Raw genomic sequence first — 53,050 nt, 5'->3', positions numbered from 1 at the left:
CCGTGATCCAGCGCCCCGGCCATTGCCCCAGGCGCTGCAGCAGCTGGGTGCGGCGCAGCCAGGTCAGCAGCCAGGACTGGGGCGCCTGCTCGCTGCTGCCTTCCTCGAAGCGGAAGCGGTCGGCCCAGGCCAAGAGCGGGCGGAAGAACAGCTGGTCGTACAGCAGGATGCCGACCAGCATGCCGACGATGGCCCAGCCGATGGCGCCGAGGTCGCGCGCCTCGATGGCCACGGCGATGTAGGAGCCCACGCCCGGCAGCTTGATGTCCTGGCCGGCCACCGAGATGGCTTCCGACGCGACGACGAAGAACCAGCCGCCGCTCATGCTCATCATCATGTTCCACAGCAGGTTGGGCATGGCGAAGGGCAGCTCCAGCCGCCAGAAGCGCTGCCAGCCCGACAGCTGGAAGATGCGCGCCGCCTCCTGCAGCTCGCCCGGCACCGTGCGCAGCGACTGGTAGAGGCTGAAGGCCATGTTCCAGGCCTGGCTCGTGAAGATGGCGAACAGGGCTGCCAGCTCCACGCCCAGCAGGTTGCCCGGGAACAGCGCGATGAAGGGCGCGACGGCAATGGCCTGGAAACCCAGGATGGGGATGGATTGCAGGATGTCCAGCAGCGGCACCAGCACCTTCTCTGCCGCACGCACCTTGGCCGCCAGCACCGCGAACACGCAGGCGAACACCACCGAGGCGGCCAGCGCCAGGAACATGCGCAGCGTCGTGCGCAGCAGGTAATAGGGCAGGTAGGCGACGTCCAGGCTCAGCGGCAGCGGCTCGCCGACGTGGAAGGGTCGGGCCATCGCCGCCGCGGCCATCGCGAGCAGCACCAGCACCGCCAGGACGAGGGGCAGCAGCGCCCAATCCCAACGATTGAACGCGGCCTCGACGGCGGGGCGGGGGAAGAAGCGACGGTCGGACATGGTGGCGGGCGAACAGGACCGCGCAGCCTAGTCCGGGCACGTAAGGCGGGTGTGAAGCGCGCCGCCCCGGAGCTTGCGCCCAGCTTGCAGCGCTGCGCCGAAGAACTACGACTGGTTGCAGCTCTGGCGGCTTGAATCTGCCTTGTCGCCTAACGGCACAACTCGTCTCCCCGGCTTGCGACTTGACGATGTATCCGGCGCCTTCTCCTACAGGGATCTTTTGCCTGCGGCCTAAGGTTGTTGACGCGGCGGCGCAATGGGGTGCCGCCCAGGCTCACAGTGAAGGAACAGCCATGTCCAACCAGCAACGCCAATCCGGCAAGCAGCAGCCCGAAAGCGGTCAGAACATCCAGCAGGGTGGTCAGAGCCGTGACCAGAGCCCTGGCCAGCAAAGCCAGGCCGGTGGCGGCAGCCAGACGCCCCAGCAAGGGGGTGGCTCTGCCGGTCGCGACCAGCAAAGCAAGCCCAGCAACCAGCAGGGTTCCAAGAACCGCTGACTGCGCAAGGGGCTGAGGGCGCGGCGCCGTGAGGTGCCACCGGCGCCTTAGCCCGTCGACCGACCAGGCCCTCTGCCGCGCAGGGGGCCTGCCTTATTCGAAGAGGTGGCCGAGGTCATGGTGACCCATGGATTCGGCCTTGGTGCGCAGGTATTTCTCGTTGTCGGGGCCCGGCTCCGTCAACGAGGCTTCGCGTTCGACGACGTCGATGCCGAACTCGGCCAGGGCGGCCATCTTCAGCGGGTTGTTGGTCAGCAGCCGGATGCGCTGCACGCCCAGGGACCGCAGCATGCAGGCGGCGGCGTCGTAGCGGCGTGAGTCGATGGGCAGGCCCAGCTGGGCATTGGCCTGGATGGTGTCGGCGCCGGCATCCTGCTCGGCATAGGCGCGCAGCTTCTGCACCAGGCCGATGCCGCGCCCCTCGTGGCCGCGCATGTAGACGATGGCGCCGCGGCCCAGGTCGGCGATGCGCTTCATGGCGCTTTGCAGTTGCGGCCGGCAGTCGCAGCGCAGCGAGCCGAAGACTTCGCCGGTCATGCATTCGGAGTGCACGCGCACCAGCGGCGGCTCGTCACCGGTCAGCTCACCCAGGCTCAGCACGACATGCTCCTGCCCGCTGTCGTCCTCACGGAAGCCGTGAATGACGAACTCGCCATAGGGCGTTGGCAGGCGGGTGGAGACGATGCGTTCGATCTTCATGGTGTGGGGCTTCAAGGGGGCATTCTCGCCGCCCCGGGGAAAACCCCGTGTCGCGCAGGTTAGGCTGCCGCTTTTCAGGAGACACGCATGGCCCAGACCGTTCAGTTCAAGCGCCCCGATGGCGCCCCTGTGTCCGGCTATCTCGCCGAGGCCGCCCAGCCTCTCGGCGCCGTCGTCGTCATCCAGGAGTGGTGGGGCCTGAACGACCAGATCCGTGGCGTGGCTGATCGCTTTGCGCTGGCCGGCTTCACGGCGCTGGTGCCTGACCTCTACCGCGGCAAGAGCACCGTCGAGGCCGAGGAAGCCGGCCATCTGATGACGGACCTGAACTTTGGCGACGCCGCCTCGCAGGACGTGCGCGGCGCGGTGCACTACCTCAAGGACCTGAAGCTGGGCAGCGGCAAGGTCGGCGTGACCGGCTATTGCATGGGCGGCGCGCTGACCGTGCTGGCCGCGACGATGGTGCCCGAGGCCGACGCCGCCGTGATCTGGTACGGCATGCCGCCGCTGGAATATGTGGACGCCAGCAAGATCAAGATGCCGCTGCAGGCCCATTGGGCCACGCAAGATGAATCCTTCCCGATTGCCGGCGTGGACGGCCTGGAAGCGAAGTTCGCCGAGGTCGGTGTGCGCTACGAAGGCCACCGCTATCTGGCCCACCATGCCTTTGCCAACGAGACGGCACAGGGGCCGGGGCGCATTGCCAAGACGCAGTACGACGCGGTGTGGGCGCAGCAGGCGTGGGACCGGGCGATGCGGTTCTTTGGCAAGCACCTGGGCTGAGCGTCGCGCGCCCAGCTCGCGAGACCCACGTCAGTCCGCGCGATCGGGCTTGACGGCCTGGCAGCGCGTGACCAGCTCCCGGGCGCGGCCGTCATAGGCCTCGCGGGCCGCCAGGGATTGCAGGACCTGGCGGGTGAACAGGGCTTGCCCGGCCGGCGAGGCGGCAAAGGCTTCGATGGCCTTGACTTCGGCTGCCGAAATGGCGGGCAGCGGCTCGGGGGCCTTTTCGCCCAGGGCGGTGTAGATGCCCAGCAAGCCGTGCCTGGCGTATTTGTGTCCCGGGACCGAACTGAAAAACCGGTCGGCCGCCGCCACTTCGCTGGCACTCAGCGACATCGTGACCACCCGTTCGGTCGTCTCGTAGAACTCGCTGGGCTGCAGGGCCTGGATGCAGGCGTTCTGCGCGGCGGGCAGGCCGCCCTTGGCCTCACGCTGCTTGGCGGCCAGTTGCACGCCCAGCAGCGCCGACTGGGCGGTGATCTGCGCGGTCGTTGACACGGCCTCGGCGGCGAAGCTGGCCAGCAGGCAGGCCGTCAGCGTGAGGGTGCGATGCATCATGGGGTGGGTCGACTTGAAAACGCGCATTTTGCGGCGCTGGCCACGCTCGCCGCCCGCCTTGGCGCTCAGTCGCTGCGCCGCACCTGCAGCCGCGGCTCGTCCGGCCAGGTGTCGGCGTCCAGGGCCAATTCATCGGGCCGCAGGCCATCGGCGCGCAGCACGCCCAGGTAGCCGTCGCGCCCTTGCGCCTTGGCGGCATAGAGGGCGGCGTCGGCCAGGCTCAGCGTGGCGTCCCAATCCCAGGCCCGAGGCGCTTCGGGGTCGAGAGGGAAGACAGCGAAGCCGATGGACACGGTGACCGGCAGCGTGCGGCCGTCGGCCAGCGTGAAGGCCTGCTCGCGCACGACGGCGTTGAAGCGTGCCGCCAGCTCGGTGGCGCCGCTGCGTGCGCCGCCGCGGGCCAGGGCCAGGAATTCCTCGCCGCCCCAACGCACCAGCACGTCGCTCTCGCGGAAGACCATGCGCAGCCGGCGGGCGAACTCAACCAGCACCTGGTCGCCCGCGGTGTGGCCGTGGCGGTCGTTGATGCGCTTGAAGTGATCGAGGTCCATCAGCATGACGAGCAGGTCGGCCTCGTCGTCGCGGTGGCGGTCGGGGTTGCTGTGGCGCGGCTCGGTGTAGTGGCGCAGGCAGAGCTGCAGGTCCGAGGTGACCCGCGAGTCCAGGTAGCGGCGGTTGCGCAGGCCGGTCAGCGGGTCGGTGGTGCTGGCCTCGCGCAGCTCCGTGGTGCGCTGCTCCACCAGGGCTTGCAGCGCCGTTTCGCGTCGGCGCAGCTGTGCGGTGCGCCGCGCCACACCCCAGCGCAACAGCAGCCAGGCCAAGCCCAGTAAAGAAAGCGCGGCGGCCGCCTGGGCCCAGCGCGTCTGCCACCAGGCCGGCAGCAGCTCGATGTCGAGCAGCAGCGGGCGGTCGCCCCACACGCCGTGATGGTTGGTGGCGTACACCTCCAGCCGGTAGCGGCCCGGCGGCAGGCCGCCATAGCTCGCGAAGCGGGCGCTGGCGTCGGTGAACGTCCATTCGGCGTCCCAGCCCGCCAGGCGCATCATGTAGCGCAGCTTGGCCGGGTCGATGTAGTCCAGTGCGGCGAACTCGACGGCCACACTGCGGGTACCGGCCGGCAGCTTCAAGCCTTGCTTCAGGTCCTGGTCCGGCTGGAAGAGCTGGCCATCGCGGCGCAGGCTGCTGACGACCACCGGCGGCGCATAGCGCGAAGGCATGAAGGCCAGCGGCTCGATGACGAGCAGGCCGCGGCTGCCGCAGAAGAGCAGGCGGCCGTCGGGCAGGGCGGCGTCGGCGAAGAAGCGCGGCGTGCCCATCGGCGGGCCCTCGGCGCCGGAGAGTTCGTCCAGGCGGTTGGCGTTCGGGTCGTAGACGGATTGCTGGCTCCATACCCGGCCCTTTGCGTCCTCGTGCAGGTTGACGCCGAAGGGCCGGCCCGGCGCCCCCATGCGCTCGCTGATGCGTTCGAAGCGCGCGCGGCCCTGTTCGTCGTAGCCCTTGAGCCGGTGCAGGCCGCTGACGGCGGTGTCCACGTAAAGGCTGCCGTCGCGGGTGTGCAGCAGACCGAGCACGGCAGGAAAGCCCAGCGCCTCGCCGGGCGCGCCCTGCACCTCGGCCAGGCGCTGGCCGTCCCAGCGGAACAGGCCGGCCAGCGCGCCGACCCAGAGTTGGCCGTTGCGGGCCTCCACGCGCAGCGCATGCACGCCGCCGCGCAGCGGCTCGCCATCTGCGCGGCGCACGCGCTCGATGCGCGCCTGGGGCGAAGGCAGGCGGTAGAGCCCGTCCTGCATGCCGACCCAGACTTCACCACTCGGTAATACCAGCACGCGATGCGCGCGCCCGCCCTCCAGCGCCCAGCTGGCGAGCAGTCGGGCGCTGCGCGGTTCGCGGCGCTCCAGGCGGCCATTGGCCACCAGCCAGACGCTGCCGTCCGGCCCCTCGGCGAGGTTGTCCACCGGCGTGTCGGCCTCGCGCGGCCAGCGGCCGACGGTGCGCAGTTGCGCGTCCAGCAGGGCCACTGGGCCGCTGTGCGTGGCCACCATCAGCAGGCCGTCGCGGCGGGGCAGCAGGCCGCGCAGGTCGCTGCTGGCCAGCGGGCTGCCGGGGTCGGCGTCGGGGCCGCGCACGGCCAGTGCCGGGTGCTGCTGGTGGCGCTGCAAGCCCACGCCGTAGCCGCCCACCCACATGGTGCCGGTCTGGTCGCGCAGCAGCACGTTGACGTCATTGCCGGCCAGGCCGCCGGGCAGATGGGGGTTGTGGCGCAACTGGCGCAACAGCGCGCCGCTGTCGCCGTCCAGCCAGGCGATGCCATCGTTCAGGCCGGCCCAGACCGTGCCGTCGGCGCTCTGCGCCAGCGCCTGCACGCCCCCCTTGAAGCGCGCCGCCAGCCAGCGCGGCTGGCCGTTCGCCTCGATGCGGCCGACGCGGCCGTCCACGCTGCCGAACCAGAGCCGGCCCGCGCGGTCCTCCAGCAAGGTGCTGATGCCGATGATGGCGTTGTCGGGCAAGGCCAGCGTCGTCCAGCCGCCCTGCACGTCGCGCCGGGCTAGGCCCCGCCAGTGGCCGGCCCACAGCGCGCCGTCGCGGCCCACGGCCAGCGCCAGCACGCGGCGCTCGGTTGCGCCGTCGACGCGCAGCGGCTCGATCTCGAAGCGCGCGGTTTTCGGCTCAAAGCGCAGCAGGCCCTTGCCCAGCGTGCCGACCCAGACCCGGCCGGCATCGTCTTCGGCCAGCGCGCGGATGGGCGTGGCGCGCTCGCTGCCGCTGCCCAGCATTTGCACGCGGTCGAAGGCAGGTTCGTAGCGGGCCAGGCCGTTGACCTCGGTGCCTATCCACATGCCGCCGTCGGCGGCAGGCGCCAGCGAGCGCACCCAACCCAGGTTGCGCTGCACGGGCGTGGCGCCTTCGCGCTCGATGGCGCGCAGGCGGTAGCCATCGAAGCGCGCCAGACCGTCGCTGGTGCCGACCCAGATCAGGCCTTGGCGATCCTGAGCCAGGCTGCCCACCACGTCGCGCGGCACCGGGACGTTGGCAAACTGGGGCTCCAGCGCGCTCGGTGCTGGCTGCACCGGCTGCGCCATGGCCACCGGGGCCAGGACGGCCAGCAGGCAGGCGGCCAGCGCCAGGGTGCGGTGGATCATGGGAGGCGCGGTCTTCAGAAACGCGCATTGTCCAAGCCGGGCCGGTGCCGCTCGCGCCCTGTTTACCCGGCCTTGGAGCGGCGGTGCTTTCGTCGCTGATAGAGCCGGCTGCCAGCCAAAAAGACAAGTTCGCCCGGGACGCTTTAGAGAACTTCGGTGGCGCGGCAGCGCATCCAGTGGACTTCGCACGGCACCGCCATCCAAATGCAGCACATGGGTGTAGATCACCGGTCGTGCGGACGTCGGCGTGCCCGAGCAACTCCGGACCGTGTGAATGTCGCTGCCAGCCTGGAGCAGATGCGTGGCGAAGCTGTGTCGTAAGCGCCCATACGGCGCTGCGCCCAGCCATGCGGGCAGGGGTGCAGGGCGAGCAATCCGGCAAGGGTGAATCCGCACTGGCTCTGCGGGGCATTTGAAACTTACATTGCCCTATTGCCGCGGCTGACGCCACCGTTGGTCGGACGGTTCAGTCCAACAGGTCTATCCGCCGCTACCAGGCTCGGACTTTGTTCAAACTCGCCAGGGCGGCGGATAAACGCTATTCGTTAGGCGTCACAACTCGAAGCGGAGAGGGCGAGCATGTGGACAGTCATTCAGTACGTCACTGGCGGCTTTGCCCTGATGGCATTCTTGGGTGCGGTTGTTGCATCGGTTCGCCTTCGGTCGATCAGGCGGGACGAGGTCGCACTTTCCAAGGCAGTGCCCGCAGACGTACCGCAGGTGCTTGATCGCATTGCTGGTCGTTTCCACGTCGACACGACGTCCCTCACTCGCGAGCAGAAGGCTGCCCTCGTCCGCGATCAGCTTCAACTTCAAGCAGAGAAGTTTCGCCTTACGCTGCGTGCGGGCCTTCTCGCACTCATTGTTCTTGCTGCACTAACGGCGTTTGCGGTCTTCGTGGCCAATCGGGAAGATCCCAACGCAGTTCCAGCGCCGCAAGTTAGTCAGGCCACCGCCAATCCAACAATCCCGCTCTCACCGAGAACTTTCAATATGACCGCCTCGCTTGAGGCAACGACAAAAGCGCATATCTCAGAGGGCGGATCGGCAGAGCTCCATCTATTCGTCAACGAATCGCTCTGCAACAAGCCGCAGAAGGTCTACAAGAATTGGTCATCCGGGCCAATCTTCACTCTCACAGCGACTTGCCTTGTTCCGGTACTGGCCAACACGCGGTACGAGTTTCGTGCTGAACAGCTGAATCACAACGCTGACGCGCACGATACCGTGTTGAGAGTCAGCTATGCGCGGCAATAGCATGCGTGACACATAGCCCTTCCATAGGGCTGACATGTCCAGGCAGTCCGGGTCATGCAGCTCATGTCAATGACACATGACCCGACTCACTGGCAACGCCCCGACAGACCGTCTGTCGGGTGCCTTGGTGTAGCTTTGCAGGCAGCGCGCCTGCAACCTACGGCATCGCAGGGAGCGAGTCGCCTTAGATCACAAAGCCATCTTGTCTAGGCCTCGAATGCATCTACCGCGCGTTGTCGTCGCCGCAAATTCGAGGTCGCGCCCGAACCTCGCGTCATTGCACCTATGCGCCGCGCAGCACTTTCGAGATCAGGCCGCGGCTATAGAGGCCGGCGTATCGCCGTCAAAAAGCACATTCGCGCCTCCGGAATACGTCCACTACTGGTCAGGAGCCATCGTGTTCGCCGTCATGGCGCTGGAGGCGCAGGCATACGAACTCATGACCTTTTCCGATAGATTTGAGGGTACGGTGCCTCCCTTGTCTTTTGCGCCAGAGGATCACTGGCGGGAAGTTCTGGAACGCTACTGCCTAGTGCACGAACGAGCTATGGGAAAGCGACTGGACACCGGCCGAGGCATAGCCCAGGCGACGAAGGTCTTGGTCAAACTCAGAAACGAACTCGTCCACTCCAAGAGCGAATGGCGAGACGATGCAACGGTCTCGCGTGCGCTTCGGTCTGCATGTAGGAATCGCTTCGCGCTGAATCCTTTCCTCTGCGGAGAGGCCTTCTTTCCCGACCAGTGCATCAGTGCAAGTTGCGCAGCATGGGCGGTTCGCACAGCTGAGGCGTTCCTGGTGTCCTTCGCGAAGTCAACGAAATGCCGCCTGAATGTGCAAGTCGAGGCCTAACGCAACCATCGATTGGACCACTTGCAACTGGCTGCACCAGCTGTAAGTCTCCGCTTCGGCTCAACTTCAACGACTAGGCAAGCCCACCGCTGGCAAGCCGCCCGCAGCAGCTCTTGCCACGAACCGACGGCGCCACGTACTTTCAGAACGCCAACGCGTTCGTCGACTTGACCTCTTCCATCACCGCATAMGTSYGCGTYTCCCKCACCCCCGGCAGCGTCCAGATCACGCTGCCAATGAACTCCCGATACGCGCCCATGTCGCGCACCCGCGTCTTCAGCAGATAGTCGAAGCCGCCGGCGACGAGGTGGCATTCCAGGATCTCGGCGCGGGCCTGGACGGCGGCCTTGAAGTTGTCCATCACATCCATCACCGTGCGGTCCAGGTGCACCTCGATGAAGACCAGCATGGCCGCGCCGAGCTTGGCCGGGTTGAGCCGCGCCTCATAGCCGAGGATGTAGCCGTCGCGCGTCAGGCGCTTCACACGCTCCAGCACGGCGGTGGGCGACAGGTGCACGGCTTCGGCCAGCTTGAGGTTGGAAATACGCCCGTCGGCCTGCAGCACGCGCAAGATGCGGGCGTCGATCTTGTCGAGTTTGGTTTCGTCTTCCATCTGGATTTTTGTCGGCCGTTCAGGTGATCCTTGGAATTTAATCCAAGTGAAGCGTCGATAGAGTGCGAAATCTCACCAGGAGCTCTGCCATGCCCACGCCCTTCGTCGCCCCGACCGAACAGCCCCGCCTGCCCGATCCCTACCGGGCCGAGCACGGCGTCGTGCAGGCCCTGGCCGAGCGTGTTGGCGGTGCGCTGGACTGGCCTGGCGTCATCGCCATGGCCGCGCCCTGGGTGGAGCAGGTGCGCAAGAACCCGGCGCCTTTCTGGGCCATGGAATCGCTGCTGCGCGAATACCCCATCACCAGCGCCGAAGGCCTGGCCCTGATGCGCCTGGCCGAGGCGCTGCTGCGGGTGCCCGACGCGCCCACGGCCATTGCGCTGACGGCCGACCAGCTCGGCCGCGCCGACTTCGACGGCGCCAGTGAAGGCAGCCCGCACAAGATGCTGGCCGCGCTGTCGGCCTCGGCCATCTCGATGTCCAAGCGCTTCCTGCCGGGTGCCGACGACGACGGCGGCCTGTTCAAGCGCCTGGGCGCGCAGACCGTGGTGGCCGCCACCGTACGGGCCATCCAGCTCTTGGGCCGGCAGTTCGTGCTCGGCCGCAACATCAATGAGGCGATGAGCGAGGCGGATTCGGCGCGCAAGCAGCAAAAGCAGCTGCGCTTCAGCTACGACATGCTGGGCGAAGGTGCCCGCACCGAGGCCGATGCATTGCGCTATCACGCCGCCTATGTCGGCGCCATCAAGGCCATCGCTGCCGGCCAGCGCGCTTCGTCGCCGGAAGCCTCCGACGGCATCTCCATCAAGCTCAGCGCGCTGTTCAGCCGCTACGAGGTGCTGCAGCGCGACCGCGTCTTCGCCGAGCTGCTGCCGCGCGTGTGGGCGCTCATCGAGCTGGCCGCCGAGGCCAACATCAACCTGACCATCGACGCCGAGGAGGTCGACCGCCTGGAGCTGTCGCTGGATGTGCTGGACACGCTGGCCGCGCGTATCGCCACCCACTACCCGCACTGGCGCGGCTTCGGCCTGGCGGTGCAGGCCTATCAGTCGCGGGCGCTGGCCGTCGTCGATGAGGTCGCGGCGATTGCCCGCAAGCACGGCCTGCGCTTCATGGTGCGCCTGGTCAAGGGTGCCTACTGGGATGGCGAGATCAAGCGTGCCCAGGAGCTGGGCCTGACGCACTACCCGGTGTTCACGCACAAGCAGCACACCGACGTCAGCTACCTGGCCTGCGCCCGCGCGCTGATCCAGCATGCCGACGTCATCTACCCGCAGTTCGCCAGCCACAACGCCGGCACCATCGCGGCCATCGTGCAGATGGCCCGCGCCACCGGCGCGCCGTTCGAGATGCAGCGCCTGCACGGCATGGGCGAGGGCGTCTACCGCGAGGTGCTGAAGGACGGCAGCATCCCCTGCCGCGTCTATGCGCCGGTCGGCGAGCATCGCGACCTGCTGGCCTATCTCGTGCGCCGCCTGCTGGAAAACGGCGCCAACTCCTCCTTCGTGCACCAGTTGGCCGACCCCAGCGTGCAGGTGCCCGAGCTGCTCGGCTCGCCGCTGGCCGAGGTGCGTGCGACGAGCGCGCTGCCGTTGCCGCCGGCCCTCTACCTGGACAGCGAAGGCCGCGGCCGCGCCAACTCCACCGGCGCCGACCTGACCGCGCCGGCCCAGCGCGTGGCCCTGCAGGTCGCGCTGGAGACGACGCCTGTGCGTGCCGTCCCCGAGGCTTCCGCAGCCGAAGTCGATTCCGCAATGAACCGCCTGCACGCCGGCTTCCCCGCCTGGAACGCCACGCCCGTCGCCCAGCGCGCCACCATCTTGCGCCGCGCCGCCGACGACCTCGACGCCCGCCTGGCCGAGTTCTGCGCCCTGCTCGTCAAGGAAGCCTTCAAGACCCAGGCCGACTGCGTCGCCGAGGTGCGTGAGGCCGTGGACTTCCTGCGCTACTACGCCGACCAGGCCGAAGCCGAGCCGGCATTGATGCAGGGCCGCGGCGTCTTTGTCTGCATCAGCCCGTGGAACTTCCCGCTGGCCATCTTTGCCGGCCAGGTCGTCGCCGCGTTGGTTGCCGGCAATGCGGTGGCCGCCAAGCCGGCCGAGCAGACGCCTTATGTCGCGCTGAAGATGGTCGAGCTGCTGCAAGCCGCCGGCGTGCCGGCCGATGCGCTGGTGCTGTTGCATGGCCCCGGCGAAACCGTCGGCGCCGGCCTGGTCGCCCATGCGCGCACGGCCGGCGTCTGCTTCACCGGCTCCACCGTCGTCGCGCAGATCATCAACAAGGCGCTCGCCGCCAAGCCCAACTCGCCGATCCCGCTGATCGCCGAGACCGGCGGTCTCAATGCCATGGTCGTCGACTCGACCGCACTGCCCGAACAGGTCATCGACGCCGTCGTGCAATCGGCCTTCCGCTCCGCCGGCCAGCGCTGCTCGGCGCTGCGCCTGCTGTGCGTGCAGTCCAGCATTGCCGAGGGGGTCATCGAGATGCTCAAGGGTGCGTTGTCGCAGCTGCATGTCGGCCAGCCTGCGCACCTGGCCACCGACGTCGGTCCCGTCATCGACGACGAGGCCCATGCCAACATCAGCAAGCATGTCGAGCGCCTCAAGCGCGACGCCAAGCTGCTGGCCGAGGCGCCCGTGGCCGAAGCCATGCCGCGCCAGATCCGCCCCGTCGCCTTCGAGCTGCCGCGCGTGTCGCACCTCGGCGAAGAGATCTTCGGCCCGGTGCTGCACGTCGTGCGCTTCGAGGACTCGGTCGACGACGTCATCAAGGAGATCAACGCGCTGGGCTACGGCCTGACGCTGGGCATCCAGACCCGCATCGACAGCCGCGCCCAGCGCCTGGCCGACGAGGCGCGCATCGGCAACGTCTATGTCAACCGCAACATCATCGGCGCGGTGGTGGGCGTGCAGCCTTTTGGCGGCGAAGGCCTGTCCGGCACCGGCCCCAAGGCCGGTGGCCCCGACTATCTGCGCCGCTTCTGCGCCGAGCCGCAGCTCGACGCGCCGCTGCCGACCCTCGCGATGGACGGCCGCAGCGAGGCCTTGGCCGTGGCCGCCGACGCCGGTTGGCGCGACACGCCGCTGCTTGAGCGCATCGCCACGCTGCGTCGCGCTGCCGACACGTTGGACGCGCCGACCGCTCTCGCCTTGCGTGGCCTGTTCGTCGCGGCGCAGGCGCAGTTCGCCGACCTCGTGCTGCCCGGCCCGACCGGCGAGAGCAACACGCTGCGCCACCACGCCCGGGGCGTCTTCGCCGTGCTCGGCCGTGACGAAGCGGGCCTGGCCGCGGTCGTCAGCGCCCTGCTGGCCGGCAACAGCGCCATCTGGCTGGGCGGCGACGAACGCGCCCGCCAGGCCCTTCTGCGCGCCGGCCTGCCGGTCAACGCGCTGACGCTACTGCCCGACGCGACGCTGCCGGGGCTGCTCGCCGCGCCGCAGCTCGCTGGCGTCGCGCTGGCATCGTCCGACTCCGCGGCCGCCCATGTGCTCGCGCAAGCCCTGGCCACGCGGGCTGGGGCCATCTTGCCGCTGGTCACCGGCGCCGGCCATGTGCGCCAGCTCTACCGCTTTGCGGCGGAGCAGACGTTGACAGTCAACACGGCGGCGGCCGGTGGCAATGCGGCCCTGCTGGCAGGGGTGCGCTGAGGGCACTTGACGCAGCGCCCTGCGGCATCACTGCGGCGTCATTGTGGGATCGGGGCTCGCAGGCAGGTCGCCGGCGCGGTGGGGTGGTCCAGCTCGAAGACCAGGCGCTTGTCGAGCTTTGCGGCCTGCACCGCCTTGCCGAAGAACTGCTGGAAGAGCTGCTCGAACGACCCGTCCTTCTGCGCGCGCCGCAGGCCCTGCTCGATGTGCTCGGCCAGCTCGGTGTTCTGCCGGGCGACAAAGAAATAGCTGCACATCGGGTAGTGCAGCGCCAGGTGCGATTCAACGGCCAGGCCCAGGTGGCCGTAGTTGCTCAACTCGCCGTAGATCTCGCCGACGCCGCGCGGCAGGTAGCGAAAGCGCTGCGCCGCCAGCATCGTGAACAGGTTCTCGTAGCGCGCGGCGGCGACGACAGGCAGGCCGTTGCTCTGCAGGACGCCCGTGTCGACCCATTCCCTGACCAGCCCGGCTGGCAGCGCCTTGAGCTGCTCCAGCGAACGGATGCTCTCGAACTGGCCTCGGTCGTCCTCGCCGATCAGGAAGATGCGCCAGCCGAGGATGCCCTTGTCGACCGGGATCCGCACGGGCAGATAGTCGCGCTCGAGCTGGACCGTGGTCGGTGCCCAGACGACGTCGATATCCTGCCCCGCGGCCATGCTTACGAAGGCTCGCACGGCCACGCTCGGCTTCGCGGAAGGTTGCACGGCGAAGTGGCCGTCAGCCTTGCCCAAGGCCAGCTTGAGCAGGCTGGCGTAGTAGTCGCCGCGCTTGTCGCCGGCGGCGCCGGACGAGGGGTAGGTCACGACCTGCGGTGCGCCAGGCGAAGGTTCGGCCGACGCGCCGAACCCGCCAAACCCTAGCAGTGCCACGCTGGCCAGGGCTAACGCCCGGCTTGCGATGTGGATCACCGACTGCCTGCAATCACGCATTTTTCAGAGAGCCAATTAGGAATCGCGGTGAGCAGCATGGTGGCCGGCGGGCCATGACGGGAGGCGAGCTTGCCATGCGCGCGACCGTACGCCACCATCCCCCCACACGCCAGCCGTTCGGCGTGCAAGGGAGAAAAAGAATGTTCCCATGGTTTTGGCTCTGGGCGCCGCAGTTGCGCCTGCCCTTCAGCGGCGACGTGGCGCAGGACATCGAGCCGCGCCTGGACTGGTTCTTCGCCGGCATCAAACCCCAGGCCGGCAATGCGCGCATCGAGGCGCGGGCCTTCGACGTGGCGAGCTACGGCGACCAGCTGGGCGTGATCACCCAGCTGTTGATCGAGATGGCCGAGCGGCAGCCGGCCGAGGCCCAGGCCGCGTCCGCGCCACTGCAGGAGCTGCGCCGCATCCACGGCGAGATCGAGGCGATCAAGGCGCAGGAGTGTGATCGCGAGCTGGCCGAGCTGCAGGCGCGCATCCGCCTCCTCGAGAGCCGTCGCCGGCCTGCGAGCTGAGCCCGCGCGCCCAGGCCAGGCCTGAGCGCGCGGTGCGATGAACCTTTTTGTGGATCCTCCGACTACAGGTTGCAACGAGGAGGATTCATGAAGGAACTCAATGCCGGTATTTCCATGGCCCGTCTGGCGCCCCGCTTCGCCGTGTTCGCGCTATGGCTGCCGCTGGTGGGCGCAGCCGCGCCAACTACGCTCATCGATCCCCAGGATGCACCACTGATCGCCACGGATGGCACCGCGTTCGTGGTTACTCGCGGGCGCGTGCGGGTTCCGGAGTTGCGTTCAGAGCCGGAAGGTCCTGCCATTGAATTGGCGGTGGTGCGTGTACGGCGTGCCGGTGCCGACGCCGAGAAGGCCCATGTGATCCTGGCGGGCGGCCCCGGCGATTCCGGCGTCAGGCAGGTGATCGATCTGGCCAGGCATGGTGGCGCGGCGCTGGCGGAATTCATCGATGGCGACCTGGTTGGCATCGACCAGCGTGGCGTGGGCGCCTCCACCCCGAATCTGCGCGCCACGATGCGCTATGGCTTGCCACTCGACAGGCCGGCCTCGGTCGCCGCCTGGCTGCCCTTGATGGAGCAAGCAGCGCGTGCCGTCGCCGCAGAGATGCGTGGGCGCGGCATCCGCCTGGAGGCCTACAACACCGAGGAAAGCGCCGACGACGTCGATGCGGTGCGCCAGTCCTTCGGCTATGGCAAGGTGACCTTGTGGGGCCGCAGCTATGGCACCCACCTGGCGCTGGCCACTGCGCGGCGCCACCCGGGCGCGGTCGAGCGCATGGTTTTGATCAGCCCGGAAGGGCCGGATCACACATGGAAGCTGCCGTCGCAGGTGGATCGGGTGCTGCTGCGCATCGGCGAACTTGCGGGCGCGCCTGGGATGACCGGGCAACTGCGCGCCGCCATCGCCGGGCTGGCGCAGTCGCCGGTGGAGGTGGCTGTGACTGATCCGGCCACCGGGCAGGAAGCCAAGGTGGTGATCGGGGCGATGGACGTGCAGTGGGCGATCGCGCAGACCATTGGCGATCCGCGCGCGGTCGCGACGCTCCCCGCCGCCGTGCAGGAGATGAGTACCGGCAACTTCCGGCGTGTGGCCCACATGAGCCTCTTGCTGCGGCGCCAGCTCGGCATCTATTCAGCCATGAAGCACATGATGGACCTGAGCTCGGGAGCGAGCGCGGCGCGCAGCGCACGGATCGAGGGCGAGGTCGGCAGCGCCCTGCTTGGCGACACGATGAATTTCCCGGGGCGCTATCTGCACGCTGCGTGGAATGCGCAGCAGCTTGGGGACGCGTTCCGTGAGCCGGTCGCGGTTCCGGTCCCCACGCTGATGCTGGTGGGCGACCTGGATGCACGCACGCCGGTGGAAAACGCACAGGAAATCGCTGCCACGCTGCCGCAGGCGCATTTGGTCGTCGTGGAAAACGCGGCGCACCAGTTCGACGTGTTCGGGAACGCAGCCATGAAAGCGCTGTTGGGCCGCTTTGTCCGCGGCGAAACCGGCCTGGACCCGCGCATCGCCTTGCCCCTGCCACGCTTCGAAAAGGTCGGCTCGATCCGCACTGAAAGATGACAAGCCCACACCGTGAGTCATCCATGCACAACCCGCTCGCTGACGAATTGCTGGTGATCCGCTGTCAGCTCGGCGAACGGCCGGCCTTTGATGAACTGATCGCGCGTTGGCATCAGCCGTTGTGGCGTTATGCACGTCAGCTTTCAGGCAATGACGCCGCCGCCGATGACGCTGCGCAGGAAGTCTGGCTGCGCGTGTTGCGCGGGATCTCCCGTCTGCGCGAAGGCGCCAAGCTGCGGTCCTGGCTGTTCGGCATTGCACACCGGGTGCTGATGGACCGGCTGCGTGAACAATACAAACAGCCGATTTGGGTCGACACCGATATCGAGCTCGAAGAGCAGCCCGGCGACGACGGCGCGCTCGCCCTCGAATTCGAACTGGCCGCCATGCTGGAGGCGCTGGCGCGCCTGCCGCCGGTTGAGAAGGAGGTGCTGACGTTGTTCTATTTGCAGGAGCTGTCGCTCGACGAGGTTGCCCAGGTGCTGGACATCCCCATCGGCACCATCAAATCCCGGTTGCACCGGGCCCGAAAAATACTCCGGCATCAGCTTGGCATCCAAGGAGTGCAGTCGTGAATCCCGCTTCCATCTCCGCCTTGGCCAACCGCGAGCTGTCAGCCAAGGCGCGCTTCGGCCATGTGGCGCTGTTGCTGGCTGCATTGGCGATGTCGGTCGTCGTCGGCTCGCTGTGGCTGACCGAACCCGCATTGCCGCCACGGACCGTGATCGCCTTCGCCGCCATGACCGGCATCGGCCTGTGCTGGGTTGTCTATGCCGTGTGGGTGCTGGCGTCGCGCCGTGTGCTGCTGGCGTTTCAGCAAGTCGTTGCGGCTCGCATGGCAGTCGGGTTCAGCGCGGTAGCGCTGGCTGGCGCCTTGGCCCTGGGAATGGGCGAAGGCATCGCGGCGGCATGGCCAGCGGCGGCCGTGTTCGCCGTGATGCTGGTGATTGCTGTCATCACGCTGGTGCGCGCGCGCGGCAAGCACAGGCAGCTGACGCAGCGGCGCGCCGAGCTTGAACGCCAGCTTGGCTCTTGAAGGAGTGCTTTCGGCTGGCCGCGCCAAAGGCAGCCGGACAAGAAAAGGCCCTCTGCGGGTGGCGAGCCACCGAGAGGGCCAAATCCACCCAGGGGCGGTGGAGGAGACAAGCGGTATTGCGACGTTGCAATGTTGCGGCGCAGCATAACCGAATCCGGGCTGGATTTGTGTAACGGCGCTGCTCACCAAACGTGAGGCGCGCGGGCGTCAGAAGAAGGCATCGAGAAAGCTGGCGGCCCGGTCGCCGAGCGCGACGATCTTGTTCGTCGCCTGGCGGTAGAACTTGAAGTTCAGCTCGGTCTCGGGCCGGCCATCGTTCCAGTCGGCAAAGGGCTTGAGCTCGGCGCGGCCCAGGCGGCGTTTCACAAGTGCAGCCCGCTTGACAGTGATGCTGACGCGTGGCGTCTGGCGCTCGATGCCCGGCTTTCTAGGCATGGCCTCAGCGGACGTGACCACGCCGCGTGCAACCAACCCCACGCCGCCCTCGTTCTCGCTGGCGAAGAGGTAGATCACATCGCCGGTGGCGATGCGCTTGCCGCCGTACATCGTCTTGTGCGCCGCAAAGGTCCAGGTGCCGGCCTGCGTGTCGGCGATCTCGGCCTTGATAGCGTAGTTCAGACGTTCAGGCACGCGAATCTTGTTCGTAACGGCGCTCGCCGGTTTGCGGGTTGTAGAACACCAGCATGGTCTGCCCGGATTCCGGATCGACGAAGCGCTCCTCGGTCCGCTGCCAGTCGCCACCCGGCGTCGCGTCGCGGGACCGGTAGCGCCAACGCTCCACCAGCACGGCGGCGGCAATGATGCAGCCCCAGATCGCGAAGGGCGTCGCGTCGCGATGGCCGGCCAGGCTTGCGCCCAAGCCGATCATGCCGGCCGCCAGTGCCACGATGAGCAACAGGTTGCGCAGCATGGCGTCAGGCCGGCAGCCGCTCGGCCACCACGGCCGTGCCGTAGGCGACGATCTCGCTCATGGTCTGGCCCATCTCCGACGAATCGAAGCGCATCATGACCACGGCATTGCCGCCCATCAGCTGGGCGTTCTTGACCATGCGGTCGATGGCGTGGCGGCGCGCCTCCTCCAGCAGCTGGGTGTACTCGGTGATCTCACCGCCGACGAGGGAGCGCAGCCCCGCCATGATGTTGCCGGCCAGGCCGCGGCTGCGCACGACGACGCCAAAGACCTGGCCCTTGACCTCGGTGACGCGGTGGCCGGCGAGGTTCTCGGTGGTGACGATGATCACGCGACTCTCCTTGTGATGTTGGGGTGGTGTGATCCTGAGCGCATGGGCGTTAGCAAGGCATAAGTGAAGCCGGGCATCGGTCCGCGGCATAGCCATCTCGCAGTGGAATGGGCGGATTTTCGCCACGCCGGACAATCGAGCGCGATGACGACGACGCCGCCACCCGACCCCGATCCGATGCCCCTGCCGCCGCCAGAGCCTGACCTGGACGCCTGCTGCGGCAATGGCTGCGACCCCTGCATCTTCGATCTCTACGACCTGGCCAAGGACGAGTACCGCCAAGCCCTGAGGGCCTGGCGCGAGCGCCATCCGCAGGCCAGTTGAATCAAGGACAGCCCCATGTGCCGCAACATCCGCACCCTGTTCAATTTCGAGCCACCAGCGACCGAACTCGAGATCCGCGACGCTGCGCTGCAGTTCGTGCGCAAGCTCAGCGGCTTCAACGTGCCGTCCCAGGCCAACGCGGCGGCCTTCGACCATGCAGTGGCGGCGATTGCCGACGAGGCGCGTGCGCTGATCGCCTCGCTCGTGACGACGGCGGAGCCCAAGAACCGCGAGATCGAGGCCGAAAAGGCGCGGGTTCGTTCTCAGGCCCGTTTCGGCAGCCCGGGGGGATGATCCGCGCGCGTCGGTCCGGCGCGGTATCCCTCGAGGAACTCCATGCCCAAGCTGATGTCGCTCGTCGTCTGCATGACCGTGCTCACCTGGCTCAGCGCCCTCATGGCCAGTCTCATCCGGGCGCGGGCCTGGACGCCCAAGGGCCTGATGCTGGCCATGGGCAACCGCGACCACATGCCCGAGGCCACGCCGCTGGCCGGCCGTGCGCAGCGCGCGGCGGCCAACACCTTGGAGAACCTGCTGTTCTTCGCGGCATTGGCCCTGGTTGCGCAGGCGTCCGGTGCGACGGGCGAACGCGTGCTGCTCGGCGCCCAGGTGTTCCTGTGGGCCCGTGTAGCCTTTCTGGCCGTGTACCTGGCCGGCATTCCCTACCTGCGCACGGCGGTATGGACGGTCAGCATCGTGGGGCTGGGCATGATGTTGATGGGCATGGTCTAAGGGAGCGCCGAACAAGCCCTCGCGCGCAGCGCATCCCCGCTTTGGGCGGCTTGCGGCGTTGCAAATGCTCGCCATAGCCTGAGCTATGACTGTGCTTTGCGCCTGGCAATCCATCCCAAACCAGGGCGCGCTGCATCGCACGGGCTTATCCGGCGCTCCCTGACGCACAATCGCCGCGCCCCGGCTCCCCAGACATCGCCATGCGCCTGAAGATCGCCCTGTCCTTCGTCGCCCTGCTGCTGCTCGTTGCGGCCTGGTTCGCCTTCGCCTGGCGCTGGAGCTATTCGGACGGCGAGCGTGCCGGTTGGGTGCAGAAGCTCTCACGCAAGGGCTGGGTCTGCAAGACCTGGGAGGGCGAGCAGGCGCTGGTGTCGCTGCCGGGCACGGCCAGCGTCGAGAAGTTCTACTTCACGGTGCACGATGAGGCCGCAGCCCAGGCCATCAACAAGCTCATGGGCCGGCGCGTCAACCTGCACTACGAGGAGAAGGTCGGCCTGCCGGGCTCCTGCTTCGGCGAGACGCGCTACTTCGTCACCGGCGTGACGCTGGTTGATGAAATCTCTCTGTCGCCGGGCGTTGTCGTGCCAGTCGCCCCGAACGCACCCGCATCGGCGGCCAGCCAGTAAGCGCCTCTCGACGAGCGCGTCGGCCATGTCGCCGCCGCTGACGCCAAGCCCCGTGGCCGGCACTGATGACATGACTGGACAGCGTTGTCCGGCGAAACTAGCGGGATGTCCTCGCTGTTCCAACCGCTTCTTCAATCGGTGACATCGCGCTTCGAGCGCCTCGTCGACCCCTATCCGGAAACCAGCGGCGCGGCGCCGCCGGCGCGCTTCTTCGCCTTCCTGTGGCGCTGCGCGGACGGCGTGCGGCGGCATCTGCTCGCGGTCACGCTGTTCACGGCCGGCATCGCGGCGGCCGAGGCGCTGCTGTTCAGCCTGATGGCCTCGCTGGTGGACTGGCTGGCCACCGTCAAGCCCGCCGAGCTGTGGAGCAAACCCCAGCCCGTCATCGCGATGCTGCTGGCCGTGCTCGGMGTCAGCATCGTGCTGGCCAGCGTGCAGGCGCTGCTGAAGTACCAGGGCGTGTTCGGCAACTTCCCGATGCGGCTGCGCTGGATCTTCCATCGCCGCATGCTGGCCCAGAGCTTGGCCTTCTTCGGCGACGAGTTCGCCGGCCGCATCGCCACCAAGGTCATGCAGACGGCCCTGGCCGTGCGCGACACCTGGCTCATCGTCGTCGACATCCTCGTCTACGTGGCCGTCTACTTCGGCACGCTGGTGGGCATCGTCGCCAGCTTCGACGCGCGTCTGATGGCGCCCTTCGGCGTCTGGCTGGCGCTCTACATCGTCGCGCTGCGCTACTTCGTGCCGCGCCTGGGCAAGATCGCCCAGGCCCAGGCTGACGCACGCAGCCTGATGACCGGCCGCATCACCGACGCCTACACCAACATCGCCACCGTCAAGCTGTTTGCGCACGGCCGGCGCGAGGCCAGCTATGCCAAGTCGGCCATGCAGGACTTCATGACCACGGCCTACGGCCAGATGCGCCTGGTGACCGGCTTCGAGATCGTCAACACGCTGCTGTCGGCCCTGCTGGTTGGCAGCACGGCGCTGCTGGCGTTGTGGCTGTGGGGCGTGTCGGCCATCGGCGTCGGCGCGGTTGCCGCGGCCACGGCGATGGGCATGCGACTGAACGGTATCTCGCACTGGGTCATGTGGGAGATGGCCTCGCTGTTCGAGCACATCGGCACCGTGCAGGACGGGCTGGCCACGCTGTCCAAGCCGCAGCTGATCGCCGATGCGAGCGGCGCGGCCGCGCTGACCGTGCAGAACGACGGAACCGGGGGTGAGGTCCACTTCGAGAACCTGCGCTTCGCCTACCCCAATGGCAAGGTCGTCGTCGATGGCCTTGACCTGCGCATCAAGCCGGGCGAGAAGATCGGCCTGGTCGGCCGCAGCGGCGCGGGCAAGAGCACGCTCGTGAACCTGCTGCTGCGCCTGTACGACATCCCGGAAGGCGGCGGCCGCATCCTGATCGACGGCCAGGACATCCGCCACGTCACCCAGGACTCGCTGCGCCAGCACATCGGCATGGTCACGCAGGACACCTCGCTGCTGCACCGCTCGGTGGCCGACAACATCCTCTACGGCCGCCCGAGCGCGACGCAGCCCGAGCTGGAGCGCGCGGCCGAGCGTGCGCATGCCGACGAGTTCATCGCCACGCTGTCCGACCCCAAGGGCCGCACCGGCTTCGAGGCCCATGTCGGCGAGCGCGGCGTCAAGCTCAGCGGCGGCCAGCGCCAGCGCATCGCCATCGCCCGCGTCATGCTGAAGGACGCGCCCATCCTGCTGCTGGACGAAGCCACCAGCGCCCTCGACAGCGAGGTCGAAGCCGCTATCCAGCAAAGCCTCTACACGCTGATGGAGGGCAAGACGGTCGTCGCCATCGCCCACCGGCTGTCGACCATCGCCGCGCTGGATCGGCTGGTGGTGATGGATGCCGGCCGCATCGTCGAGCAGGGCTCGCACGCCGAGCTGTTGGCGCAGGGCGGCATCTACGCGCGGCTCTGGACGCACCAGAGCGGCGGGTTCCTAGGGCTCGAAGATTGACCAGCGCCCGTCACGCCGACGCAGCAACTGCTGGGTGATGGCCCCCTTGGCATCCGGCCCGATGCGCCGGCTGGCTTCGCGAATGGCGGCAATGCCCTCGGCCGAGTTCGCGTCGCAGAAAGCCAGCACATCGCGCGACGGGATGGCAACGACAGCGCCGTTGGGTGTCTTGTCGGCGAACAGGTGGTCCCACAGGCCGTCCAGCAGCACCAGGCAGGCCTCGTGGTCGCCGTCCAGCAGCAAGCCGTAATAGGGCGGATGGTCGACCAGCCGCAGGCCAGGCTGGCCTTTCACGAGCTTCATCAGGTTGGACAGGGCCTGGCGGTGCAACACCTCCAGGTTCATGCCCGCCGCGCGCATCTCGTCGCGGCCCACCGACACCCAATGCGAGCCGGCGTCGACGTGATAACCCACGGCGAAGACGCCGGCGCAAGCCCGCGTCGGCGGCATCATGCCGGGCTCGTTGGGGATGTCTGGCGGCAACTGGCCAGGGGCCACCCGCATCTCCAGCTCTTGCCCATCGGGCCCGACACCGTCGGCCACGCCGCGCAGCACCGGCAGGGCCTGCTGGACGGGCGCGCGCTGGGCTGCCGGCGCGGCCGGGGTGGCCGCCGCCTCAGGGCCACGCCGGCGCTCGCGMAATTCGGCCTGGCGGATGGCGGTGGCCAGCTCGGCCCGCCGCGTCTTGGAGGCCTGCCACACATACAGCGGCGCCAGCAGGCTCAGGAAGGGCATGGCGCAACTCAGGAACAGCGGGTATTTGACGAGCGGCGAGGTGCCCAGCACTGGCGCCGCGCGGCTGATGATCCAGGGGCCGAGGAGCCAGGTTCCCATCCAGCCGACCACGGCCAGGGCCGTCGTCTGTCCGAGCAGGCCGATGACGGCCGCCAGGGTCAGGCCGAACAGCCCCCAGACCGGTCGCTCCAGCGAGCGCAGCAGTTCATCCTGCAGCAGCAGCCCATCCAGTTCGTCGCTCGCGCCCATGCCCCCTCCGTCGGTGGCCGCGGAGTTTAATGAGCTCAGCGCGACGTCAGCGGCCCACCGGCCGACAGCGGTGCACCGCCGCGCAACTGCGCATCCAGGAAGGCGTGGCTGAGCCGGAAGCCGTCGCCGATGTCCGACTGGGCCGCCTCGGTCGCGCTGCCGCTGCGTGGGCCGCGCGAGCCACCGCCCTGGGGCCCGTGCATGCCGCCGCCCTCGCCGCCAGCACCGCCGCGCCCGCGGCCGCCCCCCATGCCGCCGCCGAGCGGAGCCTGGCCATGGCGCTGGTCCTGCACATGAAATCCTTCGGGCGCCATCGTGCCGGCCAGGGCGGCATGCGAGACGGCGCCGAGGTTCAGCAACCAGCCGCTGCCCGGCGCAAAGCTGTCGAAGGCCTGCCTGCGCTCGGCGGGGCGGCGCAGCAGGCCGAGCGGGTCCTGGTCGATCTCGCTGGTGATCAGCAAGGTGGCCACGCCACCGGCCGGGGCCTGCATGGCCGGCGGGCTGATCGCAATGACGGCCTGCCAGCCGGTGTCGTCGCGTGCGTCGAGTGCGGTCTGTGCGCCGGTCTCGTATCCGGCAAGGCTGGCATGGCCCCAGTCCAGTGCCGGCTGGGCCGCGCGAAGGGCCGGCAGCAGGCGGCGCAGCGCGTCGAGCCGGTCGGCGCGCAGGGCCTCGCCATAGTGCAGCAGGCCGAGTTCGCGGAACTCGCCGGTGCGGGCCAGCTCGGAACGCCATGCGGCTGCATCGGCCTCCAGCGGCTGCACGCCCAGCACCGTGTAGCCGGCCTGGGCCCAGGCCGCCGCCCAGCGCTGGCCGGCGTCGCTGCCCTGCCCCAGGCCGGGCAGATAGACGATGACGGGCTGGGCCGCCGCAGCGCTCGCGCTGCGCGTGATGTGCACGCGCCGGCCCTGCAGTTCGAAGCTGCCCAGCGACAAATTCAATTCGCGCGTCGCCGTCTCGGCCCAGGGCTTGGGCGGCGGTGGCCCGCCGGCGCAGCCGGCGAGACCGGCGAATGCGAGGGCGCACAGGAGCAGCAAGCGGCGGGCGGGGCGTGGGAGGCTCATGAGCCGCAACGATAGCCTTGTCACGTCGCTGCTTTGTTTCTCGTCGCGCTGGTCCCCTAGACTTCCGCCCATGAGAGCAGAAAAGATCGCCTTCATCGGTGGCGGCAACATGGCCAGCGCCATCATCGGCGGCCTGCTGCGCGCCGGCATGAGCCCCGCCCAGTTCATCATCGTCGAGCCCTATGCGCCGCAGCGCGAGAAGCTCGTCGGCGAGTTCGGCGTCGCGGCGCTGGCCGCGGGCGATGCTGGCCTGGCTGACGCGCAGACCATCGTCTGGGCCGTCAAACCCCAGCTCTTCGGTGCCGCCGCCGAGCCGGTCAAGGACTGGCTCGGCGGGGCCCTGCACCTGTCGGTCATGGCCGGCATCCGCTCGGAGTCCATCGTCACGGCCACCGGCAGCGAGCGCGTCGTGCGTTCCATGCCCAACACGCCGGCGCTGATCGGCCAGGGCATCGCCGGCCTGTATGCGCGGCCGGCCGTGTCCGCCGACGAGCGCGCCACCGTCGAGCGCCTGCTCAAACCGACCGGCCAGACGCTGTGGGTCGAACGCGAGGACGATCTCGACGCCGTGACGGCCCTGTCGGGCTCGGGCCCGGCCTATTTCTTCTTCTTCGTCGAGGCCATGATGGCCGCGGCCGTCGACATGGGTCTCACCGCAGAGCAGGGCCGCCGCCTGGCGCTCGCCACCTGTGCCGGCGCGGCCGGGCTGGGCCTGGCGTCCGACGAGTCGCCGACCACGCTGCGGGAGCGTGTGACGAGCAAGGGCGGTACGACGCATGCGGCCATCACGTCGATGCAGGCGGATGCGGTCGACGCTGCCATCCGGCGTGCCGTGCTTGCCGCACAAAGGCGTGCCGCGGAACTCGGCAAAGAATTCGGCGTCTGAGTGGGTATTGCGACCAGAGACAGCCTGCGCGACTGGCTGCGGGCGCCGGGCTCGTTGAGCCGCCGCCTGGCCCGCCTGGGCGAGCGCTTCGAGGTGCAGGTGCTGCGCCAGGGCGTGGCGCCGTTCCGGGCGCTGGAGCGCGCGGCCCTGGGCCTGCCGCCGCGTGGCCTGACCGTCGTGCGCGAGGTCATCCTGCGCGTCGATGGCCAGCCCCTGGTGTGGGCGCGCTCTGCCGTGCACCAGCGCGCCACCACGGGCCCCTGGCGGGCGCTCAAGGGCCTGGGCACCAGGCCGCTGGCGCATCTGCTCTACGACGACTACCGCATCCACCGCAGCGAGCTGCAACCGCGCCGCCTCTCCCGCCACGGCCACACGCGCCGCCATGCCGAGCGGCAATGGCTGACGGCCACCGGCCAGCCGCCGTCGGCGCAGATGTTGTGGTCACGCAATTCGGTGTTCAGCCGCAGCGGCGCCCAATTGCGGGTGATGGAGCTGTTCGACCCGGGTTTGGCTGGCCAACGGCCCGGGCAGCGCGGCCGCTGACGTCCCCCGGAACAGCAAGCAGGCCAGCTTGCCACCTGCCCTCGGCGCCGACACCAGCCGCCGGACTGCGCGCTTAGCTGTCGCTGAGCTGACGGGATTGCAATGAAACTGTTTTCATGAAGTCATAAATTCGCACCGAGCCCATAAACCCCCATAAACTCAGTCCGTATCAGAGGGGCGTTAGTAGACCCGCCGCGCAATGACGCACAGGTGGGCTGAAAGACCGGGGGCAGTGATGAACACGCGTGACGTAGTGATCTTCAGCGGCGAGCATTTTGTCGTGCCGCAATGCATTCAAAGAATCGACCATTTGTCGACCCATGGCTGGCAGCTGCGTTATGGCGGCACCAAGCTGTTCTCCGACCACAGCCAGGACGGCAGCGGCGCGCGCCGTGCGCTGGCCATGGCCACCAAGGAGCTGCTCAAACGTATCGCGACGCTGCCAGCGCCATCGCGCCTGCGCCGCACGCCCAGCCGCAAGAAGCAGAGCGATCTGCCTTCGGGCATCTCCGGCCCGATCGTGCGCCAGCGTGCCGGCAGCCGTGTCCGTGATTGCAGCTTCGCGGTAACCCTGCCTCGCTTCGGCGAGACGCCGCTGGCGCGCAGCGTCTACATCGGCACCGAGAACACCTACACGATCGAGCGCTACCAGGAAGCCCTGGAGCGCGCCGTGGCCCTGCGCGAGAAGGCCGAGACCGCCTACCAGCGGGCCGCGACCAAGGAGCGCCGCGCCCAGGCCCTGACGCTGAAGGCGCAGATGAGCGGCCTGCTCAGCAAAGCCTGACGCGAGTCATGTCGGCCCCCCTGGCGGGTCGAGCGCCGGGCCGCCCCTAGCCGGCCCGCGTTGGCGATGTGCTTGCGGCTCGATGCCGCAAGCATCGCCGTCCCCCCGGGGGCTGAGGCCGGACACATCACGCCCAGTGGGCGTGATGCGCCTGCCGAAGGGCCGCGGCACTGCCGCGGCGCGGTCTGCAAGACCGGTCGGGCGCGCCCGCGTGCAGCGAGGCGAGACCGGGCGAGGGGCTCCATGAAACCTGTTTGAACCGGCGCGGGCGCCGGCGGCGGACACAATCGGCGGCGCAGCTACTCAGCCCTGCCGCCGCCGATGTCCACCGCCGTCTCCCTGTCCGACCGTGTCCTCGCTTTGTTGAATGCGCTGCGGCCTGCGCCGCAGGCCGTCAACGCGCGAGAGCGCCTGCGCGTCGTGCTCGGCGCCGGCCTTGGCCTGTTGCTGGCTGGCCTGCTGAGCCGCGCCGCGATGGGCTCTGGCCTGCCCTGGCTGGTCGCGCCGCTGGGCGCCAGCGCCGTGCTCGTCTTCGGGGTACCGGCCAGCCCGCTGGCCCAGCCCTGGGCCGTCGTCGGCGGCAACACGGTGTCGGCCCTGGTCGGCATTGCCTGCATGGCGTGGCTGCCGCTGCCGGCGGCGGGCATCGCCGCGGTTGCGGTGGCCCTGGCCATCGGCTCGATGTTCCTGCTGCGCTGCCTGCATCCGCCCGGCGGCGCGGCCAGCCTGTTGATGGTGCTGACCGCCACGCACGACTGGCATTTCGCCTTCGTGCCGGTAGCACTGAACTCCCTGCTGCTGGTGCTGGCCGGCATGGCCTACAACAGTCTCACCGGCCGCCGCTATCCCCATGCCCAGCATGTGCAGCCGGCCGCCCCGGCCCCGGCGGGCGCGAGCGTCGCACCGCCGCGCTTCGGCGACGCCGAACTCAATGCCGTGCTGGCCCGCTACAACCAGGTGCTGGACGTGCCGCGCGACGACCTCGCCAACCTGCTGCACGAGGCCGAGCTGCTGAGCTATCGCAACCGCCTGGGTGGCCTGCGCTGCGCCGACATCATGTCCACGCCCGTCTTCACGGTCGAGTTCGGCACGCCGCTGGCCGAGGCCTGGGCGCTGCTGCAGCAGCACAGCATCAAGGCGCTGCCAGTCGTCGACCGGGTGCAGCGTATCGTCGGCATCGTCACGCGCGCCGACTTCATGCGTGCGGCTGAAGGCCAGCAGCGCGAGGGCCTGGCCGGCCGGTTGCAGACGCTGCTGAAGCCGTCTCCGGCGACGCATTCGGCCAAGCCCGAGGTCGTCGGCCAGATCATGAGCCGCCAGGTTCGCGTGGCCAGCGCCGAGCGGCCCATCGCGGAACTGGTGCCGCTGTTCTCGGCCACTGGCCACCACCATATTCCCATCGTCGGCGAGCAAGCCAGGCTCGTCGGCATCCTCACGCAATCCGACCTCGTGAAAGCGCTCAGCCATGGCCCATGACAACGACATCTTCCGCTGGGGCGTCATCGGCCCCGGCGGCATTGCCAACCGCTTTGCCGGCGCCTTGGCCGCAGTGCCCGGTGCCCGCCTTGCCACCGTGTTCGCACGCGACGCCGTCAAGGGCGAAGCCTATGCCCGGCAATGGCAACGCGAAGGCGAAGCGCCGGCGCATGTGACGACAGCGCTGCCAGACCTGCTGTCAGACGCCGCCATCGACGCCGTCTACATCGCCACGCCTCACTCCAACCACGGCGAATACGTCCGCGCTGCGCTGGAGGCCGGCAAGGCCGTGCTGTGCGAGAAGCCGCTGGTGACGACGCGCGCCGAAGGCCAGACCCTCATCGACCTGGCGCGCGCCAAGGGCGTCTTCCTGATGGAGGCGCTGTGGACCCGCTTCCTGCCCGCCTACGACCTCGCCGGCCGCATGCTGCGCGACGGTGCCATTGGCGAGCTTCGCGCGATGCAGTCGAGCTTTTGCTTCGCCTCCGTCTACGACCCGCTGCACCGCCAGTGGAACCCGGCCCTGGCCGGCGGCTCGCTGTGGGACATCGGCATCTACAACCTGGCCGTGACGCGCTGGGTGCTGCAGCAGATGAACGGCGGCATCTGCCCCGAGCCCGAGTCCATCGACGTGCAGGCCAAGATCGCGCCGACCGGGGTGGACGCGGCCGTCAACGTGACGCTGCACTTTCCCGGCGGCGTCACCTCGCAGTTCCGCTGCGGCTTCGACGCCGCCTCGGTCAACGCCTTCGAGGCCCTGGGGTCGAAAGCCGGCCTGCGCTTCCCGGTCGATTTCTGGCAGGCCGAGGCGGTCGAGCTCGTCACGCGCAAGGCGCCGGCTGAGCGTGTCGCGACGCCGTTCGTCATCAACGGCTTCGAGGGCGAGATCGCCGAGGCGCAAGCCTGCATCCGTCAGGGCCTGGTCGAGAGCCCGCGCATGCCGCATGCGGAGACCCTGGGCTTGCTGGGCTGGATGGATGCCATCCGCGCCCGCTTCCCTGGCGGCGTCAACAAGGCTTGAAGCCCTCAGCGGTGGCCGGCGACAACGACATCTTCCGCTGGGCCGTGATCGGCCCCGGCGGCATCGCCAACCACTTTGCCGCTGCCTTGGCCGCCGTACCCGGCGCTCGCCTCGCCGCCGTGTTCGCGCGCGACGCGGCCAAGGGCCAGGCCTATGCCGCGCAATGGCGGCGCGAAGGCGAGGCGCCGGCGCGCGTGACAACGGCGCTGCCCGAGCTGCTGGCCGACGCGTCCATCGACGCCGTCTACATCGCCACACCCCATTCCCACCATGGCGAATGCATCCGTGCGGCGCTGGAAGCCGGCAAGGCCGTGCTGTGCGAGAAGCCGCTGGTGACGACGCGCGCCGAGGGCCAGGCCCTGGTGGAGCTCGCGCGCAGGCAGGGCGTCTTCCTGATGGAGGCGCTGCGTACGCGTTTCCTGCCGGCCTATGACGTTGCCGGCCGCTGGCTGCGCGAGGGTGCCATCGGCGAGCTGCGCGCCATGCAATCGAGCTTCTGCTTCGCGGCCGACTACGACCCCCAGCACCGGCTGTGGAACCCGGCACTGGCCGGCGGCGCGCTGTGGGACATCGGCATCTACAACCTCGCCGTGACGCGTTGGGTGCTGCAGCAGATGAATGGCGGTATCTGCCCCGAGCCTGTCGCCATGGACGTGCAGGCCAAGATGGCGCCCACCGGCGTGGACGCGGCCGTCAACGTGACCCTGCACTTCCCCGGCGGTGTCACGTCGCAGTTCCGATGTGGCTTTGACGCCGCCTCGGCGAATGCCTTCGAGGTGCTGGGCAGCCGGGCGGCGCTGCGCTTTCCGCAGGGTTTCTCGAGTGCCGAAGTCGTCGAACTCGATGCGCACCAGTCGCCGGCCAGGCGCGTCGAAGCCCCCTTCGTGCTCAACGGCTTCGAGGGTGAGATTGCCGAGGCCCAGGCTTGCATTCGCCAGGGTCTGATCGAGAGCCCGCGCATGCCGCATGCCGAGACGCTGGCCCTGCTGGGCTGGATGGACGCGATCCGAGCCCGCTTCCCGCAGGCGGCCTGAGGCCTCACCTCCAAGGTCAACGCAGGGCCAGGTCCACCGCAGTGCCGGCAAAGACCGCGAAGCCCAGCCAGTGGTTGGACCGGAAGGCCGTGAAGCAGCCCGCGCGGCTGCGCCGGTGGATCAGCTTGTAGTGCCACAGCGCCTGGGCTGCGGCCACTGCGATGCCCAGCAGGAACCAGCGCCCGAGGCCCAGGCGCAGGCCCAGGCCCGCCCACATGGCCAGGTAGGCGGCGTAGAAGATCATGATGCCGGGCACGTCCCAACGGCCCAGCGCGATGGCCGATGAGCGCAGGCCGATCTTCAGGTCGTCATCACGGTCCACCATCGCGTATTCGGTGTCATAGGCCAGCACCCAGAACAGGTTGGCCACGAGCAGGGCCCAGGCCGACAGCGGCACCGCGCGCAGGTTCCATTCCATGCCGCCCAGGGCTGCGGCAAAGGCCATCGGGATGCCGAAGGAGAAGGCCACGCCCAGCACCGCCTGCGGCATGGCCAGCACACGCTTGGCGAACGGGTAGGCGATGGCCACGGCCAGGGCCGCGAAGCTCAGCAGGATGGTGGGCGGGTTGGTCGTCAGCACCAGGCCGAAGGACACCAGGGACAGCACCGCGCCGAGGATCAAGGCCTCCTTCACCGACACCGCACCCGTCGTCACCGGCCGCGCGGCGGTGCGCTGCACATGACGGTCGAAATCGCGGTCGGCCACGTCGTTGACGCAGCAGCCCGCCGAGCGCATCAACACCGTGCCGAGGGTGAAGACGGTCAGCAGATGCCAGCCCGGCCAGCCATCCGCCGCGATCCACAGCGCCGACAGCGTCGGCCACAGCAGCAGCAGCCAGCCGGCGGGGCGGTCCCAGCGGATCAGCTGCAGGTAGAGCGCGAGCCGCGACGGCTGCGAGGGACCTGGGGCGGCGGGGGCGGTGGTCGACATGGGGGCATTTTCACGCCGCGCGGGGGCGCTGGTTTGCTGCATAGTCGTCGGATTGCATTGGGAGGTTTCTGCGATGAGCCTTGCCACCCGCGACCTCGTGCTGCTGCACTGGCAGCTCGCCAATGCCCAGGACTGGGCGGGCCTGGGCCGTTTGTTGCATCCCGAAATGACCTACGAGGCGCCGCAGAGCCGCGAGCGCATCCGCAGCCCGCCGGGCTATGTGGACTTCTTCGCGACCTGGCCCCAGCCCTGGCGGGTCGAGGTGCTGCGTTGCATTGCCGACCACGGCAGCGCGATGACGCAGATCAGCTTCATCAGCAGCGCGCCGCCGATGATGGGCCTGACCCTCTTCGACCTGAAGGACGGCCTCATCCTGCGCGTGACCGACTATTGGCCCGACCCCTATGAACCGGGGCCGCGGGCGTCCAAGCATGTGGAACGGTACTAGGGCACTATGCAAATCTCGGCTCGGCTCAGGAATACGACAACGTCGCATGCGGTCCAGGTGAACACGGCGGGTCAGGCCAAGTCCCTGGCCACAGAGGGTCGTGCGGGCGGTGGCTCAGCCGTCAACGGTGGTGAGTTCCTGATGCTGGCTCTCGCCAGCTGCTATTGCAACGACCTCTACCGCGAAGCCGTGCGGCTGCAGATCGAGCTGACCGAGGTGGAGGTCGAAGCGAGCGCCGAGTTCGACGGCATTGGCCTCGCCGCGCGCGACATCCAGTACCGCGCCCGCCTCGTCTCGCCGGCTTCGCCCGAGCAGATCGAGCAGCTGCTGGCCGAGACGGATGCCGTGGCCGAGGTGCACAACACGCTGCGAGCCAGTTCCATGGTCCGCCGCCTGCCCTGGCCCGACGAAACCTGAAAGCTGCACCAAGTGCGATGCCCCGTCTGACGCAGGGCCATGCCTGGCGCCTCTAAAGTCGCTGCGAACTCATTTCACCACTCGCCATGACCGACCTCAGCCGCTTCCCCATCACGAAGAAATGGCCCGCCGCGCACCCCGAGCGCCTGCAGCTCTATTCGCTGCCCACGCCCAACGGCGTCAAGGTGGCCATCGCGCTGGAGGAGATCGGCCTGGCCTATGAGCCGCATCTGGTCAAGTTCGACACCAACGACCAGCTCAGCCCCGAGTTCATGTCGCTGAACCCGAACAACAAGATCCCCGCCATCATCGATCCCAACGGCCCCGGCGGTGCGCCGCTGCCGCTGTTCGAGAGCGGCGCCATCCTGATCTACCTGGCCGACAAGACCGGCCAGCTGCTGCCCAAGGATGCGGCCAAGCGCTACGAAGCCATCCAGTGGCTGATGTTCCAGATGGGCGGCATCGGGCCGATGTTTGGCCAGGTCGGCTTCTTCCACAAGTTCGCCGGCAAGGACTACGAGGACAAGCGCCCGCGCGACCGCTACATCGCCGAGGCCAAGCGCCTGCTCAACGTGCTGGACGTGCACCTGAAAGGCCGTGACTGGCTGGTCGGCGACGAATACACGATCGCCGACATCGCCACCTGGCCCTGGGTCAACAACCTGGTTGGCTTCTACGGCGCTGGCGATCTGGTGGGCTTCGACGACTTCAACGAAGTCAAGCGCGTGCTCCAGGCCTTCCTGGCTCGTCCCGCAGTGCAGCGCGGCCTCAAGATCCCGGCACGGGACTAGTCTTCCGCATTTCGCATTCGGGCCGAGCGCTGGGCCGCTCCCGAGCCGGCCCGCCATGGCGATGTGCTTGCCGGTCAACCCGGCAAGCATCGCCGTCCCCTCGGGGGACCGGTCAGACTTGCTGGCGTGCAGCTCAGCAAGGCTGGACGAGGGGCTTCAGTTCGCGTGGCCGGTCAGGTCACGGGCGCGCTGCAGCGAGTCGGCGACGATGCGGGCCGCCGTTTGGGCCAGGGCGGGCGTGTGGTCGGCCATGACCTGCATGCGCAGCCGGGCGCTGTTCAGCGACACGGCCGGGTACTCGACAAGGTTGGCCAGCAGCCCGGCTTGGCTCATCTCGCGGCTGGCCACGCGGGCCAGCGCGTCATGCCCCAGCATGACCGGCACGATCGGCGAGGGATGGCCCAGCACGGTGATGCCCTGCTCGGTCAGCGCGCCGCGCAGGCCCAGGATGGCGCGCATCAGCCGGTCACGCCGCTCCACCCCCTCGCCGGAGCGCACGATGGCCAGGCAGGCGCGAATGATGGCCACCTGCACCGGTGACAGCGCGTTGGAGAAGGTGTTGGGTGCGGCATAGAAGCGCAGGTACTCCTTGATCGCGCGGTCATGCGTGGCCACAAAGCCGCCGTTGGATGCGAAGGTCTTGGAGAACGACCCCATCACCAGGTCCACCTGGCCCAGCACGCCCTGCAGCTCGAGCTGCCCGCCGCCGCCGGGGCCCATGCAGCCCAGGTCGTGCGCCACGTCCACCATCAGCAGTGCGCCATGCTCATGCGCCAGCGACTGCAGCCGGCGGATGTCGGGCGAGTCGGCGTCCATCGAGAAGCAGCCCTCGGTGACGACGAGGATGCCGTTGTGCGGGTCGCGCTGGCGCACACGCTTGAGCAGGCGCTCGACATGGTCGACGTCCAGATGGCGGTGCAGATGGACGTTGGGCGTCGCCGCCCGCGCGCCCTCGTGCAGGCAGTTGTGGGCGAGCTGGTCGATGATGATGTGGTCGGCCTCGCGCACCAGGCCCTTGATGGCCCCGAAGCCCGCGGCCCAGCCCGTCGGGAACAGCAGCACCTCGGGCATGCGCAGCAGCTCGCCGAGTTCCGCTTCCAGGAGGGTCGCCTCCTCGACATTGCCGGCCAGTGCGGTGGAGCCCGCGCTGTGCACGCCGTAGCGCTCCATGGCCGCCTGCGCCGCGGCGCAGATCTTGGGGTGGCGGGCCAGCGACAAATACTCCTGCGACGAGAAGTTCAGCCCCGCATGGCGCTGACCATCCAGCAGCGTGAGTTCGGCCGTCGCGCCAGGCCGGCCGCCCAGGCGCTTGGCATAGGGAAAGACGCCGTGCGCCACGCGGTTCTCAGCCCAGGCGTGGAAGGCCTGGGCCTTGGCGGCCAGGTCGGCGCCGGGTTGCGTCAGGTAGTCGAAGGACGAGCCGCGCAGCTCGGCCCCGTCGGTGAAGTCCTCCCTCGCCGTGGTCTCCACGGCCCGTTCCATCAGTTCGTCCATTGCGGCCCCCAAAAGAAACTCGTTGTTGTGGGGGCGGACTGTGCGCAGCGCAGGTGCGCTACGCATCCTCATTTTTGGTGGGTCTGGTCAGCTCCCCCCGCAAAGGGGTGTCGGTTCTGCTGGCGGATTCATTTCAAGGCCATGACGCGGTCGCCCGCCTGCGGCACACAGTCCGCCGCCAGCGCGGCGCCGCCCTCGCGTTGCACGACGCCCTGCAGCCCATGGCAGAACTCGATGCGCCGTGCCGCCGGCCAGCGCCGCAGCGCAAAGGCTTCGAGGCTGTCGGGCAGGCTGGTCTGCACGGCGCTGGCGCGCAGCTGCTCGCGGGGCTGGTCGTCGAAATGCAGCCAGGGCATGAAGTGGCCGGCCATCAGCAGCCAGCCGGAAACCCGTACCGGCTCTGGCGCATAGCCCTCGCGTTGCAGCCAGGCCTGGGCGTCCGCTCGCGCATGGGTGCCACCCACGGCGGCGGCGAGCAGCTCGGCCACCCACTGGTTGCAGTTCTGGTATTGCGTGCTGAAGGGATAGGCATTGGCGCTGTAGTTGGCGTTCAGCAGGCCCAGCGCTACGGGCTTGTCCAGTGCCGTGGCGGCCAGCGGCGCGGCGGCCTCGGCCGGCAGCAGCAGCAAGCTCACATAGCCCACGTCGGCATCGTCGCTGCCCGAGATGAAGCCGGCCAGGCCTTGATCGAAGAGCCGGGGCGCGCCTTCGGCACAGGCGTAGTAGAGCTGGCGCACGGCCCAGGGCGTATCCAGACCGTCGGCCAGCGCGATGCCGGCATGGGAGTAGCGCAGGCCGAAGCGCGACAGATCGGTGCCCGAGCGCGAGATCAGCGCGGCCGGGCTGCCCGACTCGGCCAGCGCCTGGCGGACGACGGCCGCGAAGCGCAGCAGCCTGTCCTGCTGCGCGGCCGTGATGTCGTGCTTGGAATCGCAGCCGCGGGGCGGTAGGCCAGCCTCGGCGGTGGCCGCCGTCAGCAGCAGCGCGGCCGTGACGGCGGTTCGGATCAAGGCTTGACGACGCGAGTCGCCAGCTCGCGTTGCCAGGCGTCTTCCAGCACGAGGAAGAAGGCGGTGCCGGTGTCGGCATGCGCGAAGGCGACGCCGTAGGCCTGGGGCGTGGCCTGCACCTCGTCGCCGACGTTGACGGCCCGCGCCGCCAGCGCCTGCTGGGGCAGCGTCAGCTCGACGGGCGCGGCGCCGTCGCGCTCCAGCTTCAGGCGCAGCTTGCCAGCGGTGTCCGCCCGGGCCACCTCGGTGACGCGGTAGCGGCCTTCGGCGCGGCGTTCCTCGCCGCTGCTGCTGTTGGACGATCCCTTGAAGGAGTCCGACACGCTGCCCGACGCGGACGAGCCGGCATCGGCGGCCGAAGAGGCGGTGGTGGACGAGGCGTGGGCAGCCTGTGCGGCCAGGGCCAGGGCGGCGAGAAGGATGAGGCGCATCGTGGGCTCGCGTTGGTGGAAATGGCCAACGATAGCGCGGATGCGTCAGCGCTTTGTTAACGCCTCGGAGCCGGCCTCCAGCGTGTCGAGGATGGGGCAGTCGGGCCGCTCGTCGCCGTGGCAGCTTTGCACGAGCTGCTGCAGTGTCTCCTTCACGGCCTGCAGCTCGGCAAGCTTGATGTCCACCTCGGCCAGGTGTTCCTGCGCCAGCGCGCGAACTTCACGGCTGGGCCGATCCCGGTCCTGCCAAAGGCCGAGCAGGGCGCGGATCTGCGCCAGCGAGAAGCCGAGGTCGCGCGAGTGGCGGATGAAGCGCAGCAGATGAACTTCACGCTCGCCATAGATTCGGTAACCCGACTCGCTGCGCGTCGGTGCTGCGAACAGGCCGATGCTCTCGTAGTGCCGGATCATCTTGGCCGACACGCCCGAGGCCTGGGCGGCAGCACCAATGTTCATGCCGATGTTCATCGCCGCTCCTGCATCGCCGTGCCGCGCCAGCGCTTGAGCGTCAGGGCATTGGCGACGACGCTGACGCTGCTGAAGGCCATGGCCGCGCCGGCGATGACGGGGCTGAGCAACCCAAAGGCCGCGAGCGGGATGCCGACGACGTTGTAGGCAAAGGCCCAGAACAGGCCCTGGCGGATCTTGGCGTAGGTGCGGCGCGACACATCCAGTGCGTCGGCGACGAGGCGCGGGTCGCCGCGCATCAGCGTGACACCGGCCGCTTCGGTGGCCACGTCGGCGCCGCCGGCCATCGCAAAGCCTACCGACGCCGCAGCCAGCGCCGGCGCGTCGTTGATGCCGTCACCGACAAAGGCGACGACTGCGCCGCCCTCGCGCAGCTGCTGCACGACCGCAGCCTTGTCGGCGGGCAGCACTTCGGCGTGGACCTCGGTGACGCCGAGGGCCTGCGCGACGCCGGCCGCCGCGCCGTGGCTGTCACCGGTCAGCATGACGGTGCGGATGCCGCGGGCCTGCAACTGGGCGACGGCCTCGGCTGCCGTGTCCTTGACGCGGTCGCCAAAGGCCAGTAGGCCGAGCAGGCGCTGCTCGGTGCCGCCTTCGACCAGCCAGGAGACTGTCTGGCCCTCGGCCTCCAGCCGCCGCGCCTCGCCGGCCAGCGCGCCGCCGTCGACACCCAGTTCCTGCGCCAGCCGCGCGCTGCCAAGGGCGAACCTGCGACCCTGGACGACGCCCTCGACACCACGGCCCGGCAGCGCAATCGCGCCTTCGACCGGCAGCGCCACCAGGCCCTGGGCCGCGGCGAGCACGGCCAGGGCCAGCGGGTGGCTGCTGGTGCGCTGCAGCGCGGCGGCGAGTTGCAGCAGTTCCTCGCGGTGTATGCCTTCGGCAGGCAGGGCGGCGGTCAGCGTCGGCTGGCCCACCGTCAGCGTGCCCGTCTTGTCGAAGGCGACGATGGTGACGGCGTGCGCCAGCTCCAGCGCTTCGGCGTCCTTGATCAGGATGCCCTGGCGCGCCGCGACGCCGGTACCGGCCATCAGCGTCGTCGGCGTGGCCAGGCCCAGCGCGCAGGGGCAGGCGATGACGAGGACGGCCACCGCGTTGACCAGGGCCTGCTCGGCGTTGCCCGAGTGCATGAGCCAGCCCGCAAAGGTCAGCGCCGCGAGGGCCAGCACGACCGGCACGAAGACGGCGCTGACGCGGTCGACGACGCGCTGGATGGGCGCCTTGGCGGCCTGGGCCGACTCGACCATGCGGATGATGCGCGCCAGCGTCGTCTCGGCGCCGATGGCGGTGGTGCGCACGGTCAGCGCGCCTTCGGCATTGATGGCCCCGCCGGTCACGCGCTCGCCCGGCGACTTGGCCACCGGCAGGCTCTCGCCGGTGATCAGCGATTCGTCCACGTGGCTGTGGCCCGTGGCGATCTCGCCGTCCACCGGGATGCGGTCGCCGGGGCGCACGGCAACGAGGTCGCCGACGCGGACCTCGGCCACCGGCACCTCCGTTTCGGTATCGCCGCGCAGCACGCGCGCGGTCGCGGGCCGCAGCGCATTCAGTGCGCGGATGGCGTCCGTCGTCTGGCGCTTGGCGCGTTGCTCGAGGAACTTGCCGAGCAGCACCAGCGTGATGACTGCGGCCGAGGCTTCGAAGTAGAGATGCGCATGGCCGGGATGGCGCAGCAGCAGATAGACCGACAGGCCGTAGGCCGCCGAAGTGCCGAGGGCCACCAGCAGGTCCATATTGCCGCTGCCGGCCCGCAGCGCGCCCCAGCCCGCGCGGTAGAAGCGCGCGCCGAGCACGAACTGCACCGGCGTGGCCAGCAGCAGTTGCAGCCAGCCGGGCAGCACCACGCCCAGCAGCATGGGCAGCATCAGCGGCAGGCTCAGCAAGGCGCCCAACGCGACCGGCCACCAGGCGGGCAGGCCGCCATGGGCTTCGGGCGCGGGCGGCGCGCAGGCCTCGACGAGGGTGGCCGGGTAGCCTGCCTTGCCCAGGGCCGCCATCAGCGCAGCGACGGACACATTGGGCAGGGCCTGGATGCTGGCCTTTTCGGTCGCCAGGTTGACGCTGGCCCGCAGCACGCCAGGCACGGCCTGCAGGGCCTTTTCGACGCGGCGCACGCAGGACGCGCAGCTCATGCCGCTGACCTGCAGCGTCACGTCGTTCAGTGCGGTGGCGGGGGCGGTGGTGCTGTTCATGCCGGTATCGTCAAGATTCCCATCATGGCAAGGTCAAGCGCTTTCTGCTTTGACGCGGCTCAATCCAGCACCAGCGCCTCGGCCAGGTGGCTCCAGACCGTCTGCACACGCTGCAGATGGCGGGTCTCGGGGTGGGTCAGCAGCCAGAGATCGGTCTCGGCCTCGTCCAGCGGCTCGGTCAGCCGGCGCAGCTCGCGCTTCGGCTCGGCCAGGAAGAGGGGCAGCACGCCCACGCCCAGGCCCTGCGCCACCAGCTCAGCCACGCTCTGCACGCTGCCGGTGCGAAACGCCGGCTGCAGCGCCGGGAAGTGCTTCTGGCGCCAGCGCACCGAGGGGTGCTCGGGCAGGCCGTCGTCGGGTGCGACCCAGGCCGCGTCGCCGGCCTCGACCTGGTCCCAGTGCTTGATGGGGCTTGAGCGTGCCGCATAGAGGGCGACGCGGATGGGGCCGATACGGCGGCCGATCAGGTGGGGCGGCGGTTTGCTGGTGGCGCGCAGTGCGATGTCGGCATCACGCCGCGTCAGGCTCGCCAGCTCGTTGCCGGTGTGCAGCTCGAACTGCAGCCGGGGCTGCGCCTGGTGCAGGGCCGCCAATGCCGGCGCGAGCAGGCCGTGCAGCAGCGTGTCGGTCGTCGTCAGGCGCACGGTACCGGCGGCCTGGCCGGGCTGGGCCTGGGCGGCGGCGCGGGCCGCTTCCAGCGCGGCTTCCACCTGCTCCGCCTGGGCGGCCAGGGTGCGTGCCAGCTCGCCGGCCTTGTAGCCGCGCCGGCCGCGCTCGAACAGCGCCTGGCCCAGGCCGCGCTCCAGGCGCTGCAGCATCCGGAACACGGTCGACGCGTTGACGCCCAGCCGCTCGCCGGCCGCGGCCAGCGTGCCCGCGCGGTGCAGGGCCAGCACCAGGGCGAGGTCGGTGGGGGCGAGTTCGTATTGCATAGCTGCAATCAGAGTTGGCTTGGTTGCGTATTTTCATGCGCCAGATGCCTACCTACATTGGTTGCATCTCAACAATCCCTGGAGATCTCCATGGCACCCTCGACCTCACTCGGCCTGCTGTTGCTGCGCCTGTCCCTCGGCTTCATGTACCTCGCCCATGCGGGGCTGAAGCTATTTGTCTTCACCTTGCCGGGCACGGCGCAGTTCTTCGTCGGCCAGGGTCTGCCGGGCGCGCTGGCCTACGTGGTGTTCGCGGCGGAGGCCATCGGCGGCGCGCTGCTGCTGCTCGGCGTCTACCCGCGCCAGCTCGCGCTGGCCCTCACACCCATCCTGCTGGGCGCGGCCTGGGTGCATGCGTCCAATGGCTGGGTCTTCAATGCCGCAGGCGGCGGCTGGGAGTACCCGGTCTTCCTGGCCGCGATGTCTGTCGTGCTGTGGCTGGCCGGCGATGGCGCTGCCGCCCTCAAGCGTAGCCAGCGGTTCACCTGGCGTGCGGCATGACTGCGCTGACATTGATCAGCCACGCGCTTTGCCCTTATGTGCAACGCGCCGCCATCGTGCTCAAGGAGAAGAGCGTGGCCTTCGAACGCCTGGACGTGGACCTCGCCAACAAGCCGGACTGGTTCCTGCACCTGTCGCCGCTGGGCAAAACGCCGGTGCTGTGCGTTGGCCGCGAGGCGCTTTTCGAGTCTGCCGTCATCTGCGAATACCTGGACGAGACGCGGCCGCCGCGCCTGCATCCGCAGGACCCGCTGGCGCGGGCCCGCGAGCGGGCCTGGATGGAGTTTGGCTCCGCCGTGCTGAGCGGCATCGCCGTGCTCTACAGCGCGGCGGACGATGCGTCGCTGGAACGGGCCTATGCCGCTCTGCGTCTGCGCTTCGAGCAGGTGGAGGCGGTTCTTGGCGACGGCCCCTGGTTCGCCGGCCGGCGCTTCGGCCTGGTCGACGCGGTCTTCGGCCCGGTGTTCCGCTACTTCGAGGTCATCCCGCCCGAGGGCCTGTTCGACGGCCTGCCGCGGGTGCAGGCTTGGCGCGAGGCCCTGGCAGGGCGGCCCTCGGTGCGCGAGGCCGTCGCGCCTGGCTATGCGCAGAGGCTGCGCGACTTCCTGCTCGAACGCGGCTGCGCGCTGGCACGGCGCCTATGCACGGACGCGCCCAATTCAATACCAAAAGAAATAACGATTCGTCCAAATATTCAAAAAAAGATATAATCCTGGGCTGCCGTGGTAATGCCTTCCTGACGGCTTGTCCACGGCCACAAAAGGCCGCGGTTCGCGACCTTCGACACTTCTTGGCCGGCAACCGAGCCAAAAAGCACTCCCGCCGGGCGACTCAAGCCGGGCAACCCTGACTGAACAAGATTTCGAACAACGCCATCTCCATGGGCAAGTACGTCGTTTCGCCCGCGACACACCCGACCGACTGTGGCCGCTTTCGCGCCTCGTTCTCGGTTCACCGGGCCCAAGGCAACGACAGTTGCCGTCGTGTGTTCCGCTTCGACACGACCTTTGCCTCACGCGAAGCTGCCCGGCTGTTCGCCGTCACCCAGGGCTGGCTGCAGGCGTGCATGCCAACCCACCCCGGATGCTGACGATCTGGCTCCGCCAGTTCCCGCCGACATCCCACTCGCTGCGGACCCCCGATTCGCAGATCCGCATCCGCATCCTCGCGATGCGTCAATCCTCAGAAAGGCTCGTCCATGAGCAACAAAATTTACGTGGGTAACCTGCCCTATTCCGTGACCGATTCCAGCCTGAAAAGCAACTTTGCCGAGTTCGGCAGCGTGTCCTCGGCCAAGGTCATGATGGACCGGGAAACCGGCAGTTCCAAGGGCTTCGGGTTTGTGGAAATGGCTTCTGCCGACGTCGCCCAGGCCGCCATTGCCGCCCTGAACGGCATGTCCGTCGATGGCCGCGCCATCGTCGTGAGCCTGGCTCGCCCCCGCGAAGCGAACAAGGATTCGAGCGGTTACAGCGCAGCCGGGTACACCGCAGCCAAGCGTCCCGATGTCGGCTACGGCACGGGCGGCTTCGGCGGTGGTCGCTACTGAACCCAGCGGCGCCCTGTGAATGACCGGCTCTTCTGAGCCGGTTTTTTTTCGCCTCGCGCGAGACGGCCGAACGGTGCAAGCTCTGGCCACAATGGCCTGATGAGCCGCCGCCGATTTGTCCTTCTCGCTAGCTTCGTCTGGACGTTTGCCGCCGCCGAGCCGGCCTACTTTCCGCCCCGTGGCGACTGGCAGCGCGCCGAGCCGGCCAAGATGGGCGTCGACGCCGCCAGGCTGGCCGAAGCCGTCGCCTATGCCCAAGCGCATGAGAACCCCGCGCCGCGCGACCAGGCCCTCTACCTCGCCCAGAGCTTCGGCAAGAACGAACCCTATTTCGCGGGCCAGATCGGTCCCACGCGCGAGCGCGCCGCAGCCAACGGCCTGGTCATCTACCGCGGCAAGCTGGTGGCCGAGTGGGGCGACACGCGGCGTGTCGACATGTCGCACAGCATCACCAAGACCTTTTTGTCGACGGTCGTGGGCCTGGCCTGGCAGCAGGGTTTGATCAAGAGCACCGACGAGCGCGTGGCCGACGCCATGCCGCCCGGTGTCGACCTGTTCGCCACGCCGCATAACGCACCCATCACCTGGGAGCACCTGCTGCGCCAGACCAGCGATTGGCAGGGCACGCTGTGGGGCAAGCCCGACTGGGCCGATCGCCCCGTGGGCAAGACGCCCGAGGACTGGCCGAACCGCCCGCTGTATGAGCCGGGCACGCACTACAAGTACAACGATGTGCGCGTGAACGTGCTGGCCCTGGCCGCCCTGCAGGTCTGGCGCCGGCCGCTGCCCGAGGTGCTGCGCGAGCAGGTCATGGACCCCATCGGCGCCTCCAGCCGCTGGCGCTGGCACGGCTATGACAACAGCTGGGTGGAACTGGACGGCCAACGCATGCAGTCGGTCTCGGGCGGCGGCCACTGGGGCGGCGGCATGTTCATCGACGCCTGGGACATGGCGCGCTTCGGCTATCTCCACTTGCGCCAGGGTGAGTGGGCCGGTCGCCAGCTCATTTCGCGCGACTGGATCGCCAAGGCCCGCCAGCCCGGGCCGGACAACGCCGAGTACGGCTACTGCAACTGGTTCCTCAACACCGGCCGCAAGGCCCTGCCGGTGGCACCCGAGAGCAGCGTGACCTTCCGCGGCAATGGCCAGAACATCATCTACATCGACTGGGAGAACGACATCGTCGTCGTCGTGCGCTGGATCGACAACGGGCCGGCCCTGAACGAGTTCATTGGCCGGCTGCTGGCGGCGGTGAAGCGCTGAAAGGCGCTGGAGAAGGGTTCAGATCTTCAGCTGGAAAAACGCCGCCTGCAGCCCGGTCACGCCACCCACGCGCTGGTCGTTGATGAAGATCTGCGGCACCTGGCGCACAGACGGGCCGCACTTTTCGAAGAAGGCCATGCGCTGCTCGTCGTCGTCGATCTTGAGCTGTATGGCCGAGGTCTAAAGGGCGTCGTTAGCATCAGGCTCTTGCGTCCCGAAGGAGAAGTTCCATGACCCAGCGCCGATCCGATGTCGTCCGTCTCGCCGCCGCCGCACTGCTGGCGCCCTGGACGCTGCGCGCTGTTGCTGCTGATGAGCCGCGCCGCAAGCCCGACCTGGGCGACGCCGCCGAAGGCACGTACGAGGGCGACGTGATCTCGGACTCCAAGGGCTCGTCCAGGAGTGGCGTGACCGTGACGGTGACGCGCATTGGCAAGAACCTCGTGAGGGTCACGTCCAGCTATCCGCGGCTGCCGGTGGTCGAGGTGTTGCTGACGCTGGCCATGGGCAAGATCCTGCAGGCGCGCGGCGATAGCGTGTTCCTGCTCGACCGCACGCAGTCACCCGCGAAGCTGGACGTCAGCTTTCTCAACGAGGTGAGCTGGTCGGGGCTGCGGCGCTGACATGAGCAGCTGCGCTCGACGGGTCCGCCAGGGTCCTATCTCACACCGCTCTGAGCACTGCGGATGGTTTCGTACACGCTCTTCGCATTGAGGATGAGGTCAAAACTCGGACCAAGGTTCTGTTCCGCCCCAGGCCAACCACGCATGCCGCCGAACATGGCCGCCATGGGATGCTGAGCACCAAACGTGATGGTGCCCTCGCCTGACCTGGCCTCAGACAAGGACAAATCAGTGAGCGTACGGAGGCTGAGCGATTTCACTTTCCGCGCGAACACGCCCGAGACGATGATGACCCTCTCTGAAGTAACGGCGTAGTAGGTATTTGCGCGCTGGCGCGCCTCGACAAAGAACCTGCCGACCACGAAGTACACGCCGACGAGGACGAACGGAATACCCCACAGCACAAAGAATGCTGGCGTGTTTGGCGCCCTGAGTGCAGAGGCTTCCCAGAAGACCGCGAACCCGCACCACAGCAAGCTAAAGGGGATGGTGAAGGCATCCGACCCGCGGACGACCACGCCTTGCCGGGGCTGCCCCCACCAGAGGGGCTTTTCACTGGGCGAGAGCTCCCGCTGAACTTCTTCGTTCATGGAGTCCATGGCAGGTGAGGATCGGTCATTCATCTGTCGCCCCAACGCCAGCGTGGTGGCTCGCCTTTGAGCCAGCACACGGCGACAAGCCCCAGGCAGACCGCGACGGTATACGCGATGAATAACAGATGCCCTAGCTGCCCACGGAAGATCGCGCCCAGAGAGAGCAGCGCCGCAAAGGCGGACAAGACCACCCAGCCTTGCCAGGTGTTCGGGACACCCCAGCCCCAGCCATAGCGCTTGGCTGGGAACCAGTAGTCATCTGCTCTATTCGGCATGGTCGATGCTGGCCCACGTGCCGGTGTGCCATCTGTGACGGAGATGCCAATCTAGGGCTTCCGGTATTAGGTTCTCATAAGGGTTCGAAGCTGGGGCGACAAGAATGCGTCAAGGACGGAATCCGCCTGGGCCATTCACACTCGGCCTTTTCGCCAGCTTGCCAGGAAGCCGTCCCACACCGATACCCGGTAGTGGCCGCGAGGCGCCCCTTCGCATCARCCATCAATCCACGAACGTCCAGCTGTCCGCCCCATCAAACCGCCGCACCTGCACATCCTGCAGCAGCCGTGGCTCGAAGTTGTTCAGGTTCACGCCGTGTCGGGCGCCGGCCTCGGGGAGCAGGGGCTCCCAATGCGTCGAGCAACCGCAATGGGCGCAGCGAATATTGCGCAGCGTCTTGTCACCCCAGACGTACTCGGCCGTGTGTTCGGGATGCCCTTCGACCTTCACCGTGCCGAGCTCGTAGTAGGCCCACAGGCCGCCAAGGCGGCGGCAGATCGAGCAGTTGCACTTCGTCGCCTTCTCGGGCGCAAAGGGCAAGGTAAGGCGAACGGCGCCGCAGTGGCAGGCGCCTTGGAGCAGAGGGTCAGGTGTCATAGGCTTGTCCATGGCACCTGACGATAGCTGCGTTCGGCGGCGTGGGCGAGACCCCAGCGATAGCTATCGATAGCTGTCCGGAGCCGGCCTTGCCAGGGCCGCCAGCATCGCCACGCCGGTGTAGTGGCCAACCAGCTGCGTGATCTCGATCAGCGCGGCCTCGTCGAAATGGCGGCGCAGCCTGGCCCAGGTCGCGTCGTCGACGTCCAGGTGCTGGACGAGACCATCGACCAGCTGGAACACGGCCGCCAGCTCGGGCGTCCACAGCGCTGCATCGGGCTTGGCCTCGCGTAGGTCGGCGATCTGCGCATCGCTCAGGCCCATGCGGCGCGAGATCGTCTGCTCGTGCAGGTTGAACTCGTAGTCGCAGCGTGCCGTGGCACAGGTGCGCAGGATGACGGCCTCGCGCAGCATGGGTGCCAGGCGCTTGCGGTCGGCCAGGCCGGTGGGGCCGAGGAAGCCGGTGTCCACCATCTCCTTGAACAGCTCGCCGTGGCGCGCCACGGTCAAAAAGATCTGCGGCGGCGGCATGCCAGCCGGCAGCAGGCGGTTCATGCGCTCGGCGAGATCGAGCGGCAGCGGCAGGGTTTGCGGGGCAATGCGAGGTGTGTGAGTGTTCATGCTTCGAATTTAGAAGCGTTGCGGTAGGCGAACTCTAGCCGAGCTTGCTTCTAAAATCAAAGCATGACGACAAAACGCCTCGCAAAGCTGGCCATGGCGGACGCGCCCGCCTCGGGCAAGGATGCGATCAACGCCGCGCTGGAACTCTTCCACCGCCGCTGGACGCTGCGCATCCTGTGGGAGCTGCGCGCCGAGGACGCCAGCCTGAACTTCAGAGCGCTGCAGGCCGCCTGTGGTGACTTGTCGGCCTCGGTGCTGAACCAGCGCCTGGCGGAGTTGCGCGAGGCCCTGCTCGTCGAGCATGACGCAGGCAGTGGCTATCGGTTGGCGCCCCACGGGCGCTCACTGCTGTTGGCGATCGAGCCGCTGCTGCAATGGGCGCCGCGCTGGGCGCGGGAGGTGCAAAAGGCCTCTTAGGCCGGCACCCGGACGGCGAGGCGGGCTCGCTCGATGGCGGCGATCAGCGCCTCTTCCGAATAGGGCTTGCCCAGCAGCTGGGTCACACCGGCGGCGGCGGCCTCGGCCTGCTTGTCGTCGGAGGACGTGATCATGACGACGGGCAGGTCGGCCGTCACAGCGGCGGCGCGCACCTGGCGGGTCAGCTCGAAGCCGTCGATGCCGGGCATCTCGACGTCGGTGATCAAGAGGTGCGGCAGCTCGGCGGCCATCAACTCCAGTGCCTGCTCGCCGCTCTCGGCCAGCGCGACGCGATAGGTCTGACCCGTCAGCAGGCGGCTGATCTTGACGCGCACGATCTTGGAATCGTCGGCGACGAGGACGAGGGTTTCGTCGGCCCGCAGTTCGCGGGTGGCCAGGGCCGCCGCGGCAGCAGCAGCAGCTTCAGCGGCTTCCCGCGCGGCCTGTTCCTCCGCCCGGCGCCGGGCGGCAGCCACGCGCTCGGCCTCGGCCTGCTCGGCGGCCAGCCTGAGGGCCTCGGCTTCTCGGGCGGCGCGTTCGTCCTCCAGGCGTTGCAGCTCGGCAGCCTCGCGGGCGGCCTGTTCGCGGGCTTGGCGTTCGGCTTCGGCCTCTTGTTGGGCTTTCAGGTCGGCCAGGCGGCGTGCTTCGGCTTCGCGAGCGGCGGCTTCCTGGGCGAGGCGCTCAGCCTCGGCGCGTTCCTGCGCCAGCCGTTCGGCCTCTGCGGCTTCGGCGGCCTCGCGGGCGGCCTGCTCGTCGGCTTCGCGCCGTTGTGTCTCGGCACGTTGTTCTGCCAGGCGCTGGGCCTGGGCCTCGAAGCGGAGGGCTTCTTCGTGCTCGACGCGTGCCCGCTCGGCCTCCAGCTGTTCTTCCTCGGCACGCTGCTGGCCCAGGCGCTGGGACACGGCGGCCTCGACCTCGCGCAGGGCCTGATCGTCGGCCTGCTGGCGGGCGGATTCGGCGGGTATGCGCGGGGCGCGAGTCGCATATTCGGCCCGCGCCTGCATGAGGCGCTCGGCTTCGCGGCGCCGGGCGTCGGCACGGGACTTTTGTTGCCGGCGTCGGCCGAGCCACAGCAGGAACAGCACGACGGCGACCGCCACGGCGGCCAGGGGCCAGGTCAACAGCTCGTTCATCTTCGGGGGACGTGCGCTACTTCAAAGTCGCACATCATCGGGCCAGTGAGTGTCCGCTTCGCGAACAGGCCTTTCGAGGAAGGCCCAGGTGGCGCCGTTTGTCACGCCTTGGCGGCTGGAATTCAGCGCTGGGGCGGCGGCAACAGGCCGGCAGTGTGGGTCGCGCTGCCGGGCGCGTCGTCCTCGCCGGGCACGAAAAGCGTCAGGACGCACGCCAGCACCGACACCACGAGCGTGGCGGTGAACTTGAAGCGGGCTGACGTGGCCATAGCCTGGATGGTGAGCCATGTCGCCGCCGGACGCTCCCCCTAACTCGCCAGTGAATGCTGACGGCGTACTGGCAGCAGTCAGCGCGGGCCCATGGTGCGCCGGTACTGGCCCGGCGTCGCGCCCAAGCCAGCCTTGACGTGGCGGCTCAGATGGCTGGCGCCGGCATAGCCGCAGGCGGCGGCGACATCGGCCAGGGGCAGGGCGGTGTCGCGCAGCAACGTGCGGGCGCGGTCCAGGCGGCGGGCGGCGACCCAGTCGTGCACGCTGCAGCCCATGGAGACGCGGAACATGCGGGCGAAATGGAATTCGGACAGGTGGACCTGGGCGGCCAGCCGGGGCAGGCTCAACTCGGCGCTGTCGAGGTGGGCATCAACGAAGTCCAGCACCCGACGCCGCGCCGCCCCGGACAAGCCACCCGGCGAGCGTTCGGCTCGCTCACGCAGCCGCGGCCGGGCGGCCTGCAGCACGAGGTGATCCAGCGCGGCCTGGCTCAGCGCATCGATGCGCAGGCGCTCGGCGGGGTCCTGCCAGTCGTACCTGGCAACGCCCTGGGCCCAGGCGGCAAGTGTGGCGTCCTCGCCAAAGATGCGCTGCTCCAGCGTGATGGCGCGGGGCTCGGCGTCCAGCAGGCGGACGATGCGGTCGGCCCAGGCGTCGTCCGACAGGTAGAGGTGGACGAAGCGCAGCGGCCCGGCCACGTTCCAGCGCGACTCGTGCTCGGCCGGCAGGATGCAGTGGCAGCCGGGCGAGCCGGTCTCGCGGGGTGTCTCGATGAGGTGGGTGTCGTGTCCGCCCTGCAGATAGACCGACAGGGTGTGGTGGCCGGGCCGCTGGTAGTCCATGCGCCCGCCGTCGTTGCACCACTGCACCAGGCGCAGGTCGTCGGCGAGCGTCAGCTCACGTTCCCGGCGCGCGCTGGAGCGGCCCAGCACGTCGAAGACGGGCTGGTGGGCCGTGGCGCCGGCGGTCAGGTCGAGCATGCAGCGATGCTAGGTGCTAAGCCCTTCCCCATGCCGGCCTGAGGCCGACGATGCGCAGGAATATGCAATCGCACGGCCGCCCGCGGCGCCACGATGGCGGGCATGAATGCCTTCCTCTACCTGCTCGTCGTGCTGATCTGGGGTACGACCTGGATCGCCCTGAAGTGGCAACTGGGCCCCGTGCCGATTGCGCTGTCCATCGCCTACCGCTTCGGCCTCGCGGCCCTGGTGCTGTTCGCCTGGCTGGCCTGGCGGCGCCAGCTCGTCGTGCCGCGTGGGCGGGCGCTCACTTGGGTGCTCGCCCAGGGACTGTGTCTGTTCTGCCTGAACTTCGTCTGTTTCCTGAACGCCAGCCAGACGCTGGCCAGCGGCCTGGTGGCGGTCGTGTTTTCCAGCGCGGCGCTGTGGAACGCGCTGCTGGCGCGTCTTGTTCATGGCCGCGCCATCGTGCCCCAGGTCCTGGCGGGTGGCTCGCTCGGCCTGACGGGGCTGGTGCTGCTGTTCTGGCCCGAGATCCGTGGTGGCCACGCCAGCCTGGCCGGCCTGGCCTGGGCGCTGGGTGGCACGCTGTGCTTCTCGACCGGCAACCTGCTGTCGGCCGCGCTGCAGCAGCAGGGCCTGAAACCGGTGCAGACCAACGCCTGGGGCATGGCGGTGGGCACGGCGATCCTGACGGGCTATGCGCTGTTGGCCGGAGTGCCTTTCGCGTTCGACGCGAGCACCCGCTACCTCGGCGCGCTGCTGTACCTGGCTATCCCGGGTTCGGTCATCGGCTTCACGGCCTACCTGACGCTGGTGGGCCGCCTCGGTCCCGAGCGGGCCGCCTACAGCACGGTGCTGTTCCCGGTCGTCGCGCTGAACGTGTCGGCCTGGGTGGAGGGCTACGAGTGGACGGCGCCGGCGCTCGCCGGGCTGGTGCTGGTGATGGCGGGCAATGTGCTGGTGTTCAGGAAGCGGGTTGTTTCGGCTTGCGCTCCAGCAGCGCCATCGCCTCGCCCACCAGTCCGCGCCTGAAGGCCAGCACGCAGACGATGAAGATCAGCCCGGTGACGAGGCTGACGGATTCGCCCAGGCTGTTGAACCAGGCCACGCCGGTCAGCTCGCCCAGCCAATTGCCGAAGTCGCCGATCTTGTTCTCCAGCGCGATGATGACCAGCGCCCCCACCATGGGGCCGACCAGCGTGCCCATGCCGCCCACCAGCGTCATCAGGATGACGAGGCCTGAGGTGGTCCAGATCGCGTCGGTCAGCGTGGCGAAGCCCAGCACCAGCGTCTTGGTGGAACCGGCCAGGCCAGCCAGCGCGGCCGATAGCACGAAGGCCAGCAGCTTGAAGTGGCCGGTGTCGTAGCCCAGCGACGTGGCGCGGGCCTCGTTCTCGCGGATGGACGTCAGCACCTGGCCGAACGGCGAGTGGACGATGCGGTAGATCAGCCAGAAGGCGGCGATGAAGATGGCCAGAACGACGTAGAACAGCACCAGGTCGTTTTCCAGGTGCAGGCCCAGGAAGCTGCCGCGCGGCACCGACTGCAGGCCGTCTTCCCCGCCGGTGAAGGGGGTCTGCAGGAAGAAGAAGTACAGCATCTGCGCCAGGGCCAGCGTGATCATCGAGAAATAGATGCCCGAGCGGCGGATGGCCAGCAGACCGAACAGCAGGCCCACACCGGCCGCGCCCGCCATGCCGACGAGGATGCCCACCGGCGTCGGCAGGCCCCAGACCTTGAGCGCATGGCCGGTCACATAGGCCGCGGTGCCCAGGAAGGCCGCATGGCCAAAGGACAGCAGGCCCGTGAAGCCGACGAGCAGGTTGAAGGCGCAGGCGAACAGCGCGTAGCAGAGCACCTTCATCACGAAGACGGGGTAGACGCCGAACGCTGGCAGCAGTGCGATAGCGACGAAGAGCGCGGCGTAGCCGAGGACTTTCTTGTTCATTTTTCTTTGCCGAACAGGCCGGCCGGGCGAACGAGCAGCACGATGGCCATGACGACGAACACCACCGTGTTGGACGCCTCGGGATAGAAGACCTTGGTCAGCCCTTCAACGATGCCCAACCCAAGCCCGGTCAGGATGGAGCCGAGGATGGAGCCCATGCCGCCGATCACCACCACCGCGAACACCACGATGATGAGGTTGGTGCCCATCAGCGCCGACACCTGCAGGATGGGCGCAGCCAGCACGCCCGCGAATGCCGCGAGGGCCACGCCACCGGCATAGGTCAGCGTGACCATCAGCGGCACATTGATGCCGAACGCCTGCACGAGCTTGGGGTTCTCGGTGCCGGCGCGCAGCTTGGCGCCCAGCGACGTCTTCTCGATCAGCGCCCACACCGCGAAGCACACGATCAGCGACGCGACGACGACCCAGGCCCGGTAGTTGGGCAGGATCATGAAGCCCAGGTTGGTGGCGCCCTGCAGCGCGTCGGGCACCTGATAAGGCTGGCCCGACACACCGTAGACGCTGCGGAACACGCCCTCGATGACGAGGGTGATGCCGAAGGTCAGCAGCAGGCCGTAGAGGTGGTCCAGCTTGTAGAGCCACTGCAGCATCGTGCGCTCGATGACGATGCCGATGAGGCCGACCGCGAGCGGCGCGAGACCGAGCATGAGCCAGTAGTTCAGCCCCAGGTATTCCAGCCCCATCCAGGCGAAGAAAGCTCCCATCATGTACAGCGCCCCGTGTGCGAAGTTGATGATGTTGAGCATGCCGAAGATGACCGCCAGTCCCAGGGACAGCATCGCGTAGAACGAGCCGTTGACCAGGCCGAGCAGCAGCTGGCCCAAGAGGGCCGGCAGCGGAATACCAAACAGTTCTGTCATCGCGCCCTCAGAGGATCACTTCTTCACCAGCGGGCACTTGCTGTCCGCGAGCTTGGTGAAAGCCTCGTCGCCCGGGATGCGCGTCACGACCTTGTAGTAGTCCCAGGGCTCGGTCGATTCCTTCACCGACTTGACCTGCATCAGGAACATGTCGTGGATGCCGCGGCCGTCTTCCTTGCGGATGGTGCCCTTGGTGTAGAAGTCGTTGATCGGCGTGTCCTTCATCTTGGCCATGACCTTGTCGGCGTCGTCGGTCTTGGTGGCGTCGACGGCCTTCAGGTAGTGGGTCACGGCCGAGTAGTCCGCGGCCTGCAGCGACGAGGGCATGCGCTTCATCTTGTCGAAGAAGCGGCGGCTCCAGGCGCGGGCCTCGGGGCTCTGATTCCAGTACCAGGAGTCGGTCAGGTACATGCCCTCGGTCGTCTTCAGGCCCAGCGAGTGCACGTCGTTGATGAACATCAGCAGGCCGGCGAGCTTCATGCCCTTGGTGATGCCGAACTCGTTGGCGGCCTTGATCGTGTTGATGGTGTCGCCACCCGCGTTGGCCAGGCCGAGGATCTGCGCGCCGGAGCCCTGTGCCTGCAGCAGGAAGCTGGAGAAGTCGTTGGCGTTCAGCGGGTGCTTGACGCTGCCCTTGACCGTGCCGCCGCTCTTCTGCACGACGGCGGCCGTGTCGGCCTGCAGGGCCGCGCCGAAGGCGTAGTCGGCGGTCAGGAAGAACCAGGTCTTGCCGCCGGCCTTGGTCACTGCGGCGCCCGTGCCGTTGGCCAGCGCCACGGTGTCATAGGCGTAGTGGATGGTGTAGGGCGTGCAGTTGGCGTTCGTCAGCGCCGAGCTGCCGGCGCCGATGGAGATGAAAGGCTTCTTCTTCTCAGCCGCGACGGTGGCCATGGCCAGGTTGGTGCCGGAGTTGGTGCCGCCGATCAGCAGGTCCAGCCCTTGCGTGTCCATCCACTCGCGCGCCTTGGCGGAGGCGACGTCGGCCTTGTTCTGGTGGTCGGCAAAGATCAGCTCGACCTTCTTGCCCGCGGCCACACCCTTGAGGTCGGCGATGGCCATCTTGATCGCCTCGACACCGCCGGCACCGTCGATGTCGGCATAGACGCTGGACATGTCGGTCAGGAAACCGATCTTGATGACGTCGCCCGAGATCTGGGCCTGGGCGGCAAGGCCGCAGGTGGCGAGCGCGGCGGCAATGAGGGTCTTTTTCATGGTTGTCTCCGGTGGGTTGTTTGGATTCAAACGCTGAGCAGCTCGTCCATCTGGGCCTGGTGGGCCGGCAGGTCGGCTGCGGGGAAGGACAGCACGACTTCGCCGTGCTCGATGACTAGAAAATGGTCGGCCAGGGGCGCGGCGAAGCGGAAGTTCTGCTCCACCATGACGATGGTGAAGCCCTGGCTCTTCAGCGTGCGGATCATGCGGGCCAGGGCCTGGACGATGACGGGGGCCAGGCCTTCCGAGATCTCGTCCAACAAGAGGATGTCGGCGCCCGTGCGCAGGATGCGGGCGACGGCCAGCATCTGCTGCTCGCCGCCGGACAGGCGCGTGCCGGGGCTGTTCTTGCGCTCGGCGAGGTTGGGGAACATCGCGTAGATCTCGGTCTCGCTCATGACCTTGCCGCGCTTGGTTTTCAGCGGCGGCGGCAGGCGCAGGTTCTCTTCGGTCGACAGGCTGGCGAAGATGCCGCGCTCCTCGGGGCAGTAGCCGATGCCGAGGTTGGCGATGCGGTGCGTGGACAGGCCGATGGTCTCTTCGCCGTGGATCTTGATGGAGCCTTTTCTTGCTCCCGTCAAACCCATGATGGCGCGCAGCGTGGTGGTGCGGCCGGCGCCGTTGCGGCCGAGCAGGGTGATGACCTGGCCGGGTTGGACTGACAGGTTGATGCCGTGGAGGATGTGGCTTTCGCCGTACCAGGCGTGGAGGTTTTGGATTTCGAGTGCTGGGGTGGCCATGGCTTTGTCAGCTTGCTCGTTGCTTCGGGTTGCTTTGGCGGAGAGCGTGGTTGCTCGCTGCATTGCCGGGAGTCCCGCCCGGCAGCGGGGTAACTTTCTTCTGCGGGGCCAGAAGAAAGTCACCAAAGAAGAGGCCCTGAACCGCACATGACCGCGGCGCCGCGAATAGCGGCGCGCGAAAACGCTGACCTGCATCTCGGGAAGACGCGAACCGCTGCGCTCTCGCTGCTGTCCTTGTGAAGAGCACCATCCATTGCCCCTTCACGCCGCTTAACGTCGGCTGCACGCCGAACTCATCAGGGAATGCAGCGTCGCTCGGGCGACGCCACCGAGGTTGCGCGGCGGTCGCGTCGCCCGAGCGACGCTGTATTTGATTTTCTGGTGAGCCCGGCGTGCAGCCGCGCGTTAAGCGGGCAGGTGGTGCGATGGATGGTGCGGCCGATAAGGACAGCAGCGAGAGCGCAGCGGCTCGCGTCTGCCCACTCACCGGCCGGCTGTTGCACGGCGCAGCTCGTGCATGTGGTGCTGGTGTGCGGTTCAGGGCCTCTTCTTTGGTGACTTTCTTCTGGCCCCGCAGAAGAAAGTTACCCGGCCGCCGGGACGGACTCCCGGCAATGCARCGAGCAACCACGCTCTC

Annotated in this window: 59 protein-coding genes (1 of these 59 cut by a window edge); 30 read left to right on the top strand and 29 right to left on the bottom strand. The window is 68.5% G+C overall.

Annotation, left to right across the window (positions count from 1 at the left end):
• Window positions 1-919: the 5' portion of an ABC transporter permease gene (locus ACXJKJ_RS00295; RefSeq protein WP_457388428.1), read on the bottom strand. Its footprint begins 809 nt before the window's first position; only the first 919 of its 1,728 coding nucleotides appear in the window; its start codon is at window positions 917-919; its stop codon lies beyond the left edge, outside the window.
• A 293-nt stretch (window positions 920-1,212) separates the two neighbouring features.
• Here ACXJKJ_RS00295 and ACXJKJ_RS00290 point away from each other — a divergent pair, with 293 nt between their 5' ends.
• Window positions 1,213-1,416: a hypothetical protein gene (locus tag ACXJKJ_RS00290; protein ID WP_056201093.1), complete on the top strand. Its 204-nt coding sequence runs from the start codon at window positions 1,213-1,215 to the stop codon at window positions 1,414-1,416.
• Window positions 1,417-1,509: 93 nt separating this feature from the next.
• Here the strand turns inward: ACXJKJ_RS00290 and ribA are convergent, their stop codons facing one another.
• Window positions 1,510-2,115 (bottom strand): GTP cyclohydrolase II, encoded by a 606-nt coding sequence (gene ribA / locus ACXJKJ_RS00285; protein WP_056201090.1) that lies wholly within the window; start codon window positions 2,113-2,115, stop codon window positions 1,510-1,512.
• Between the two features lie 87 nt (window positions 2,116-2,202).
• Between ribA and ACXJKJ_RS00280 the strand changes: the two genes are divergently transcribed.
• Window positions 2,203-2,898 carry a dienelactone hydrolase family protein gene (locus ACXJKJ_RS00280; RefSeq protein ID WP_457321111.1) on the top strand — a complete coding sequence of 232 codons (696 nt, stop codon included), beginning with the start codon at window positions 2,203-2,205 and terminating at the stop codon, window positions 2,896-2,898.
• Between the two features lie 30 nt (window positions 2,899-2,928).
• Here the strand turns inward: ACXJKJ_RS00280 and ACXJKJ_RS00275 are convergent, their stop codons facing one another.
• Both ACXJKJ_RS00275 and ACXJKJ_RS00270 read right to left on the bottom strand, forming a co-directional pair.
• The gene (locus ACXJKJ_RS00275) at window positions 2,929-3,453 is read right to left on the bottom strand and encodes a hypothetical protein (protein WP_457388426.1); all 525 of its coding nucleotides are present in this window, start codon (window positions 3,451-3,453) and stop codon (window positions 2,929-2,931) included.
• A gap of 68 nt (window positions 3,454-3,521) precedes the next feature.
• Window positions 3,522-6,596, bottom strand: coding sequence for a diguanylate cyclase (locus tag ACXJKJ_RS00270; protein WP_457388424.1), 3,075 nt, complete (start codon window positions 6,594-6,596; stop codon window positions 3,522-3,524).
• Window positions 6,597-7,175: 579 nt separating this feature from the next.
• Between ACXJKJ_RS00270 and ACXJKJ_RS00265 the strand changes: the two genes are divergently transcribed.
• Window positions 7,176-7,853, top strand: coding sequence for a hypothetical protein (locus tag ACXJKJ_RS00265; protein ID WP_457388423.1), 678 nt, complete (start codon window positions 7,176-7,178; stop codon window positions 7,851-7,853).
• A gap of 992 nt (window positions 7,854-8,845) precedes the next feature.
• On the opposite strand, the gene ACXJKJ_RS00260 is transcribed toward ACXJKJ_RS00265, so the two are convergent.
• A complete protein-coding gene (locus tag ACXJKJ_RS00260; RefSeq protein ID WP_457388421.1) occupies window positions 8,846-9,316 on the bottom strand; it encodes an Lrp/AsnC ligand binding domain-containing protein in 471 nt (156 codons plus the stop codon).
• An 89-nt stretch (window positions 9,317-9,405) separates the two neighbouring features.
• Here ACXJKJ_RS00260 and ACXJKJ_RS00255 point away from each other — a divergent pair, with 89 nt between their 5' ends.
• Entirely contained in the window at window positions 9,406-12,963 is a 3,558-nt protein-coding gene (locus ACXJKJ_RS00255) for an L-glutamate gamma-semialdehyde dehydrogenase (protein WP_457388419.1), read from the top strand.
• 38 nt (window positions 12,964-13,001) lie between these two features.
• Here the strand turns inward: ACXJKJ_RS00255 and ACXJKJ_RS00250 are convergent, their stop codons facing one another.
• Entirely contained in the window at window positions 13,002-13,871 is an 870-nt protein-coding gene (locus ACXJKJ_RS00250; RefSeq protein ID WP_056201072.1) for a type 2 periplasmic-binding domain-containing protein, read from the bottom strand.
• 161 nt (window positions 13,872-14,032) lie between these two features.
• Between ACXJKJ_RS00250 and ACXJKJ_RS00245 the strand changes: the two genes are divergently transcribed.
• From ACXJKJ_RS00245 to ACXJKJ_RS00230, 4 genes are all read left to right on the top strand, one after another.
• On the top strand, window positions 14,033-14,404 hold the full coding sequence (locus ACXJKJ_RS00245; protein ID WP_457388417.1) for a hypothetical protein: 372 nt from the start codon (window positions 14,033-14,035) through the stop codon (window positions 14,402-14,404).
• An 87-nt stretch (window positions 14,405-14,491) separates the two neighbouring features.
• On the top strand, window positions 14,492-15,973 hold the full coding sequence (locus ACXJKJ_RS00240) for an alpha/beta fold hydrolase (protein ID WP_457388415.1): 1,482 nt from the start codon (window positions 14,492-14,494) through the stop codon (window positions 15,971-15,973).
• A 23-nt stretch (window positions 15,974-15,996) separates the two neighbouring features.
• A complete protein-coding gene (locus ACXJKJ_RS00235) occupies window positions 15,997-16,548 on the top strand; it encodes an RNA polymerase sigma factor (protein ID WP_457388413.1) in 552 nt (183 codons plus the stop codon).
• Window positions 16,545-17,009, top strand: coding sequence for a hypothetical protein (locus ACXJKJ_RS00230; RefSeq protein WP_157281880.1), 465 nt, complete (start codon window positions 16,545-16,547; stop codon window positions 17,007-17,009). Before ACXJKJ_RS00235 ends, ACXJKJ_RS00230 begins: the two co-directional genes overlap by 4 nt.
• Window positions 17,010-17,216: 207 nt before the next feature.
• Here the strand turns inward: ACXJKJ_RS00230 and ACXJKJ_RS00225 are convergent, their stop codons facing one another.
• The 3 genes from ACXJKJ_RS00225 to ACXJKJ_RS00215 are packed head-to-tail and all read right to left on the bottom strand — an operon-like array spanning window position 17,217 to window position 18,250.
• The gene (locus ACXJKJ_RS00225; RefSeq protein WP_457389011.1) at window positions 17,217-17,627 is read right to left on the bottom strand and encodes a hypothetical protein; all 411 of its coding nucleotides are present in this window, start codon (window positions 17,625-17,627) and stop codon (window positions 17,217-17,219) included.
• A 4-nt stretch (window positions 17,628-17,631) separates the two neighbouring features.
• The gene (locus ACXJKJ_RS00220; RefSeq protein WP_457388412.1) at window positions 17,632-17,919 is read right to left on the bottom strand and encodes a hypothetical protein; all 288 of its coding nucleotides are present in this window, start codon (window positions 17,917-17,919) and stop codon (window positions 17,632-17,634) included.
• A gap of 4 nt (window positions 17,920-17,923) precedes the next feature.
• Window positions 17,924-18,250 (bottom strand): YbjQ family protein, encoded by a 327-nt coding sequence (locus tag ACXJKJ_RS00215; protein WP_457388410.1) that lies wholly within the window; start codon window positions 18,248-18,250, stop codon window positions 17,924-17,926.
• A 144-nt stretch (window positions 18,251-18,394) separates the two neighbouring features.
• On the opposite strand from ACXJKJ_RS00215, the gene ACXJKJ_RS00210 reads away from it, so the two are divergent.
• The 5 genes from ACXJKJ_RS00210 (at window position 18,395) to ACXJKJ_RS00190 (ending at window position 21,918) form a co-directional block, all read left to right on the top strand.
• On the top strand, window positions 18,395-18,574 hold the full coding sequence (locus ACXJKJ_RS00210; RefSeq protein ID WP_457323724.1) for an oxidoreductase-like domain-containing protein: 180 nt from the start codon (window positions 18,395-18,397) through the stop codon (window positions 18,572-18,574).
• Window positions 18,575-18,589: 15 nt separating this feature from the next.
• Complete coding sequence (locus ACXJKJ_RS00205) at window positions 18,590-18,868, top strand: DUF2277 domain-containing protein (RefSeq protein ID WP_057298967.1); 279 nt, start codon at window positions 18,590-18,592, stop codon at window positions 18,866-18,868.
• 42 nt (window positions 18,869-18,910) lie between these two features.
• Window positions 18,911-19,306, top strand: coding sequence for an MAPEG family protein (locus tag ACXJKJ_RS00200; RefSeq protein WP_457352050.1), 396 nt, complete (start codon window positions 18,911-18,913; stop codon window positions 19,304-19,306).
• Window positions 19,307-19,506: 200 nt separating this feature from the next.
• Window positions 19,507-19,932, top strand: coding sequence for a hypothetical protein (locus ACXJKJ_RS00195; RefSeq protein WP_056201050.1), 426 nt, complete (start codon window positions 19,507-19,509; stop codon window positions 19,930-19,932).
• A gap of 138 nt (window positions 19,933-20,070) precedes the next feature.
• A complete protein-coding gene (locus ACXJKJ_RS00190) occupies window positions 20,071-21,918 on the top strand; it encodes an ABC transporter ATP-binding protein (protein WP_457388408.1) in 1,848 nt (615 codons plus the stop codon).
• Here the strand turns inward: ACXJKJ_RS00190 and ACXJKJ_RS00185 are convergent.
• Window positions 21,901-22,902: a hypothetical protein gene (locus ACXJKJ_RS00185; protein WP_457388407.1), complete on the bottom strand. Its 1,002-nt coding sequence runs from the start codon at window positions 22,900-22,902 to the stop codon at window positions 21,901-21,903. The genes ACXJKJ_RS00190 and ACXJKJ_RS00185 overlap by 18 nt on opposite strands.
• 35 nt (window positions 22,903-22,937) lie before the next feature.
• Complete coding sequence (locus ACXJKJ_RS00180; RefSeq protein ID WP_457388405.1) at window positions 22,938-23,966, bottom strand: hypothetical protein; 1,029 nt, start codon at window positions 23,964-23,966, stop codon at window positions 22,938-22,940.
• A gap of 70 nt (window positions 23,967-24,036) precedes the next feature.
• Between ACXJKJ_RS00180 and proC the strand changes: the two genes are divergently transcribed.
• The 6 genes from proC to ACXJKJ_RS00150 all read left to right on the top strand — a co-directional run bounded on the left by proC (window position 24,037) and on the right by ACXJKJ_RS00150 (window position 29,710).
• Window positions 24,037-24,852 (top strand): pyrroline-5-carboxylate reductase, encoded by an 816-nt coding sequence (gene proC / locus ACXJKJ_RS00175; RefSeq protein WP_457388403.1) that lies wholly within the window; start codon window positions 24,037-24,039, stop codon window positions 24,850-24,852.
• Complete coding sequence (locus ACXJKJ_RS00170) at window positions 24,853-25,395, top strand: chorismate--pyruvate lyase family protein (protein ID WP_457325482.1); 543 nt, start codon at window positions 24,853-24,855, stop codon at window positions 25,393-25,395.
• A 235-nt stretch (window positions 25,396-25,630) separates the two neighbouring features.
• Window positions 25,631-26,179 (top strand): hypothetical protein, encoded by a 549-nt coding sequence (locus ACXJKJ_RS00165; protein WP_457388401.1) that lies wholly within the window; start codon window positions 25,631-25,633, stop codon window positions 26,177-26,179.
• A 321-nt stretch (window positions 26,180-26,500) separates the two neighbouring features.
• Window positions 26,501-27,655, top strand: a complete 1,155-nt coding sequence (locus ACXJKJ_RS00160; protein ID WP_457388399.1) for an HPP family protein — start codon at window positions 26,501-26,503, stop codon at window positions 27,653-27,655.
• The gene (locus tag ACXJKJ_RS00155; protein ID WP_457321734.1) at window positions 27,645-28,676 is read left to right on the top strand and encodes a Gfo/Idh/MocA family protein; all 1,032 of its coding nucleotides are present in this window, start codon (window positions 27,645-27,647) and stop codon (window positions 28,674-28,676) included. Before ACXJKJ_RS00160 ends, ACXJKJ_RS00155 begins: the two co-directional genes overlap by 11 nt.
• Window positions 28,673-29,710, top strand: coding sequence for a Gfo/Idh/MocA family protein (locus tag ACXJKJ_RS00150; RefSeq protein ID WP_457388397.1), 1,038 nt, complete (start codon window positions 28,673-28,675; stop codon window positions 29,708-29,710). Before ACXJKJ_RS00155 ends, ACXJKJ_RS00150 begins: the two co-directional genes overlap by 4 nt.
• 16 nt (window positions 29,711-29,726) lie before the next feature.
• Here the strand turns inward: ACXJKJ_RS00150 and ubiA are convergent, their stop codons facing one another.
• Complete coding sequence (gene ubiA / locus ACXJKJ_RS00145) at window positions 29,727-30,641, bottom strand: 4-hydroxybenzoate octaprenyltransferase (RefSeq protein WP_457388396.1); 915 nt, start codon at window positions 30,639-30,641, stop codon at window positions 29,727-29,729.
• Window positions 30,642-30,714: 73 nt separating this feature from the next.
• Between ubiA and ACXJKJ_RS00140 the strand changes: the two genes are divergently transcribed.
• From ACXJKJ_RS00140 to ACXJKJ_RS00130, 3 genes are all read left to right on the top strand, one after another.
• Window positions 30,715-31,089: a nuclear transport factor 2 family protein gene (locus tag ACXJKJ_RS00140; protein WP_056201024.1), complete on the top strand. Its 375-nt coding sequence runs from the start codon at window positions 30,715-30,717 to the stop codon at window positions 31,087-31,089.
• A gap of 57 nt (window positions 31,090-31,146) precedes the next feature.
• Window positions 31,147-31,506 carry an OsmC family protein gene (locus tag ACXJKJ_RS00135; protein ID WP_457388394.1) on the top strand — a complete coding sequence of 120 codons (360 nt, stop codon included), beginning with the start codon at window positions 31,147-31,149 and terminating at the stop codon, window positions 31,504-31,506.
• 86 nt (window positions 31,507-31,592) lie between these two features.
• Window positions 31,593-32,297 (top strand): glutathione binding-like protein, encoded by a 705-nt coding sequence (locus ACXJKJ_RS00130; RefSeq protein ID WP_457388392.1) that lies wholly within the window; start codon window positions 31,593-31,595, stop codon window positions 32,295-32,297.
• A gap of 156 nt (window positions 32,298-32,453) precedes the next feature.
• On the opposite strand, the gene ACXJKJ_RS00125 is transcribed toward ACXJKJ_RS00130, so the two are convergent.
• From ACXJKJ_RS00125 to ACXJKJ_RS00100, 6 genes are all read right to left on the bottom strand, one after another.
• On the bottom strand, window positions 32,454-33,791 hold the full coding sequence (locus ACXJKJ_RS00125) for an aminotransferase class I/II-fold pyridoxal phosphate-dependent enzyme (protein WP_457388390.1): 1,338 nt from the start codon (window positions 33,789-33,791) through the stop codon (window positions 32,454-32,456).
• A 128-nt stretch (window positions 33,792-33,919) separates the two neighbouring features.
• Window positions 33,920-34,801, bottom strand: coding sequence for a DUF2145 domain-containing protein (locus ACXJKJ_RS00120; RefSeq protein ID WP_235532041.1), 882 nt, complete (start codon window positions 34,799-34,801; stop codon window positions 33,920-33,922).
• Window positions 34,798-35,232, bottom strand: coding sequence for a hypothetical protein (locus ACXJKJ_RS00115; RefSeq protein ID WP_056201014.1), 435 nt, complete (start codon window positions 35,230-35,232; stop codon window positions 34,798-34,800). Before ACXJKJ_RS00115 ends, ACXJKJ_RS00120 begins: the two co-directional genes overlap by 4 nt.
• Window positions 35,233-35,277: 45 nt before the next feature.
• Window positions 35,278-35,688: a Cu(I)-responsive transcriptional regulator gene (cueR, locus tag ACXJKJ_RS00110; RefSeq protein WP_056201355.1), complete on the bottom strand. Its 411-nt coding sequence runs from the start codon at window positions 35,686-35,688 to the stop codon at window positions 35,278-35,280.
• An 8-nt stretch (window positions 35,689-35,696) separates the two neighbouring features.
• Window positions 35,697-37,892 carry a heavy metal translocating P-type ATPase gene (locus ACXJKJ_RS00105; RefSeq protein WP_056201012.1) on the bottom strand — a complete coding sequence of 732 codons (2,196 nt, stop codon included), beginning with the start codon at window positions 37,890-37,892 and terminating at the stop codon, window positions 35,697-35,699.
• A gap of 59 nt (window positions 37,893-37,951) precedes the next feature.
• On the bottom strand, window positions 37,952-38,836 hold the full coding sequence (locus tag ACXJKJ_RS00100) for a LysR family transcriptional regulator (RefSeq protein ID WP_056201009.1): 885 nt from the start codon (window positions 38,834-38,836) through the stop codon (window positions 37,952-37,954).
• Between the two features lie 78 nt (window positions 38,837-38,914).
• On the opposite strand from ACXJKJ_RS00100, the gene ACXJKJ_RS00095 reads away from it, so the two are divergent.
• The 6 genes from ACXJKJ_RS00095 to ACXJKJ_RS00070 all read left to right on the top strand — a co-directional run bounded on the left by ACXJKJ_RS00095 (window position 38,915) and on the right by ACXJKJ_RS00070 (window position 42,760).
• A complete protein-coding gene (locus tag ACXJKJ_RS00095) occupies window positions 38,915-39,325 on the top strand; it encodes a DoxX family protein (RefSeq protein ID WP_056201006.1) in 411 nt (136 codons plus the stop codon).
• Window positions 39,322-40,035, top strand: coding sequence for a glutathione S-transferase family protein (locus ACXJKJ_RS00090; RefSeq protein ID WP_457388387.1), 714 nt, complete (start codon window positions 39,322-39,324; stop codon window positions 40,033-40,035). The genes ACXJKJ_RS00095 and ACXJKJ_RS00090 overlap by 4 nt, the downstream gene beginning before the upstream one ends.
• 170 nt (window positions 40,036-40,205) lie before the next feature.
• A complete protein-coding gene (locus tag ACXJKJ_RS00085; protein ID WP_082532848.1) occupies window positions 40,206-40,415 on the top strand; it encodes a hypothetical protein in 210 nt (69 codons plus the stop codon).
• A 108-nt stretch (window positions 40,416-40,523) separates the two neighbouring features.
• Window positions 40,524-40,874 carry an RNA recognition motif domain-containing protein gene (locus ACXJKJ_RS00080; protein ID WP_056201001.1) on the top strand — a complete coding sequence of 117 codons (351 nt, stop codon included), beginning with the start codon at window positions 40,524-40,526 and terminating at the stop codon, window positions 40,872-40,874.
• Window positions 40,875-40,973: 99 nt separating this feature from the next.
• Window positions 40,974-42,137 (top strand): serine hydrolase domain-containing protein, encoded by a 1,164-nt coding sequence (locus ACXJKJ_RS00075; protein WP_457388385.1) that lies wholly within the window; start codon window positions 40,974-40,976, stop codon window positions 42,135-42,137.
• Between the two features lie 230 nt (window positions 42,138-42,367).
• The gene (locus tag ACXJKJ_RS00070) at window positions 42,368-42,760 is read left to right on the top strand and encodes a hypothetical protein (RefSeq protein WP_457321712.1); all 393 of its coding nucleotides are present in this window, start codon (window positions 42,368-42,370) and stop codon (window positions 42,758-42,760) included.
• 35 nt (window positions 42,761-42,795) lie between these two features.
• On the opposite strand, the gene ACXJKJ_RS00065 is transcribed toward ACXJKJ_RS00070, so the two are convergent.
• The 4 genes from ACXJKJ_RS00065 to ACXJKJ_RS00050 form a co-directional block, all read right to left on the bottom strand.
• Window positions 42,796-43,350, bottom strand: a complete 555-nt coding sequence (locus ACXJKJ_RS00065) for a hypothetical protein (RefSeq protein WP_457388383.1) — start codon at window positions 43,348-43,350, stop codon at window positions 42,796-42,798.
• A gap of 29 nt (window positions 43,351-43,379) precedes the next feature.
• Entirely contained in the window at window positions 43,380-43,628 is a 249-nt protein-coding gene (locus ACXJKJ_RS00060; RefSeq protein ID WP_082532847.1) for a hypothetical protein, read from the bottom strand.
• 223 nt (window positions 43,629-43,851) lie between these two features.
• Window positions 43,852-44,226 (bottom strand): GFA family protein, encoded by a 375-nt coding sequence (locus ACXJKJ_RS00055; RefSeq protein ID WP_200955313.1) that lies wholly within the window; start codon window positions 44,224-44,226, stop codon window positions 43,852-43,854.
• A 63-nt stretch (window positions 44,227-44,289) separates the two neighbouring features.
• Window positions 44,290-44,847 carry a carboxymuconolactone decarboxylase family protein gene (locus tag ACXJKJ_RS00050; RefSeq protein ID WP_457388381.1) on the bottom strand — a complete coding sequence of 186 codons (558 nt, stop codon included), beginning with the start codon at window positions 44,845-44,847 and terminating at the stop codon, window positions 44,290-44,292.
• 63 nt (window positions 44,848-44,910) lie between these two features.
• Between ACXJKJ_RS00050 and ACXJKJ_RS00045 the strand changes: the two genes are divergently transcribed.
• Complete coding sequence (locus ACXJKJ_RS00045) at window positions 44,911-45,264, top strand: winged helix-turn-helix transcriptional regulator (RefSeq protein WP_457388379.1); 354 nt, start codon at window positions 44,911-44,913, stop codon at window positions 45,262-45,264.
• On the opposite strand, the gene ACXJKJ_RS00040 is transcribed toward ACXJKJ_RS00045, so the two are convergent.
• The 3 genes from ACXJKJ_RS00040 to ACXJKJ_RS00030 all read right to left on the bottom strand — a co-directional run bounded on the left by ACXJKJ_RS00040 (window position 45,261) and on the right by ACXJKJ_RS00030 (window position 47,647).
• A complete protein-coding gene (locus ACXJKJ_RS00040) occupies window positions 45,261-46,397 on the bottom strand; it encodes a response regulator (RefSeq protein ID WP_457388377.1) in 1,137 nt (378 codons plus the stop codon). The two genes, ACXJKJ_RS00045 and ACXJKJ_RS00040, sit on opposite strands and share 4 nt — an antisense overlap.
• A gap of 122 nt (window positions 46,398-46,519) precedes the next feature.
• Window positions 46,520-46,666, bottom strand: a complete 147-nt coding sequence (locus ACXJKJ_RS00035; RefSeq protein ID WP_157281872.1) for a hypothetical protein — start codon at window positions 46,664-46,666, stop codon at window positions 46,520-46,522.
• Window positions 46,667-46,744: 78 nt separating this feature from the next.
• Complete coding sequence (locus ACXJKJ_RS00030) at window positions 46,745-47,647, bottom strand: helix-turn-helix domain-containing protein (RefSeq protein ID WP_457388375.1); 903 nt, start codon at window positions 47,645-47,647, stop codon at window positions 46,745-46,747.
• A gap of 102 nt (window positions 47,648-47,749) precedes the next feature.
• Between ACXJKJ_RS00030 and ACXJKJ_RS00025 the strand changes: the two genes are divergently transcribed.
• On the top strand, window positions 47,750-48,661 hold the full coding sequence (locus ACXJKJ_RS00025; protein WP_457324819.1) for a DMT family transporter: 912 nt from the start codon (window positions 47,750-47,752) through the stop codon (window positions 48,659-48,661).
• Here the strand turns inward: ACXJKJ_RS00025 and ACXJKJ_RS00020 are convergent.
• From ACXJKJ_RS00020 to ACXJKJ_RS00005, 4 genes are read right to left on the bottom strand one after another with little or no spacing between them, the layout of a single operon-like run.
• Window positions 48,594-49,577: a branched-chain amino acid ABC transporter permease gene (locus ACXJKJ_RS00020; RefSeq protein ID WP_457324818.1), complete on the bottom strand. Its 984-nt coding sequence runs from the start codon at window positions 49,575-49,577 to the stop codon at window positions 48,594-48,596. The two genes, ACXJKJ_RS00025 and ACXJKJ_RS00020, sit on opposite strands and share 68 nt — an antisense overlap.
• Complete coding sequence (locus ACXJKJ_RS00015; RefSeq protein WP_457388373.1) at window positions 49,574-50,461, bottom strand: branched-chain amino acid ABC transporter permease; 888 nt, start codon at window positions 50,459-50,461, stop codon at window positions 49,574-49,576. The genes ACXJKJ_RS00020 and ACXJKJ_RS00015 overlap by 4 nt, the downstream gene beginning before the upstream one ends.
• A gap of 15 nt (window positions 50,462-50,476) precedes the next feature.
• A complete protein-coding gene (locus tag ACXJKJ_RS00010; protein ID WP_457388371.1) occupies window positions 50,477-51,673 on the bottom strand; it encodes an ABC transporter substrate-binding protein in 1,197 nt (398 codons plus the stop codon).
• A gap of 26 nt (window positions 51,674-51,699) precedes the next feature.
• On the bottom strand, window positions 51,700-52,413 hold the full coding sequence (locus tag ACXJKJ_RS00005; protein WP_056200976.1) for an ABC transporter ATP-binding protein: 714 nt from the start codon (window positions 52,411-52,413) through the stop codon (window positions 51,700-51,702).
• Between the last annotated feature and the right edge of the window lie 637 nt (window positions 52,414-53,050).

The organism is Roseateles sp. P5_E1 (assembly GCF_054049335.1).
Note: the sequence above shows the minus strand (reverse complement) of the source record. Positions and strands in the feature narration are given on the sequence as shown.

What these genes read in the sequence shown, in the direction of transcription:
- ACXJKJ_RS00290 (WP_056201093.1), top strand. Translation starts at nt 1,213, where the DNA reads ATGTCCAACCAGCAACGCCAATCCGGCAAGCAGCAGCCCGAAAGCGGT.
- ribA (WP_056201090.1), bottom strand. Translation starts at nt 2,115, where the DNA reads ATGAAGATCGAACGCATCGTCTCCACCCGCCTGCCAACGCCCTATGGC.
- ACXJKJ_RS00280 (WP_457321111.1), top strand. Translation starts at nt 2,203, where the DNA reads ATGGCCCAGACCGTTCAGTTCAAGCGCCCCGATGGCGCCCCTGTGTCC.
- ACXJKJ_RS00275 (WP_457388426.1), bottom strand. Translation starts at nt 3,453, where the DNA reads ATGCATCGCACCCTCACGCTGACGGCCTGCCTGCTGGCCAGCTTCGCC.
- ACXJKJ_RS00270 (WP_457388424.1), bottom strand. Translation starts at nt 6,596, where the DNA reads ATGATCCACCGCACCCTGGCGCTGGCCGCCTGCCTGCTGGCCGTCCTG.
- ACXJKJ_RS00265 (WP_457388423.1), top strand. Translation starts at nt 7,176, where the DNA reads ATGTGGACAGTCATTCAGTACGTCACTGGCGGCTTTGCCCTGATGGCA.
- ACXJKJ_RS00255 (WP_457388419.1), top strand. Translation starts at nt 9,406, where the DNA reads ATGCCCACGCCCTTCGTCGCCCCGACCGAACAGCCCCGCCTGCCCGAT.
- ACXJKJ_RS00245 (WP_457388417.1), top strand. Translation starts at nt 14,033, where the DNA reads ATGTTCCCATGGTTTTGGCTCTGGGCGCCGCAGTTGCGCCTGCCCTTC.
- ACXJKJ_RS00240 (WP_457388415.1), top strand. Translation starts at nt 14,492, where the DNA reads ATGAAGGAACTCAATGCCGGTATTTCCATGGCCCGTCTGGCGCCCCGC.
- ACXJKJ_RS00235 (WP_457388413.1), top strand. Translation starts at nt 15,997, where the DNA reads ATGCACAACCCGCTCGCTGACGAATTGCTGGTGATCCGCTGTCAGCTC.
- ACXJKJ_RS00220 (WP_457388412.1), bottom strand. Translation starts at nt 17,919, where the DNA reads ATGCTGCGCAACCTGTTGCTCATCGTGGCACTGGCGGCCGGCATGATC.
- ACXJKJ_RS00210 (WP_457323724.1), top strand. Translation starts at nt 18,395, where the DNA reads ATGACGACGACGCCGCCACCCGACCCCGATCCGATGCCCCTGCCGCCG.
- ACXJKJ_RS00205 (WP_057298967.1), top strand. Translation starts at nt 18,590, where the DNA reads ATGTGCCGCAACATCCGCACCCTGTTCAATTTCGAGCCACCAGCGACC.
- ACXJKJ_RS00200 (WP_457352050.1), top strand. Translation starts at nt 18,911, where the DNA reads ATGCCCAAGCTGATGTCGCTCGTCGTCTGCATGACCGTGCTCACCTGG.
- ACXJKJ_RS00195 (WP_056201050.1), top strand. Translation starts at nt 19,507, where the DNA reads ATGCGCCTGAAGATCGCCCTGTCCTTCGTCGCCCTGCTGCTGCTCGTT.
- ACXJKJ_RS00180 (WP_457388405.1), bottom strand. Translation starts at nt 23,966, where the DNA reads ATGAGCCTCCCACGCCCCGCCCGCCGCTTGCTGCTCCTGTGCGCCCTC.
- proC (WP_457388403.1), top strand. Translation starts at nt 24,037, where the DNA reads ATGAGAGCAGAAAAGATCGCCTTCATCGGTGGCGGCAACATGGCCAGC.
- ACXJKJ_RS00165 (WP_457388401.1), top strand. Translation starts at nt 25,631, where the DNA reads ATGAACACGCGTGACGTAGTGATCTTCAGCGGCGAGCATTTTGTCGTG.
- ACXJKJ_RS00160 (WP_457388399.1), top strand. Translation starts at nt 26,501, where the DNA reads ATGTCCACCGCCGTCTCCCTGTCCGACCGTGTCCTCGCTTTGTTGAAT.
- ACXJKJ_RS00155 (WP_457321734.1), top strand. Translation starts at nt 27,645, where the DNA reads ATGGCCCATGACAACGACATCTTCCGCTGGGGCGTCATCGGCCCCGGC.
- ubiA (WP_457388396.1), bottom strand. Translation starts at nt 30,641, where the DNA reads ATGTCGACCACCGCCCCCGCCGCCCCAGGTCCCTCGCAGCCGTCGCGG.
- ACXJKJ_RS00140 (WP_056201024.1), top strand. Translation starts at nt 30,715, where the DNA reads ATGAGCCTTGCCACCCGCGACCTCGTGCTGCTGCACTGGCAGCTCGCC.
- ACXJKJ_RS00130 (WP_457388392.1), top strand. Translation starts at nt 31,593, where the DNA reads ATGACCGACCTCAGCCGCTTCCCCATCACGAAGAAATGGCCCGCCGCG.
- ACXJKJ_RS00125 (WP_457388390.1), bottom strand. Translation starts at nt 33,791, where the DNA reads ATGGACGAACTGATGGAACGGGCCGTGGAGACCACGGCGAGGGAGGAC.
- ACXJKJ_RS00115 (WP_056201014.1), bottom strand. Translation starts at nt 35,232, where the DNA reads ATGCGCCTCATCCTTCTCGCCGCCCTGGCCCTGGCCGCACAGGCTGCC.
- cueR (WP_056201355.1), bottom strand. Translation starts at nt 35,688, where the DNA reads ATGAACATTGGTGCTGCCGCCCAGGCCTCGGGCGTGTCGGCCAAGATG.
- ACXJKJ_RS00105 (WP_056201012.1), bottom strand. Translation starts at nt 37,892, where the DNA reads ATGAACAGCACCACCGCCCCCGCCACCGCACTGAACGACGTGACGCTG.
- ACXJKJ_RS00095 (WP_056201006.1), top strand. Translation starts at nt 38,915, where the DNA reads ATGGCACCCTCGACCTCACTCGGCCTGCTGTTGCTGCGCCTGTCCCTC.
- ACXJKJ_RS00090 (WP_457388387.1), top strand. Translation starts at nt 39,322, where the DNA reads ATGACTGCGCTGACATTGATCAGCCACGCGCTTTGCCCTTATGTGCAA.
- ACXJKJ_RS00085 (WP_082532848.1), top strand. Translation starts at nt 40,206, where the DNA reads ATGGGCAAGTACGTCGTTTCGCCCGCGACACACCCGACCGACTGTGGC.
- ACXJKJ_RS00080 (WP_056201001.1), top strand. Translation starts at nt 40,524, where the DNA reads ATGAGCAACAAAATTTACGTGGGTAACCTGCCCTATTCCGTGACCGAT.
- ACXJKJ_RS00075 (WP_457388385.1), top strand. Translation starts at nt 40,974, where the DNA reads ATGAGCCGCCGCCGATTTGTCCTTCTCGCTAGCTTCGTCTGGACGTTT.
- ACXJKJ_RS00070 (WP_457321712.1), top strand. Translation starts at nt 42,368, where the DNA reads ATGACCCAGCGCCGATCCGATGTCGTCCGTCTCGCCGCCGCCGCACTG.
- ACXJKJ_RS00065 (WP_457388383.1), bottom strand. Translation starts at nt 43,350, where the DNA reads ATGAACGAAGAAGTTCAGCGGGAGCTCTCGCCCAGTGAAAAGCCCCTC.
- ACXJKJ_RS00060 (WP_082532847.1), bottom strand. Translation starts at nt 43,628, where the DNA reads ATGCCGAATAGAGCAGATGACTACTGGTTCCCAGCCAAGCGCTATGGC.
- ACXJKJ_RS00055 (WP_200955313.1), bottom strand. Translation starts at nt 44,226, where the DNA reads ATGACACCTGACCCTCTGCTCCAAGGCGCCTGCCACTGCGGCGCCGTT.
- ACXJKJ_RS00050 (WP_457388381.1), bottom strand. Translation starts at nt 44,847, where the DNA reads ATGAACACTCACACACCTCGCATTGCCCCGCAAACCCTGCCGCTGCCG.
- ACXJKJ_RS00045 (WP_457388379.1), top strand. Translation starts at nt 44,911, where the DNA reads ATGACGACAAAACGCCTCGCAAAGCTGGCCATGGCGGACGCGCCCGCC.
- ACXJKJ_RS00040 (WP_457388377.1), bottom strand. Translation starts at nt 46,397, where the DNA reads ATGAACGAGCTGTTGACCTGGCCCCTGGCCGCCGTGGCGGTCGCCGTC.
- ACXJKJ_RS00035 (WP_157281872.1), bottom strand. Translation starts at nt 46,666, where the DNA reads ATGGCCACGTCAGCCCGCTTCAAGTTCACCGCCACGCTCGTGGTGTCG.
- ACXJKJ_RS00030 (WP_457388375.1), bottom strand. Translation starts at nt 47,647, where the DNA reads ATGCTCGACCTGACCGCCGGCGCCACGGCCCACCAGCCCGTCTTCGAC.
- ACXJKJ_RS00025 (WP_457324819.1), top strand. Translation starts at nt 47,750, where the DNA reads ATGAATGCCTTCCTCTACCTGCTCGTCGTGCTGATCTGGGGTACGACC.
- ACXJKJ_RS00020 (WP_457324818.1), bottom strand. Translation starts at nt 49,577, where the DNA reads ATGAACAAGAAAGTCCTCGGCTACGCCGCGCTCTTCGTCGCTATCGCA.
- ACXJKJ_RS00015 (WP_457388373.1), bottom strand. Translation starts at nt 50,461, where the DNA reads ATGACAGAACTGTTTGGTATTCCGCTGCCGGCCCTCTTGGGCCAGCTG.
- ACXJKJ_RS00010 (WP_457388371.1), bottom strand. Translation starts at nt 51,673, where the DNA reads ATGAAAAAGACCCTCATTGCCGCCGCGCTCGCCACCTGCGGCCTTGCC.
- ACXJKJ_RS00005 (WP_056200976.1), bottom strand. Translation starts at nt 52,413, where the DNA reads ATGGCCACCCCAGCACTCGAAATCCAAAACCTCCACGCCTGGTACGGC.